29 protein-coding genes, 1 tRNA gene and 1 pseudogene (1 of these 31 cut by a window edge) are annotated in these 46,179 nt (G+C 64.4%); 15 read left to right on the forward strand and 16 right to left on the reverse strand.

Annotation, left to right across the window (positions count from 1 at the left end):
- The 3 genes from DYI42_RS04360 to DYI42_RS04370 form a co-directional block, all read left to right on the forward strand.
- On the forward strand, positions 1-338 hold the final stretch of the coding sequence (locus DYI42_RS04360; RefSeq protein WP_213544702.1) for an SDR family NAD(P)-dependent oxidoreductase. 421 nt of this gene lie to the left of the window's left edge; the window shows 338 of its 759 coding nt (coding positions 422-759); the start codon falls outside the window, past its left edge; it ends in the stop codon at positions 336-338.
- Positions 339-605: 267 nt separating this feature from the next.
- A complete protein-coding gene (locus DYI42_RS04365; protein ID WP_213544703.1) occupies positions 606-2,219 on the forward strand; it encodes a long-chain fatty acid--CoA ligase in 1,614 nt (537 codons plus the stop codon).
- 86 nt (positions 2,220-2,305) lie between these two features.
- Positions 2,306-2,938, forward strand: a complete 633-nt coding sequence (locus DYI42_RS04370) for a L,D-transpeptidase family protein (protein WP_213544704.1) — start codon at positions 2,306-2,308, stop codon at positions 2,936-2,938.
- Positions 2,939-3,285: 347 nt separating this feature from the next.
- Here the strand turns inward: DYI42_RS04370 and DYI42_RS04375 are convergent, their stop codons facing one another.
- Positions 3,286-6,045, reverse strand: a complete 2,760-nt coding sequence (locus tag DYI42_RS04375) for a calcium-binding protein (protein ID WP_213544705.1) — start codon at positions 6,043-6,045, stop codon at positions 3,286-3,288.
- Positions 6,046-6,316: 271 nt separating this feature from the next.
- Positions 6,317-6,406, reverse strand: a tRNA-Ser gene (locus DYI42_RS04380).
- A 229-nt stretch (positions 6,407-6,635) separates the two neighbouring features.
- Here DYI42_RS04380 and DYI42_RS04385 point away from each other — a divergent pair.
- From DYI42_RS04385 to DYI42_RS04415, 7 genes are all read left to right on the forward strand, one after another.
- The gene (locus DYI42_RS04385; RefSeq protein ID WP_213544706.1) at positions 6,636-7,733 is read left to right on the forward strand and encodes an SPOR domain-containing protein; all 1,098 of its coding nucleotides are present in this window, start codon (positions 6,636-6,638) and stop codon (positions 7,731-7,733) included.
- Between the two features lie 88 nt (positions 7,734-7,821).
- Entirely contained in the window at positions 7,822-8,973 is a 1,152-nt protein-coding gene (locus DYI42_RS04390) for a D-alanyl-D-alanine carboxypeptidase family protein (RefSeq protein WP_213544707.1), read from the forward strand.
- A 193-nt stretch (positions 8,974-9,166) separates the two neighbouring features.
- Positions 9,167-9,796 (forward strand): dTMP kinase, encoded by a 630-nt coding sequence (gene tmk / locus DYI42_RS04395; protein ID WP_213544708.1) that lies wholly within the window; start codon positions 9,167-9,169, stop codon positions 9,794-9,796.
- Positions 9,793-10,953, forward strand: a complete 1,161-nt coding sequence (locus DYI42_RS04400) for a DNA polymerase III subunit delta' (RefSeq protein ID WP_213544709.1) — start codon at positions 9,793-9,795, stop codon at positions 10,951-10,953. The genes tmk and DYI42_RS04400 overlap by 4 nt, the downstream gene beginning before the upstream one ends.
- Positions 10,954-10,965: 12 nt before the next feature.
- Positions 10,966-11,751, forward strand: coding sequence for a TatD family hydrolase (locus tag DYI42_RS04405; RefSeq protein WP_213544710.1), 786 nt, complete (start codon positions 10,966-10,968; stop codon positions 11,749-11,751).
- Entirely contained in the window at positions 11,748-12,542 is a 795-nt protein-coding gene (locus tag DYI42_RS04410; RefSeq protein ID WP_213544711.1) for an MBL fold metallo-hydrolase, read from the forward strand. The genes DYI42_RS04405 and DYI42_RS04410 overlap by 4 nt, the downstream gene beginning before the upstream one ends.
- Positions 12,539-13,468, forward strand: a complete 930-nt coding sequence (locus DYI42_RS04415) for an AEC family transporter (RefSeq protein ID WP_213544712.1) — start codon at positions 12,539-12,541, stop codon at positions 13,466-13,468. The genes DYI42_RS04410 and DYI42_RS04415 overlap by 4 nt, the downstream gene beginning before the upstream one ends.
- A gap of 92 nt (positions 13,469-13,560) precedes the next feature.
- Here the strand turns inward: DYI42_RS04415 and DYI42_RS24165 are convergent.
- The 5 genes and pseudogenes from DYI42_RS24165 to DYI42_RS04435 form a co-directional block, all read right to left on the reverse strand.
- A pseudogene (locus DYI42_RS24165) lies at positions 13,561-14,406 on the reverse strand (ABC transporter permease); the annotation flags it as partial.
- A gap of 15 nt (positions 14,407-14,421) precedes the next feature.
- The gene (locus tag DYI42_RS24170) at positions 14,422-16,065 is read right to left on the reverse strand and encodes an ABC transporter permease (RefSeq protein ID WP_244867533.1); all 1,644 of its coding nucleotides are present in this window, start codon (positions 16,063-16,065) and stop codon (positions 14,422-14,424) included.
- Entirely contained in the window at positions 16,058-16,360 is a 303-nt protein-coding gene (locus tag DYI42_RS04425) for a DUF1330 domain-containing protein (RefSeq protein WP_213544713.1), read from the reverse strand. The genes DYI42_RS24170 and DYI42_RS04425 overlap by 8 nt, the downstream gene beginning before the upstream one ends.
- A 92-nt stretch (positions 16,361-16,452) precedes the next feature.
- Positions 16,453-17,568, reverse strand: coding sequence for an extracellular solute-binding protein (locus tag DYI42_RS04430; RefSeq protein ID WP_213544714.1), 1,116 nt, complete (start codon positions 17,566-17,568; stop codon positions 16,453-16,455).
- Between the two features lie 82 nt (positions 17,569-17,650).
- Positions 17,651-18,754 (reverse strand): ABC transporter ATP-binding protein, encoded by a 1,104-nt coding sequence (locus DYI42_RS04435; protein WP_213544715.1) that lies wholly within the window; start codon positions 18,752-18,754, stop codon positions 17,651-17,653.
- Positions 18,755-19,050: 296 nt separating this feature from the next.
- Between DYI42_RS04435 and DYI42_RS04440 the strand changes: the two genes are divergently transcribed.
- On the forward strand, positions 19,051-19,458 hold the full coding sequence (locus DYI42_RS04440) for a RidA family protein (RefSeq protein ID WP_213544716.1): 408 nt from the start codon (positions 19,051-19,053) through the stop codon (positions 19,456-19,458).
- A gap of 73 nt (positions 19,459-19,531) precedes the next feature.
- Complete coding sequence (locus DYI42_RS04445) at positions 19,532-20,746, forward strand: threonine ammonia-lyase (protein ID WP_213544717.1); 1,215 nt, start codon at positions 19,532-19,534, stop codon at positions 20,744-20,746.
- A gap of 3 nt (positions 20,747-20,749) precedes the next feature.
- Here DYI42_RS04445 and DYI42_RS04450 read toward each other — a convergent pair whose 3' ends face one another.
- The 9 genes from DYI42_RS04450 to DYI42_RS04490 all read right to left on the reverse strand — a co-directional run bounded on the left by DYI42_RS04450 (position 20,750) and on the right by DYI42_RS04490 (position 42,307).
- Entirely contained in the window at positions 20,750-21,226 is a 477-nt protein-coding gene (locus tag DYI42_RS04450) for a GNAT family N-acetyltransferase (protein ID WP_213544718.1), read from the reverse strand.
- A 10-nt stretch (positions 21,227-21,236) separates the two neighbouring features.
- Positions 21,237-21,674, reverse strand: coding sequence for a type II 3-dehydroquinate dehydratase (gene aroQ / locus DYI42_RS04455; protein WP_213544719.1), 438 nt, complete (start codon positions 21,672-21,674; stop codon positions 21,237-21,239).
- Between the two features lie 134 nt (positions 21,675-21,808).
- Complete coding sequence (locus DYI42_RS04460; RefSeq protein ID WP_213544720.1) at positions 21,809-24,313, reverse strand: serine/threonine-protein kinase; 2,505 nt, start codon at positions 24,311-24,313, stop codon at positions 21,809-21,811.
- Positions 24,314-24,319: 6 nt separating this feature from the next.
- Positions 24,320-25,099, reverse strand: coding sequence for a PP2C family protein-serine/threonine phosphatase (locus tag DYI42_RS04465; protein ID WP_213544721.1), 780 nt, complete (start codon positions 25,097-25,099; stop codon positions 24,320-24,322).
- A gap of 74 nt (positions 25,100-25,173) precedes the next feature.
- On the reverse strand, positions 25,174-26,958 hold the full coding sequence (tagF, locus tag DYI42_RS04470; RefSeq protein WP_213544722.1) for a type VI secretion system-associated protein TagF: 1,785 nt from the start codon (positions 26,956-26,958) through the stop codon (positions 25,174-25,176).
- A gap of 21 nt (positions 26,959-26,979) precedes the next feature.
- Positions 26,980-30,576, reverse strand: coding sequence for a type VI secretion system membrane subunit TssM (gene tssM / locus DYI42_RS04475; protein ID WP_213544723.1), 3,597 nt, complete (start codon positions 30,574-30,576; stop codon positions 26,980-26,982).
- Positions 30,577-30,640: 64 nt separating this feature from the next.
- Complete coding sequence (gene icmH, locus DYI42_RS04480; protein WP_213544724.1) at positions 30,641-32,326, reverse strand: type IVB secretion system protein IcmH/DotU; 1,686 nt, start codon at positions 32,324-32,326, stop codon at positions 30,641-30,643.
- Complete coding sequence (tssK, locus tag DYI42_RS04485) at positions 32,326-33,663, reverse strand: type VI secretion system baseplate subunit TssK (protein ID WP_213544725.1); 1,338 nt, start codon at positions 33,661-33,663, stop codon at positions 32,326-32,328. The genes icmH and tssK overlap by 1 nt, the downstream gene beginning before the upstream one ends.
- A 202-nt stretch (positions 33,664-33,865) precedes the next feature.
- On the reverse strand, positions 33,866-42,307 hold the full coding sequence (locus DYI42_RS04490) for a hypothetical protein (RefSeq protein WP_213544726.1): 8,442 nt from the start codon (positions 42,305-42,307) through the stop codon (positions 33,866-33,868).
- 566 nt (positions 42,308-42,873) lie between these two features.
- Between DYI42_RS04490 and DYI42_RS04495 the strand changes: the two genes are divergently transcribed.
- The 3 genes from DYI42_RS04495 to DYI42_RS04505 form a co-directional block, all read left to right on the forward strand.
- Positions 42,874-44,892 (forward strand): type VI secretion system Vgr family protein, encoded by a 2,019-nt coding sequence (locus tag DYI42_RS04495; RefSeq protein ID WP_213544727.1) that lies wholly within the window; start codon positions 42,874-42,876, stop codon positions 44,890-44,892.
- A gap of 20 nt (positions 44,893-44,912) precedes the next feature.
- Positions 44,913-45,506 (forward strand): DUF6931 family protein, encoded by a 594-nt coding sequence (locus DYI42_RS04500; protein WP_213544728.1) that lies wholly within the window; start codon positions 44,913-44,915, stop codon positions 45,504-45,506.
- A 225-nt stretch (positions 45,507-45,731) separates the two neighbouring features.
- Positions 45,732-46,179, forward strand: a 448-nt coding sequence (locus DYI42_RS04505; RefSeq protein ID WP_213544729.1) for a type VI secretion system-associated FHA domain protein, incomplete at its 3' end; no start/stop codon positions are given.

Below are 46,179 nucleotides of genomic sequence, written 5' to 3' on the forward strand. Positions count from 1 at the left end.
TCAGCTCGATTGCGGCTTTCAAGGGCTCGGAGCATCTGGGGATTTACGCGGTGACGAAGGCTGCCGATACGCAGATCGTGCGCAATCTGGCGGTGGCCTATGGGGCCGACAACATCCGGGTGAACGGGATTGCGCCCGCAGTGGTGAAGACGGATTTCGCCCGCGCGCTCTATGAAGACCCGGCGCGGGCGAAGCAGGTGGCGGAGAGCTATGCGCTGAAGCGGCTGGGGGAGCCGGAGGATATTGCCGGGGTGGCGGTGATGCTGGCCGCGCCTGCGGGGGCGTGGATGACGGGGCAGACGATTATCGTGGATGGCGGCTGGTCGGCGATGGGGTGAGCGGCGCGTTGCACGCAGCTTCAACGACCCGCACAACGCGTCGCGACTGCGCCATGCCCGACCTCCCCCGGGAGGGCATTGGTCGTCCGGCCCGAAGCGCGGGCGACGCCGGGGCTTTTTAGCGGGGACGGTGCGCTTTCGTCACCGCCCTCCCGAGGTCGGGCATGGCGCAGCCCCACCGCTTCGGAGCGGTTGCAGGCAACGGGGCTTGGCGCCTAGGCTGAAATCAAACGCGGCGGGGAGGCCGTGAAACAGGGAGGAGCGGCCATGGAAGGCCTGATGATGCACCGTCCGCTGCGGATTGCGGATATTCTGGCCCATGCGGCGCAGGTCTTTCCCGATGAGGGGATCGTCTCGGCCCGCACCGAGGGCGACATTCACCGGCAGAGCTATACACAGACCGCGGCCCGCGTGGCGCAGCTTGCGCATGGGCTCATTGCAGCCGGTGTCAAACCCGGCGACCGCGTGGCGACGCTGGCGTGGAACGGCTATCGGCATTTCGAGCTTTACTACGCGATCAGCGGCATCGGAGCCGTCTGCCACACCATCAACCCGCGGCTTTCGGCGGAGCAGATGGGCTATATCGTGGGTCACGCCGAGGACAGTTTGCTGTTCTTCGACACAACTTTCCTGCCGATCATCGAGGGCCTCGCGCCGCACTTTCCTCCGGGCCTGCGCTATGTGGCCATGGTGGACGAGGACAAGCAGCCCGAGAGCATGGTGGAGTTGCTGAACTACGAGGCGATGCTGGCTGGTCAGCCGGAATGCTACGATTGGCCGGAGTTCGACGAAAACACCGCCGCCGCGCTTTGCTACACCTCGGGCACCACAGGCAACCCCAAGGGCACGCTCTACTCGCACCGCTCCACGGTGCTGCATGCGCTCTGCACCGCGATCAGCCTGCCCAAGGTTCTGCGCGAGGGCAGCCGGATTTTGCCGGTGGTGCCGCTCTTTCACGTCAACGCATGGGGCCTGCCTTACTCGGCCCCGCTCACCGGCGCCTCGCTTATCATGCCCGGTCCGGGGCTGGACGGGCCTTCGCTGTTCAAGCTGATGGACGCCGAGAAGGTCTACTCGGCCTGGGGTGTGCCGACGGTCTGGCTGGGTCTGCAACAGGAGATCTCCGCGCAGGGGCGGCTGACAGAGGGGTTCGGCCACCTTGTGGTGGGTGGCTCCGCCGCGCCACGGGCGATGATCGAGGCCTTCGAGAACAAGGGCGTGGATGTGTGCCACGCCTGGGGAATGACCGAGATGAGCCCGATCGGCACGGTGGGCAACCTGCCCCCGTCCATGGCGGATGCACCGCTTTCGGAGAAGCTCGACATCAAGCAGAAGCAGGGGCGGCGGGCCTTTGGCGTGGATATGAAGCTCGTCGGAGAGGATGGCAGCCCGCAGCCGCAGGACGGCACGGCGGAGGGCGAGCTGTTTGTGCGGGGCAACACCATCGCAGCGGGCTATTACAACAACGCCGAGGCCAGCACGGCGGCAATCGACGGCGACGGCTGGTTCAGCACCGGGGATATCGCGAAGATCACGCCCGACGGGCTGCTCTCGATCACCGACCGGAGCAAGGACCTCATCAAGTCGGGCGGCGAGTGGATATCCTCCATCGACATGGAGAATGTGGTGATGGGTCACCCGGGCGTGGCCAATTGCGCTGCCATCGCCGTGCCGCACGAAAAATGGGGCGAGCGGCCGATGCTGGTGGTGGTGCCCAAGGGCGAGGCCCCTGCCCCCGAAGCGCTGCGCGACGTGCTGGCGCCGCATTTCGCCAGCTGGCAGTTGCCCGACGAAATTCTCTTCGTCGAGGAGCTGCCGCTGACGGCGACAGGCAAGGTCTCCAAGCTCACGCTGCGCCGAAAATATGCGAGCGCGGAATGACCTCTGCGTGAAAAAACGCACAAAGCTCTTGGGTTTTCAGCCTGTTTTGGGCACATTCGCGGAAAATCGCCCAAGGTTCGAGTGACATGAAAAGAAGAGACTTCCTTGCCGGCAGCGCCGCGCTGACGGCTGGCTTTGTGGCCGGAGCCCCGGCCCTGGCCTATGACGAAACCCTCAAGCCCTATGGGCTGCCGGTGCATTTGCTTCCGCATTATGTGAATGTTTCCAAGGACTTGGCCCCGCAGGAGATTCACGTGAGCCCGAGCCGCTTTGCGCTCTTCCTTACGCTGGGGGGCGGTCGCGCCATTCGTTACACCTGCGGTATTGGCCGCCCTGGGCTTTATGAGCCCGGCACCTTCTTTGTGGGCGCGCGCAAGCAGTGGCCGGCGTGGACGCCGACACCCGAGATGATCGAGCGTGATCCGGCCTCCTACAAGAAATTCGAAGACGGCATGCCCGGCGGCCCGAACAACCCGCTTGGCGCCCGCGCGATCTACCTTTTCAAGCCGCAGATCGGAGACACATTCTTGCGGATTCACGGCACCAACGACCCGCGCACCATTGGCAAGCGCGTGTCCAACGGTTGCGCGCGTCTGGTCAACAACCAGATCGTCCACCTCTACCGCCGCACGCCGATGAACGCGAAGGTGGTGCTCTACCCGGCCGCCGAGAATGGCGGTGTTGATCTTTCAACGGAGCCGCAGGTAACGCGAAGCTGAGCTTGCCGCAACAGGCTGGCACACGCCCGCACCCTCCCCGAGGGGCGGGCGCGTTGCCGTTATGAGGGCCCTTACAGGCCTTTCGCGGAATCCACCTCTTCAAAGGGCGACGTCTGGTTTTGACGAAAGCACGTGTCGCGCTTCGGTGGCGATGGCGAGTTCTACCGCTTGAGTTTCACGAGCCTGCCCATCCGGCACAACGAAACGTCGGCCCGCCCCCCGCCATCGCAGCCGTGGCCCCGTGGCCGTTCAATGACATTGGCGAGCAGCCAGCCTGCACTCCAGGGGGCTTGCGCCGTGTGCAGTGTTAGGGGCTCCGACCGCAAAGGCCGAGGCTGCGCTGTGCTTCAGGTCGCGGGGGAATGCGTGAAGGTCACCATCATGACCTCGAACGGAAGCAGCCCGAACTCCAGCTCGGTTCCATCGAATGTGTAGTCGGTCAACTCGGCACGAACGTCGTGCTCGTTCAGGTAGTAGGGGCGGCCGTCAATCAGCACGTAGTCGGACTCCGTGAAGCCGGAGCCATAGACGAAGTGCACGCCGTCCGAGCTGATCGGCGAGCGATCCATTCCGATCTTCACGCCGGAGACATCGGCCGCCTCGGGCACAAACTCCGAAAAGTCGATGTCGAGGTCCATTTCCTCCGGCACGCGCGAGATCACGAAGACCACCGTCTTGTCGTCATCCTGCCAGACGTTGATCTCAACCGCGCCATCATCACCGGCGAACTCGGCCTCCATCAGTTCCATTCCGATGAGCGTGTCTTCCATGAGGTCGAAGGTGGCGCCACGGATGGTGCTGACAATGCGCCCCTCGTCGTCGAGGATCGGCTCGGCGCGTGGCCCGCCCACGAGGTCGCTATCGGTGTTGTGCTGAGCGGGCCAGACGTGGGCCGCGTCGGCGCCAAGCTCTTGCAGGTTCTCGAACTGCTCGACCATCACACCTCCGGAGCGGATGCCGCTCTCCTCATAGTTGCTGGTCCGGACGTTCCACTCCGTAACCCAGAGGTCGAGTTCCTTGTCGAAGGCCTCATCCCACACCCGGTATTCCTGGGCGATGTAGTTTGTTTCCGCTGCATTGTCGGCGAAGATGAGGTCGTCCTGGCGGTAGTAGTAATGCTCGATGACGCCGTCGATGGCATCGCGGGCGCCATCCTCGAGGCCGTCGATGATCGCCTGGTTGGCCGCTTCCAGGCGCACCGACCAGGGCCGATCATCCCGGCTGGTGTGAAAATCGGAGCCGGTGTTGGGCACGCCCATCTGAACGAGGATGTCCGGCTGTGCGTCGTCGGTCAGCCCGCCTGCGGCAAAGCCGTCGGCCAGGGCGTTTGCGGCAATGTTGGCCTTGGCCCCATACTCGGCTTCGCCCATGTAGCCCCAGTATTCATTGCCGATCTCTACCGCTTCGACAACGTCACCATACTCTTCTGCGATCGCCGTGGCCCAGGCTTCGATCTCATCTCCGAACGCTTCGTAATCTTCCAGCGTCAGAAACTTGGTTGGGATGACGAGCGTCACCTGGCGGGCGTCGGAAAAATCTCCGTCCCCGTCGGGGTCACGCGCCCAGTCCAGAAAGTCGGTGAGCTCAGGTCGCAGCTCGGGCATGCCGTTCTGACCGGGCGACATCTCGACGACATTCAGAAAGTTCTCGCCGTCCACGGCCATCTCATTGCCGTCACCGCGCCCGGCCGGGAAGCGAAGGAGCTCTACACCCAGCTCGTCTATGGCGCTCATGAAGGTTTCGAGCGCCGCGCCGCCCTCGGTGTTGATGTTGAAGACGGCGTTGCCACCGAACAGTTGGTCGGTGACGACTTCGCCCGTTTCCTCGAGCGATTGCAGGGTCAGGTCGAGCTCCAGCGTCTCGTCGGATGGTTGGGAGGGCTGTTGCACGCCCGGCAGTGGCAGCGGCTGTTCGGGCTTTGCCACGCTGTCGGTTGCGAAATTTCCAACCCAGGTGGAGGTCGCGCCAAGCTCGTCGGGGTCGATGTCGAGCACCACGCCCACCGTCACGCCCTCGTAGATAAGGGCGGCGCCCGGGCCGTCTTCGTAGCGGCCCACCACAAGGTTTTTGGCGACCTCCGCCGCGGAGAGCGGGTCGCCCCCCGGCGCCACCAGCGTGATGGTCTCGGGCAGGCCATCTTCCGACGCCAGCTCGTATCCGTGGATCATGACCGGGTCGCCTCCCTCGGGCGGCGGAACGACGATCTCGTAGCTGTCGCGCCCTTCGAGGCCGATCAGCAGATCGCCCTCGTCGCCGCGCAGCGTATCCCAGCCTTCTCCGCCGATGAGGATATCGGCCATCGCGGGATCGTTGCCCGCATCAGGGGCTTCGAGATAATCGTCGCCGGCCCGCCCGTCGATGATATCCGCCCCACCCCACCCACGGATCACGTCATCCTGCGGCGTGCTTTGCAGATTGTCGTTGCCGGTGGTGCCGCGGAAGATTTCGCCCTCGCCGGTCGCCTCTTCATGGTGAGGTTGAAAGTTGCCCAGCCAGGACGTGTTGTAGAACAGGTCTCGGGCTTCCTGGTTCTCGAAGACGGCCACGACCTCGCCCTGCACGTAGAAGGCGGCACCCGCGCCACCGGGCAAATCGCCGATCCCTGCGGCCAGGCTGCCGTCGAAGAAGGCCTCACGCGGAATGACCGCGCCGTTCTCATCGACGAAGATGACCCTGTCGGCATCCTCGATGTCGCTCTCGGCGGAGAAATCCAGATCTGTAATGACGACGGGGCCATCCGCGCCCGCCGTGATCGGCACGTAGATCCGATCACCGCCCTCGCCTCCGGTGACGGTATCGCCGCTGTCGGCCCAGATCCGGTCGTCCCCTTCCCCGCCGAAGATCGTGTCGCCACCGTCCGGCACGTCATCGAGGGCAGAGAGCAGATCCGGCCCCGGGCCGCCGGTGAGCGTTTCCGCCTCACCGCTGTCGTCCTTTTCCAGCAAGGGATGCGTGTCTTCGGCTGCGGCGCCCACGTCGACCACATCCGTCGGTTCTTCCGGATCCTTCACCGGCTCCCGGTCGCCGTCATCATCGGAACTGCTGCTGCCGCCCCCGACTGCCAGCCCCAGGAAACCTATCAATAGTGCAATCAGACCTGCCGACATCCTGTGCGCCCCCACGCAACAATGCCTCTGAAGCGCAGAAACAGCCCGGCGCGCAATCAAGCGTAACTATTTGACCGGAAACAATGAGGCCGGGAGGCCCTCACTGTCTCTGGAGCGACGAGTTTCTCCGCCCGGAGAACAGGCTTTTTGTTTTCCGAAGTTCAGGACGCGCTTGGAAGCGTACCCTTGGCGCGGTCGGTGAAACGGGATCACCTGACGAGTCATTGGAGATCGCCCGACGCGGGCGGCGCAGATCACCGAAACGGCGAGCTGGCGGAAGCGGTGGGATTCGAACCCACGAACGAGTTTCCCCGTTGCTGGTTTTCAAGACCAGTGCCTTCAACCACTCGGCCACGCTTCCGCTTGGCCCGCCTGCGCGCTGCGGTTCGGGCCGCGGCCCAGAAACCCCGGTGGCGCGAAAAAGGCAACACCCCTCACGCCGATTTTTGGTGCAGCCCCTCAAGGCGGGTTTGCATGAGCCGCACACCTATGTATTGTGACACCTGAGAGCAGTTCAGCCGGGCAAACCGGCGGCAAACAATGCCACGGCGGGCAAAGACCCGACCAAAAGGCGGACAAAGGGGCGAAGCATGGGCAAGGGCAAACTCCTTCATGTAGGTGTGATTTCGGTGTCGGTACTGGCATTGGCAGCCTGTGAAGACGGGGCAGGACTGAATTTCGGGGGCAAGAAAGCCGATGGACCGGCAACGGCGGCCGTGGATCGGCCCGCGACCACCAAGCTGGTGGAACGCGACGTTGAAGCGCCCGAAGTGTTCTCGAAGAACGAAGACGGCCTGTGGGATGGGCGCCCTTCCCTGGGGGGCGTCTGGATCGCCCACCCCGATGTGAAAGAGCCCGAGCGGGTCATCATCCGCAACGAGACGAACGGCAAGTTCGTGATCGGCGCGCTGTTCAAGCGCGAGCGCGAGAACCCCGGGCCAAAGCTTCAGGTTTCGTCCGATGCGGCCAATGCGCTGGGGGTTCTACCCGGCGCGCCGACCAAGCTGGACGTTGTGGCGCTGGTCCGCGAGGAAGTGCCCGAAGCGGCCCCGGCGGCGGCCCCCGCCGCGACAGAGGCCGACGCGATTGCGGCGCCCGAGGCAATTGAGCAGAAATCTCTGGACGCGCCGCTGGCCTCGGCCGAGGCCGCGATTGCGCGCGCCGAGGGCACCGGAGACGCCAGCGCAGACACCGAAGCTGGCACGCCCGCAGTGGAGACGGCGAGTGCGGCAGCAGCAGCCGAACCGAAGGCCAAGAAAGGCTTCTGGCAACGGCTGCGGGGCAAGAAGGCCCGCCGCGCCAAGGCAGATGCCACTATTTCTGCAGCCGCGGATGCGGCGCCGCCCGTTGCGCCCTCCGGTGTCGCCACGCCGGAGATCTCCGCGGCTCCGCTGGCTCCAACAGCTGCTGCGGCAACGAGCGCAGCGCCCAAGGCCGCTGGCCCAAAGCCTTCGGGTGGCAAGAACTACGTTCAGATCGGGATCTTCTCGGTCGAGGACAACGCGAACCGGACCGCAGCCGAGATGCGCAAGTCGGGTGTGGTCCCCACCGTCTTCGAGCAGAAGAGCGCCGGGAAGACCTTCTGGCGCGTTGTGATCGGCCCTGCGCATAGTGCCGCCGATCGCGATGCTCTTCTCAAAAAAGTTAAGGCGATGGGCTTTCAGGACGCGTATTTTGTGACGAACTGAGGCGGGACTCAGCCAGAACGCCATTCCCGCCCTGCACCACCCCCGGCGGCTCTGCGCCGGGGCCGGACAGGAAAGGACTTCCGCCCCCATGCTTCGGCTCATCGCCTTCGCACTCTTCATTGCCACCGCCGCGAGCAACGCCGCCGCCGCCTTCGAGACCCGTGCCACCTCGGCCTGGGTCGTCGATGAGACGACGGGCACCGTGCTGCTCTCCAAGAATGCCGACACCCCGCTGCCCCCGGCTTCGATGTCGAAACTGATGACGCTGAACATGCTGTTCGAAGCGCTGCGCGATGGCCGGGTGACGCTGGATACGACCTTTACCGTGAGTGATCGCGCCAAGAACATGGGCGGCTCCTCGATGTTTCTCAACACCACCGACCGGCCCAAGGTGGAAGACCTCATCAAGGGTATCATCGTGCAATCGGGCAATGACGCCTGCGTGGTGGTGGCCGAGGGGCTGGCGGGCACGGAAGACGGCTTTGCGCGGCTGATGAACGAGCGTGCGCGCGACCTTGGCATGGAAAACTCGACCTTTGCCAATGCCAGTGGCTGGCCCAACCCCAACCAGCGCATGTCGATGCACGACCTTGGCATCCTCGCGCTGCGGCTCATCCGCGAGTTTCCCGAATACTACGGCTACTTCGGGATGGAGAGCTTCGAGTTCGACGGGCGGGTGCCCACCAACCACAACAACCGCAACCCGCTGCTGAAGCTCGGGATCGGTGCTGACGGGCTCAAGACCGGCCACACGACAGAGGCGGGCTACGGCCTTGTGGGCTCGGCCAAACAGGGCAACCGGCGGATCGTCTTTGTCGTCACGGGCTTGCCCTCGGAGGATGCGCGCAGGCAGGAGGCGATCAACATCGTCAACTGGGCGTTCCGCCAGTTCGTGCAGAAGACCGTTGCCGAAGAGGGCACCCGGGTGGCCGAGGCGCCGGTGTGGCTGGGCGCAGAGCCGCGCGTGGGCCTCGTGCTGGCCGATGATCTCGATGTGTTGATGCCTGCGCTGGCGCAGGACAAGGTGAAGGCGGAGGTCAGCTACGAGGGCCCGCTTCGGGCGCCCGTGGCCGCGGGTGACGAGGTGGCCCAGCTGACCGTGAGCCTGCCCGACATGGAAGCCATCACCGTGCCGCTGGTGGCAGAGCGCGACATCCCGCGCGGCGGCTTTCTGCCTCGCCTGAAAACAGCCGCGGGTGTGCTGATGAAGCAGTTCGCCAGCCAGGCGGCGCCGCAGTAGGCAGAGGCATCCGGCAGGTCGGGCGGCCCCCCGCGGGGCGCGTCGCCCTCACATCGCGGCGGGATGTCTCCGAGGGCGAGAATGTGCGGGGCCACCCTGCCCCTCATTGCTCTTCAAATATCCCCGCCGGAGGCCTCACGTCTCTTTGGGCGAGCGGTTTGCGCCCGCCAGAACCTCGGTATAACGTCCGCCCATGACACAGCCGCAGGGCCTTTTCATCACCTTCGAGGGCATTGATGGCGCCGGGAAATCCACCCAGGCGCGGGCGCTTGGCGCGTGGTGTGAGGCCGGGGGCCGCGAGGTCGTGCTGACGCGTGAGCCCGGCGGTTCGGCGGGGGCCGAAGAGATCCGTCGGCTGCTGGTGGAGGGCGCCCCCGACAGGTGGTCTGGCGAGACCGAGACGCTGCTGTTCACGGCTGCGCGGCGCGATCATCTGGAGCGGGTGATTGCCCCGGCGCTCGAGGCCGGGAAGGTTGTGATCTGCGACCGTTTTGCCGACTCCACCCGCGTTTATCAGGGCGCGGCACGGGGGGAGTTGCGTGCGTTTGTCGACACGTTGCATGCGCTCGCGATCCAGCGCGAACCCGACCTCACACTCATCTTGGACATGGATCCGGAGGTGGCGCTTTCGCGCGGGTTGGCGCGGCGCTCGGGCGAGGACCGGTTCGAGGAAGAGGGGCTGGCCTTTCAGCAGAAGCTCCGGGCCGGGTTTCTGGCCCTTGCGGAGGCCGAGCCGGGACGCTGTCGGTTGATCGACGCGGGCCGCGCGCCTGAGGCCATCACCGCCGATGTCATCGCCTGCGCGCAGGAGGCCCTGCGATGAGTGCCGCGCCTCTTGGCGTGGCCGAAGAGATGCCCGAGGCCGACCGGCTGGGCGACTACCCGCACCCGCGCCATACCGAAACGCTCTATGGGCAGGAGGAGGCCGAGGCACGCTTTCTTGCGGCCTTCAACTCCGGCCGTCTGCCACATGCCTGGCTCATCACCGGGCCGCGCGGAATCGGGAAGGCCACGTTGGCGTGGCGCATTGCGCGCTTCCTGATCGCGACGCCCTTGGCGCAAGACGAGGGGCTCTTTGGAGAGCCCGAGATGCCGGAAAGCCTCGAAATCGACGCGGGGCACCCGGTGGCGCGGCGCATCTCGGCAGGCTCGGAGGGCAACCTGATGCTGCTCCGTCGCAAGTGGATGGAAAAGCCCGCCCCTGCCCGCTTCAAGACGGTGATCGACGTGGAAAGCGCCCGCGACCTGAAGAAGTTCTTTGCCTATTCCGCCGCCGAAAACGCGCGCCGGGTGGTGCTGATCGACAGTATCGACGAGATGAACGCTTCTGCGGCAAACGCGGTGCTGAAGGTGCTGGAAGAGCCGCCGGAGAACACGGTGCTGCTTCTCATTTCCCATGCGCCCGCCGCGCTTTTGCCAACGATCCGCTCCCGTTGCCAGGTGCTGCCCTGTGCGCCACTCTCGGAGGCGGCCCTCACCGCTGCGCTGCGTGAGGCGGGAGCGGAGCCGCCGGAAGACGCCGGGCAGAGGGCCGCCCTCAGCGCGCTCTCCGAAGGCTCGGTGGCCACCGCGCTTCAGTTGATCGACGACGAGGGCCTTGCGCTTTATGCCGCGCTGGTGGCGCTCTTCCGGGATCTGCCACGGCTGGATCGGCCCGCCACCCTTGCCATGGCGGCGAAATGTGGCGGGCGCGATGCGCAGGACCGATTTCGCCTCACCACACGGCTGATCGACACCCTGCTTGCCCGCATCGCCCGCACGGGCGCGCTTGGCCCGCCCTCGCCCGAGGCGGCCCCGGGCGAGGCCGCTCTGCTGGCCCGGCTCGCCCCCGATGCCGCTCGTGCCCGTGCCTGGGCCGAGCTGGCCGCCACCCTGGGTGCCCGCGCCCGCGCCGGGGCGGCAGTCAACCTTGACGCTCCCGCCCTCATCACGGATATCTGCCTGAAAATCTCCGAGGCCGCCGCCGAAATGCGCCTCTGAGCTGGAGCCTTCATGCCGCCTGAAATCACCGACAGCCACTGCCACCTCGACTTTCCCGACTTCGAGGGAGAACTGCCCGAGATCATCGCCCGCGCGAAAGCCGCAGGCGTGGGGCGGATGGTCACGATCTGCACAAAGCGGGCCGGGCTGGCGACGGTGCAGGCGATTTCCGAGGCTTACCCGGAGGTCTTCCACGCCTTCGGCATCCATCCGATGAGCGTGGCCAGCGAACCGCTCATCACCGTGGACGAGCTGAAAGCCGCAGCGACGCACCCCAAGTGCGTCGGCATCGGCGAGACGGGGCTGGACTATCACTACACCGCCGAGAGCGCCGAGGCGCAACAAGCCTCGTTGCGCCTGCATATCGAGGCGGCCCGCGACACCGGCCTGCCGCTCATCATCCACGCTCGCGCCGCCGATGACGACATGGCGGCGATCCTGCGGGAAGGCTACGAGTACGGCCCATATTCCTGCGTGATGCATTGCTTCTCCAGCTCCGCCGAGCTGGCCCGCGCCGCGCTGGACCTCGGGTTCTACCTGTCGATGTCGGGCATCGCCGCCTTTCCCAAGAGCCAGGAGCTACGCGACATCTTCGCCGCCGCCCCGCTGGAGCGGATTCTGGTGGAGACCGACAGCCCCTACCTTGCCCCCCCGCCCCATCGCGGCAAGCGAAACGAACCGGCCTACACCGCGCATACGGCGAAGGTTGGGGCCGAGGTTTTTGGCCTCAGCTACGAGGACTTTGCCGCCGCCACCCAAGCTAATTTCGCCCGCCTCTTCACCAAGGCGGTCGCATGAGTTACCGCTTTACGATCCTCGGCTGCGGCTCTTCGGGCGGCGTGCCGCGCCTGCCCGACAACTGGGGCGACTGCGACCCGAAAAACCCGAAGAACCGTCGCAGCCGGTGCTCGATGCTGGTGGAGCGCGATGGGCCTGAGGGCACGACGCGCGTGCTGATCGACACATCGCCGGATCTGCGAGCACAACTGCTTGCCGCCAAGGTGGGCACGCTCGATGGTGTGGCCTTTACCCACGCCCATGCCGACCATACCCACGGCCTCGATGATCTGCGGATGGTTGTCTACAATATGCGCGCGCGGGTCAGGGTCTGGGCCGACGGGGCCACCACCGATGATCTTATCGCCCGCTTCGGCTATGCCTTCGTGCAGCCGCCCGGCTCGGATTATCCGCCGATCCTTGACCTGCGCGGCATCGATGGCCCCTTCACGGTGGAGGGTGCGGGCGGGCCGATAACCTTGACGCCCTTCGAGGTGGAGCACGGGCGGATTGACGCCCTCGGCTTTCGCATTGGCGGGCTGGCCTATCTGCCTGATGTTTCCGATATCCCCGAGGCCGCCTGGGCCGGGCTGGAGGGCTTGGATGTCTGGGTGCTGGACGCGCTGCGCCGTACGCCCCACCCCTCCCATGTGCACCTCGAAAAGGCGCTGGAGTGGATCGCCCGGGCCGCCCCCAACCGCGCCGTGCTGACCAACATGCATATAGATATGGATTACGACGCGGTCGAGGCAGAGACCCCGGCCCATGTCACCCCCGCGTATGACGGGATGGTCCTGAGCCTGCCGGAATGAGCGCGCTCACCTCCGTTATCCTCCCGGTCTTCCTCGTCATCGGCTTTGGCTACTTCGCGGTCTGGAAGCTGAACTTCAAGCCCGAGGCGACCGATCTGCTGATGGGCTTTGCGCAGAATTTCGCGATCCCGCTCCTGCTCTTCGCCGCCATGACCCGGCTCGATCTGGCGGCGGGCTTCAAGCCTTCGCTGCTTCTGTCCTTTTATGCCGGGGCCTTCGTGAGCTTTGCCGCAGGCATCGCGGGCGCGCGGTTTCTCTTCAAACGCGAGTGGGAGGATTCGGTCGTTATCGGCTTCGCCTGCCTCTTTTCCAACTCGCTGCTGCTGGGCCTTCCGATCACCGAGCGCGCCTATGGCGAGGATGCGCTTACAGGTAACTACGCCATCATCGCCCTGCACGCGCCGGTGCTGCTGACCAGCGGGATCGTGGTGATGGAACTTGCCCGCGCCCGCGGCACGCCGCTTTCGGCCCTGCCCGCCCGGGTGGCGCGCAACGTGTTTCGCAACGGGTTCATCATCGGCATCCTCGCGGGCCTTGCCGTCAACCTTACCGGTCTGCCGGTACCCGGCGTCATCATGGATGCCGCCGACCTCATCGCCCGCGCCGGGCTGCCCGCTGCGCTCTTTGCGCTCGGCGGGGTGCTCTACCGCTACCGCCCAGAGGGAGATATCCGCGTGGCGCTGATGGTCTGCCTGCTGGCCCTCGGGCTGCACCCGGCGATCACGTGGAGCCTTGCCCATCTCACCGGGGTCGACACACCGGGCCTGCGCTCTGCCACCATCACTGCGGCCATGGCACCGGGGGTGAACGCCTATATCTTTGCCAATATGTATGACCGCGCCAAGCGCGTGGCGGCCACCGCCGTGCTGATCGCGACGGCGCTGACCATGCTCACGGCATGGGGCTGGCTCTGGCTGCTGCCGTAAGAGGCGCTGCTATCCTCGGGCCTGACCCGAGGATCTCCTGGCTGCCGAGAGGTCCCCGGGTCAGGCCCGGGGACGATGCTTCCTGCGCCCGATCAGCCGGGCGACATACCCCTGAGCCGCTCGCTCCGCCGCCGCAGGATTTCCACCGTGGTCAACAGTGCGATGGAAATAATCACCAACATTGTCGCCACGGCGAGGATGGTGGGGGAAATCTGTTCACGCAGGCCGATGAACATCTGCCACGGCAGCGTCTTTTGGCCCGCCGAGCCCACAAAGAGCACAACGACCACTTCGTCGAAGCTGGTGATGAAGGCAAACAGCGCGCCAGAGATCACGCCGGGCAGGATCAGCGGCATCTGCACCTTGAAGAAGGTGCGCACCGGGTCAGCGCCCAGCGAGGCCGAGGCCCGGGTGAGCGAGCGGTCAAAGCCCACCAAGGTGGCCGTCACGGTGATGATAACGAAGGGAATGCCCAGCGCCGCATGAGCCAGCACCACGCCGAAGTAGGTGCCTTGGAGCCCGATCCGGCTGTAAAAGAAGTACATCCCGGCTGCGGAGATGATGAGCGGCACAATCATCGGTGAGATGAGCACCGCCATGATCGCCCGCCTGAACGGCACATGTTCGGAGCTGAGGCCGATGGCGGCCAGGGTGCCGAAACTGACCGAGAGCAAGGTGGCGACCGGCGCGATGGACACCGAGTTGCGCAGCGCCTGCTGCCAGTCGGAGGTGCCGAAGAAGTCACGGTAGTGCTTCAGCGAGTAGCCATCGGGATCGAAGCTCAGCATCTCCGGCGTGAAGGTGAAGAAGTTCTCCGCATTGAAGCTGAGCGGCATGATCACCACGATCGGCGCGATCAGGAAGAAGAAGATCAGCCCGCAGATCACCCGGAAGGCATAGAACCAGATGCGCTGGCCGGTGGTGGCATAGGGAGGAAGTGTAACCATGTTCTCTTACCCCAGCTTCACGTTGTCGATGCCGACGATCTTGTCGTAGGCCCAGTAGAGGATGAGCACCGCTGCCAGCAGGATGGCGCCGAGCGCGGCACCAAGGCCCCAGTTGAGCGACGACGAGATGTGGTAGGCGATCCGGTTGGAGATGAACGTGCCCGTGGTGCCGCCTACGAGGGCCGGTGTGATGTAGTAGCCGATGGCGAGGATGAAGACGAGGATCGAGCCCGCCCCGATGCCCGGCACTGACTGCGGGAAGTACACCCGCCAGAAGGCCGTCCAGTTGGTGGCACCGAGGCTCTTGGCCGCGCGCACGTAGCTGGGCGGGATGGTTTGCATCACCGAGTACATCGGCAGGATCATGAACGGCAGCAGGATATGTGTCATCGCGACGATAGTGCCGAACTGGTTGTTGATCATGATGAGCCGGTTCGCATCATCGACGAGGCCGATCCAGACCAGGACATCGTTGATAACTCCCTGTTGTTGCAGCAGGACTTTCCAGGCCGAGGTTCGCACCAGCAGCGATGTCCAGAATGGCAGCAGCACGAGGATCATCAGCAGGTTGGAGATGCGCATCGGCAGGTTGGCCAGTAGGAAGGCCACCGGGTAAGCCAGCAAGATGCAGCTGATGGTGATGACGAGGCTCATGAACATCGTGCGTTTGAACAGAAGGCCATAGATCCGCTGGTCCTCGTCCTGCCGCTCGATGCCCTCGGGCGTCAGTTGCAGATCGACCGAGTTGAGGAAGTAGCCTGAGGTGAAGCGCGGGCTGTAGGCCTTGATCGTGCCCCAGACCTCGATATCGGCCCAATCGTCGTCGATGTCGATGAAGGCGGCCTTGTAGCTCTGGCTTTCGAAGCCCCCCACGGCGGCGGCGGCCTCCTGCAAGAGGTCGGCCTCCGGGCCACTGTAGCCCTGAACGCCTGCACCGCCGGAGAGGTCTTCGTAGAGCATCGCATAGGCAAGCGGCCAGGGATCCTCTTCGAAGGGGTTGTCCTCGTCCTCGGTCTGCGCGAACTCGGCGAAGGCGGCGTATATCTCGGCGGTGTTGGGGAAGGCTTCGGCCACGCCATCGCGCAGCGAGAAGGTGGCCTCGGCCCCCTCTTCCGCCTGCGCGTCCAGCCATGCGTCGGAGCCGAAGATGCGAGCCCATGTCTCGGGCTCTTCCCAAGCTTCATTCAGGTCTTCGAACTGGTCCTGGTAGAATTCGCCGATGTCCTCCACACCACGGCCCGACTTGCGGAACAGCGAGGAGATGCCGGTTGTTTCGTAGTTGAGGCGCGAGCCGAGGCGGGTGTGTTCCTTGTACTCGGCGGCGATTGTCATGTCGCGGGCCAGCGCGGCATAGACCGGTTCGCCGGGTGCCTCGCCGCTGGCATATTCCCACTCCTTCAGTGCCACGACCGTGCGCGGCAGGGTATCGGCGACGATCTCGTTCTCGACCGAGCGGAACAGCATGTCGGCGATGGGAGCGATGAATGTGACGAGGATGAAGATGAGCAGCGGCGCGATCAGCGCCAGCGCCCGCAGCTTCTGCCGGCGCAGGGCACGAGCGAGACTGCGCTTGAGGGGGGTGCCATCGGCGGCCAAGAGGCGGCCCTGGGCATCGGTCTCCTGATGGGTGGCAGCGGTGGCGTCAGACATCCGTGTGACCTTCAACAAGAATGATGGTGCTTTCGGCTGTCGCCTTACGGATCAGCGAAATTTCCTGATAGTCGGGGTCTTCATAGGCGGCTTTCGCTGCCTCGAAACTGTCGAACTCGAAGACCACGTGGCGCATGCCTTCGGGCACGTCGCCCTCGGGCGCCTCGGACTTGCCGCCACGGACAAGGAAGCGTGCGCCATGTGCCTTGAGGATCGGCGTATCGCCGGTGACATAGGCCTTGTAGCCCTCCGGATCGTTCACGACGATATGGCCGATGATATAGCCCTTGGGCATGTCCGTCCCCCGATTTTTTGTGGGTGGGGCGGCCCCATGGAGGGGCCACCCGATCTTGAGGGGTGAGCCGCCGGCCCACCCGTGCCATTGGCTTACTGCGCGAGCCAGGCCTGGAATTTGGCGTCCAGGTCATCGCGGTAATCAGCCCACCACTCGTAGTTGTAGAGGAAGGTGTTGGTGGCGTTCGCCGGATCGGTCGGCATGTGCGGACCCATATCGATGCCCAGCTCGGCATGCTGGCCAACCAGCGGTGCCGAGGACTGACGCGCCGGACCGTAGGAGATGTACTTGGCCTGGTCGGCGAGGCGCTGGGTGTCGGTGGCGAACTTCACGAAGTCCTTCACGCGGGCCAGGCGATCTTCGGGCAGACCGGCGGGAATGATCCAGCCGTCAAGGTCGAACACCTGGGCGTCCCAGAGCATGGCAACCGGCTGGTCCTGCTCTTCGATCACTGAGAACAGGCGACCGTTGTAGGTGGAGCCCATCACAACTTCGCCGTCGGCGAGCAGCTGGGGCGTGTCGGCACCGGCCGACCACCAGATCACGTCATCCTTGATGGTGTCGAGCTTGGCGAAGGCGCGGTCCTGGCCCTCTTCGGTCTCCAGCACGTCGTAGACGTCTTCCTTGGCGACACCGTCACAGATGAGCGCCCATTCCATGTTGTTGATCGGGCGCTTCTCGAGCGAGCGTTTGCCCGGGTAGGCCTCGGTGTCGAACACCGCGCAGACGTCGGTCGGCGGGGTGTCACCCACCATGTCGGTGCGGTAGCCGAAGGTGGTGGAGTAGACGATCTGCGGGATGAAGCAGTCGGAAACGATCAGGTCACCGAAGTCATCGGAGGCCTTGGTGCCATCAGGCGCATCCGCCAGCAGCTCGTCGGGATCGTATTCCATCGCCAGGCCTTCGTCGCAGAGGCGGATGGCGTCCGAGGCCACCACGTCGACGAGATCCCAGGTCACGTTTCCGGCCTCGTTCATGGCGCGCAGCTTGGCCACGGCCTCGTTGGAGCTTTCGTCCCAAGTGGCCGAAACGCCTTCGTTGGCGGCCAGGTAGGGTTCGACATAGGCCTTCTGCTGCGAGGCCTGATAGGCGCCGCCCCAGCTGACCAGCGTCATGCTGTCGGCCATGTTGCCATGGGCTTCGGCAAAGGCGAGCCCGGCCGACACGGTCAGCGCGGTGGTCGCCAGAATGGTTTTCTTCATAGTCATGCGTGTGCACTCCTTGTTGTCATGCCCGTATTATCTTGTGCGTGCCCCGCACCCCGGGCAGGCGGGGGCACTCGCGGCGCGCTCAAGCGTCGAGCGCGCGGCAATCCTCGGGGAGCCAGCCGATCTTGACGGTCTGGCCCGGTGTCATCCGCGCCACATCGGGCGCGTTGCGGGTTTTCACGATGAAATTCTCGTTGCCCGCCACCTTCAGCCGGGTGCGGAAGATGTCACCCATGTAGATGAACTCCAGCACTTCCGCGTCGAGCGTGTGGGCGTCGTCTTGGAGCCTGTCGGGGTTGGTTTCCACCCGTTCGGGGCGGATCGAAACGCGCGTCCGGTCTCCGGCCTTTTCGACGTTCACCGCCTTGGCCTCGATCAGGGCCTCGGAGCCATCGAGCTTGATCGTGGCAATGCCGCCGCTCAGCTCCTTCACCACGCCTTCGAGCGTGTTGTTCTCGCCGATGAACTGGGCCACGAAGCTGTTTTGCGGCGCCTCGTAGAGCTCATCGGGTGGCGCGAGCTGCTGGATGCGGCCATCGTCGAACACCGCCACGCGGTCCGACATGGTGAGCGCTTCGGTCTGATCGTGCGTCACGTAGACGGTGGTAATGCCCAGATCGTGCGCAAGGCGGGTGATCTCGAACTGCATGTGTTCGCGCAACTGCTTGTCGAGCGCGCCCAGCGGCTCGTCCATCAGCACCAGCTCGGGCTCGAACACCAGCGCCCGCGCCAGGGCGATCCGCTGTTGCTGGCCGCCCGAAAGCTGGGCCGGACGGCGCCCGCCGAAGGCGCCCATCTGCACCATGTCGAGCGCGCGCTTCACCTTGCCTTCGCGCTCGCTCGCACCCATGCCGCGCACTTCCAGCGGGAAGGCGAGGTTTTCGGCGACGGTCATATGCGGAAACAGCGCGTAGTTCTGGAACACCATCCCGATGCCGCGCTTGTGCGGCGGGATGTTGTTGATCGGCTTTCCGTCCAGCTTGATTTCGCCGTGTGTCGCCGTCTCGAAGCCCGCAAGCATCATCAGGCATGTCGTCTTGCCTGAACCCGACGGGCCGAGCATCGTCAGAAACTCGCCTTTCGGCATCGAGAGGTTGAGATCTTTCACGACAAGCGTTTCGCCGTCGTAGCTTTTCTGGACGCGTTCGAACTCTACGAAGGCGTCAGTGGCACCCTGATCCAGCAAGGCAGCTCCTGTTGTTGGTCGTTATCGGCCGCCTCCCCAGGTGGCCGCTCCCTGTGATGCCAGACTAAAACAAGCGCGCGTCTGCATTACAATGGTCAAATGCGACTATTTTCAGCAATTTCGCGTGCTTTCGGCATGGAGTGGCTTGGCGCACAATAGCTCCGCAGGGCGACGGAGGTTTGCACGGATGTTGCGCGCCTGCCGGACAGACAGCCTACTGACACGAGGCGTCAGGAGCCCATTGGCCGCCCCCGAAGCGAAGCCCAGATGAGGAACAGGAGCGAAAGGAAGCCGACATGCCAGAGCCAATCACCAGAATGAACCCTGCCACGCTGCCCGATGCCGGGGCCATGGGCTATTCACAGATTTCCGTTGTGGAGCCGGGGCGGATGGCCTTTGTTTCGGGCCAGGTCGCCACCCAGGCGGATGGCGCGGAGCCGCCCGAAAGCCTCCTCGCCCAGACCCGGTTGGCCGCCAGCAACGCCCGCGCCGCGCTGGAGGCACTTGGCGCCGGGCCGCAGGATATTGCGATGTTGCGCATCTACGCCGTCGATCTCACGCCGGCCCGACTGGCCGAGGCCTACCCCGAGATCACGGCCTTCCTCGCCGGGGCACGGCCCAGCGTCACCGGAATCGGCGTGGCCGCACTGGCCGCGCCCAATCTCCAGATCGAGTTGGAAATGGTGGTGCGCCTGCCCGACTGAGGGATGCGCCCGGACTCGTTGACATTCGGGGCCTGCACGGCGAAGCCTCTGGGGCATTCAAGGACGCCGCCCCATGACCCTTACCGCCGACCTCATCCGCGAAACCCATGCCGCGATCGCGCCCGACACGGTACGCACCCCGCTGGTGCGGGCCGCGCGTCTTTCGATGATGCTGGGGTTCGACCTGTTCCTGAAACTGGAGAACCTTCAACACACCAATGCATTCAAGGCCCGTGGGGCTCTGGCGAAGCTGCTGACGCTCGACGCGGCGCAACGCGCAGCGGGCGTGATCGCCTGTTCGGCAGGCAACCACGCACAGGGGGTCGCCTATCATGCCACCCGGATGGGAATTCCTTCGGTGATCGTCATGCCCGAGGGCACCCCCTTCAACAAGGTGAAGCGCACCGGAGACTTCGGCGCCGAAGTCGTGCTGCACGGCACCAGCTTTGACGAGAGCGTACAGTTCACCCAGGATCTCGCCGCCGCACGCGGGCTGACCTTCATCCATCCCTTCGATGATCCCGTCGTGGCCGCAGGACAGGGCAGCGTTGCGCTTGAGATGCTGGAGCAAAACCCCGCCCTCGACAGCATTGTGGTGCCGATTGGCGGGGGCGGGCTGATCGCGGGCATGGCCACGGCAGCCAAGGCCGAGAAGCCGAAGATCGAAGTGGTGGGCGCGCAGGCCGAGGCCTTCAACGCGGTGAAGGCGGCTTATGAGGGCAGCGCGGCGCATACGATCGGCTCGACCCTTGCCGAGGGCATCGCCGTGCGCGCGCCATCGGCGGCCAATATCGAGATCATCCGCCGCACGGTGGACCGGATCGACACCGCCAACGAAGCCGAGATCGAGGATGCGGTGTTTGACCTGCTCTCACATGAGAAGCTCGTGGCCGAGGGCGCGGCTGGCGCGGGGCTTGCCGTGCTCAAGGCCCATGCCGCGCGTTATGCAGGCAGGCAGGTTGGCCTCGTCGTCTGCGGCGGCAACATCGACTCGCGCCTGCTCTCCACCCTGATCCTGCGCGGGTTGGTGCGCGACGGGCGCATCACCCGGCTCATCTTCAAGCTCGACGACCGCCCCGGCCAGCTGGCCGACATTGCCCGCATCATCGGGGACGCGGGCGCCAACGTGGTGGAAGTGATCCACCAACGCATGATGCAGAGCGTAGCGCTGAAGCAGGCGGAACTGGAGGTGGTGATCGAAGCGCGGGATGCCGGACATGTCGATGAGATCACCGCCGCGCTGCGGGATGCGGGCTTTGCGCTGCGGGTGGGGACAGAGGCGATCTGACGGTCAGACGCTGAAGGCCACCGACGTCCACCTGATCCCGTGAACGCTAAGGCGGTGCTGCTCTCGCCCGTCCTGCGGGATCACCCGGGGCCAGAAGGCGGCAGCTGGGCGATTTTCGTCATACCAGGTGATTTCCCATTCGCCTGGATGCGCGGCAAACAGGCGGCCCAGCGCCCGGCGCCCTATGCCGCGCCGCCAGTAGGGGCGAAGCACACCAAACTCGGCGATATACCAGCATGGGCTGCGGGGGCGGATCGTGCATGTGCGCGTGAGGAGTGCAAAGCCCACTGGCATTTTGCCCAGGCTGAAGAGGTAGGGATGGGCCCAAACCTCGTCGAGGATTTCGTGCTCGTACCGACCCGCGGCATTCGTCTCGGTGCCGAACCATTCGGCCATGTCATAGAGATAGAACTGGAGCAGGTTCGCGATGACCGGCCTGTCTGCTTCGGTGGCGGGCCTGACTTCAAGCGGCAGAGGCAACGGCCCCGCCTCAGCCCTGCCCCGTCATGCGCAGGATGCGCTGCACGGCCAGCTCATAGCCCTGCGTGCCACAGCCCACGATGATGCCGTCGGCACGGGCCGAGATGTAGCTGTGATGGCGGAAGCTCTCACGCTGGTGGACGTTGGAGATATGCACCTCCATCACCGGGCCCTCAAAGGTGTTCAGCGCATCGAGGATTGCCACCGAGGTATGAGTGTAGGCCCCGGCGTTCAGCACGATGCCCAGCCCATCCTCGCGAGCCTCGTGAATGAGCTCCACAAGCCCGCCCTCATGGTTGGACTGCGCATCGCGGACCGGCACCTCGCCAGCCACTTTGGCGCAGGCGGCGACGACATCGGCCAGCGTCTCGTGGCCGTAGATCTCGGGTTGGCGCTTGCCCAGCAGGTTGAGATTGGGGCCGTTCAGAATGTAGATGCGCTTTTCCATGTCACCCTCTCCGTGTTCGCGCCCTTTTCCCCGGCGACGCCGCCAAGATCAACCCTGCGGGTAGTAGGCAAGGCCAGCCACAAGGTGCCAGACAAAGCGTGTCTTGCGCCGCAGGCGCGCAATTTGGCAGCGGCTCACTCGGCGTTGTCGTCGAAGCGGAAGTAGCCCAGGGCGGCAGAGGCGGAGTTTTCCTCCTCTGTGCCGCGCTGACGGATCTCGGCCTGGATGATCGGCATGAGGCTGGCGGTGGGCGTGCCTGCCTGCGTATCCGCACTGCCGATGCGGCTGTTGGAGGCGATGGCCAGCATCAGGTAGGGCACGATCTCGCGATCATCCGCCCCCTGGGGCCGAAGCGCCAGCGCGAAGGTGGCCGTGCCGTCATCCTGCGGCTTCAGGCGCGAGGTGAGGTTGTAGGCCCCGCCACGGCTGTCGATCAGGAAGAGCGTGATGTTCCGGCCGTCGATCAGGTCGATGGTGCCGCGGATCGGGTCACCGGCTTTCAGCACGTCACGGTCGAGCTTGAGTAGCGGGGTCCGGGCCTCGGAACGACCGAGGTTCTTGACGAAGGTCACCACGGCGCACTGGCTCTCGTCGACCAGCCGGACGCCGATCTTGGGCTCGGTTCCGAACTCGTCGCGGAAATCCGTCAGCAACTCCCAGAACGGATCGACCGAAGTGGCGTAGCCCTCGATCTCGAAATCTGTGGGCACGGGCGAGCGGATGCCCACGTGCACGCAGCGGGGCGTGGAGTAGTTGCGCACCCAGGAAATCATCCGACCGATGGTGTCGAAGTCGATATCGCCATCCCCCTCGCCGCCATTGTCCTGCTCAGTCGGGATTACCGTGCCCTCGGTCGGATCGAGCGTGTCGTCGATGGCCGCAACCTCGCCGCCGGTGAGCGGGGGCGTTGCCGGGTCGGTATCAGGGTCTGGTGTGTTCGGGTCGGTATCGGGATCAGGCGTGTCCGGGTCGGTGTCAGGACCCGGCGTGTCCGGATCGGTATCGGGATCCGGCGTGTTCGGGTCGGTATCGGGATCCGGCGTGTCCGGGTCGGTGTCAGGATCAGGCGTATCCGGATCGGTGTCGGGATCAGGTGTATCCGGATCGGTGTCGGGATCCGGTGTATCCGGATCGGTATCCGGGGTTGGGGTATCGGGGTCCGTGTCCGTATCGTTCACGGCCACGTCCTCGTCACAGTTGTCGATCGGATTGCCGTTATCGTCGAACCGCAGCGTGCCGCCGCAATCCCGGTCATCGGTGGCAATCGGTCCATCCGTGCTCGAGTCGTCGGGGTCAGGTGTGTCCGGCCCATCATTGGCGCCAGGGCCGACACCCGGGATGAAACCACCGAAATAGGCCCCTGCCCCACCGCCACCGATCAGCACCAGCGCGAGCATGGCCGCGATCATGCCACCCTTGCCTTTCTTGGCGGGTTCGGGGGGCGGCATCGTCTGCGCAGGCGGCAGCGTTGAGCCGACACCAGTGCGTTGCGGCGGAGGCGTGGTTGTCGGGAACGGGCTGTCGGTGCCCGCGTCCTGCGGCGGCATGCTCTGCTGCGGCGGATTGGTAAAGGCATAGGCCGGCGGCTGGGAAATCACCGTGGCCTGATGCTCCGGCGGCATGCTCTGCTGTGGCGGAATGCTCTGGGGCGGCTGGGAATATTGCGGCGGCACCGACCCCTGGTTCGGCGGCACCGAGGTTGCTGCAGCCGGCCCGCCCTGCGCTGCGGCCATGCCCGCCGCGAGAGCTGCGGGATTGTCGAGGTACTCCAGCACCTTCGACATGCTCTCCGGTCGCTTCTCAGGGTCCGGCTGGAGCATCATCTCGAGCAGCGGGCGCAGCTCGTCATGGACGCCCGAGAGGTCTGGCACATCCATCCGGCGTTCCACCGCCTCGGCGGGGCTGTCGCCCATGTCGATCGGCTCGCCCCGACAGGCGGCTGCAGCCACCAGCGCGAGGCTGTAAATGTCGGACGTGCCCTCGATCACCCCCTTGAAGCGGCCAAGCTGCTCGGGGCTCACGTAGCCATACTTGCCGGCGAATTGCCCGCCCAGCAGCGTGCCTCCGCCGAAGTTGGCGGATTTGGCGATGCCGAAGTCGATGATCTTGGTGTGAGAGATCATCCCATCCTGAATGACCACGTTGTCCGGTGAAAGGTCGCGGTGAACCACGCCGAGATCATGTGCCTTCTGCAGGCCGGAGGCCACGCGGCGCATCATCGTCTTCACGTCCTCGGCGGGCATGCTGCCCTCTTCGGCGTAGTAGTCGGCGAGGCTGCGGCCCTCGACGAACTCCATCACCAGGCAGGCGCGCTGGATGCCGGGATCGACGGTGAAGAGCATGTAGCGCACGATTGCATCGTGGTGGAGGCGGCCCAGAACGGTGGCCTCCTTCTGGAACATGCTCAGGATCTTCTCGTCATGGGCCAGCGCGGCCAGCACGATCTTGATCGCCACCGGCTCTTCGGTGTGGATGTTGAACCCGCGATAGACCTCGCCCATGCCGCCGGTGGCAATGTGCTCGGTGATCTCGAAGGTGCCCATGATCTGCGTGCCGATGGCCACACCGGTGGGGGCCGCCGTGCTGATGACAGTCTTCTGGCTGCCCGGTTTGGAGTTTTCCTGCTCGTCGCTGGCCATGGGGCCTCAGATCCCTTCTTCCGGCAGATCGAAGATCGCCGTCATGGGCGTGACCTCCGTCTTGTCGAAGGCCCGCACCACGACAACGGTGGTATTGTCGGACGCGCCCCGTTGCAAGGTCAGGTCGAGCAGCATGTCGCAGGCTTTCTGCGGTTGGTGCTTTCGTGCAATTTCAAGGATTTCGTGGTCTTCCACGTGGGCCGTAAGCCCGTCGGAGCATAGAATGAAGGTGTCGCGGTTGCGCAGCGTGCCATATTTGTGGTCGAGGTGCACGTCGGGATGCACGCCGATGGCCCGGGTAATGACGTTTTTGCGCGGCCAGTTTTCCGCCTCTTCGGGAGTGATCGCCCCCCTGTCGAGCAATTCGTTGGCCTCGGTGTGATCCCGGCTGAGCTGCGTCAGCTGGCCATCGCGGATCAGATACACCCGGCTGTCGCCGGACCACACGCAGGCAAAGTGCTGATCGAAGACGAGCAGGGCCACCACCGTGGAGCCGATGGTTGCGCCCTGGCTGGCGGCATGGCTCTGGATCTGGCCGTTGGCGCGGGTGATCCGCTCAACGAAGCGGGCCTGAAGATCAGGAGCAGAACTGGCGCGCCCCACCGAGGCGAGGTGCTGAACGATGACGCCCGAGGCGAAATCGCCGCCGTGGTGCCCCCCCATGCCGTCGGCCACAACCCACATGCCACCGTCGGGGTAGGTGTAGAGGTTGTCCTCGTTGTGGTCGCGGGCATAGCCGGTATGGCTGATCTCCCCGGTCTCGAACCTGAATTGCTTTGCATTCATAAAATCGTTGCCCCGGCCCTGGGGCCCCTGAGTGTCATGCCGTTTGCCAAGTTTCCGCTACGGTGGGGCAAGGGTCAATCCTTCCCGCGTCCGCGCAGGGAGAAGAAACCCCTAATGCCGGACTTCTTGCGGCCAAGCCCCTCATCATCGTCATCCTCGTCACCGGGTTTACCAAAGGGGCTGTCTTCTCCCTCGCCAGCCGGGGTAACGGTTTCAGGCGGCCCATCGGTATCGGGACTATCGGCGGTGTCGTCCCCGTTTGTCTCAAGCGCTTTTACATCATCCGGAACGTCCTCTGCCCCTTCACTTACCGTCTCGTCCTCGGTGACCGCCTCGGCTTGCGCCTCATTCACGGCGTCGGCTTCCGGCTCCTCCGGCTCGGGGGGATCGTCGCCGGGAATGTCGAAATCATCGTCCCCCGAAACCATGGACACATCGACGACATGGCCGATATCCCCCGGTTCTTCGTCCGGTTCCGGTGCCGGGGTCGAAGGCGGCACAGCTTCGGCCTTTGATGCGATGTCAGCCGCGGGGTTGTCTTCTTCAGTTTCTTCAGTTTCCGATGCGGGATCTTCTGGTGCCTCTGGCTCCTCGGACGGAGCGCTTTCGGCAGCGGGCTTCTCGGGGGAATCCAGCCAGGGAACCACCTCGTCATCGCCGCTCTCTTCTGCTGCGACTTCCTCGGCTTCCGGCTCATCCTCCAGCCAGGGGACGACCTCTTCTTCCGTTTCCGCCGTCTCCCCCGGTTCGGACAGGCTGGAGTACACGTCTTCGCCCGTTTCCGCAGCTCCGATGCCATAGGGCTCGGGCCCCGCATCGAAGAGGTCTTCCGCCGGCTCCTCCTCCGGCTCCCGCTCCGGTTCAGGGGGCGCTTCCGCTTCGGACGCTGGTGCTTCCGGCTTTGCCGGCCCTGCATCTGGGAAGTCCCATTCCTCCTCTGGCAGGTCGAAAGGGCTTTCGGCGTCATCGCCGGTTATCGCCTCGGTCCATGCGTCATCGACCGCGTCCGAGGGGGCGGCCCAGGCCAGCTCTTCGCGTGAGGACTCGGCGCCCCAGGCGGCGGCGGCTTCGGCCTCTTCAGCGTCGCCGATCAGATCACGCGGCGGCACGGTGGTTTCGCGCCCGCGCGCGGTGGCGCCGGCACCGGCCGATGCCGCAGCAGCGGCAGGACGCGCGGCAGCGGCAGGCTGCTGAACGCGGGCCGGCGGCCCGAAACCGCGGAGCATTGCCATGAACCCGGCCACATCGGGCATCCCCTCCAGCGCGATCATCCCCGGGCCGACGTAATCGTTGCCTCCGGTCCACCAATAGCTGCGCCCGAAGGCGGCAAGCTGGTGATCATGATCGCGCACATCGGCCAGCATCTGGCCCAGCCCGTGCTCGCCATAGGCGAAGAAGGCGTTGCGCCGATCTTCGCCCAGTGCGCAGGGGGCGGCATTTGGCTCGGGCAGCGCGGATAGAAAGCCGTCTACATCGCCATCGAAATGCGCCGTTTTGGCCGAGAGCAGCGCGCGTTCAAGCAGGCCGTACCAATCTTCCATCGGATCGGAGAGCGGCGGCACCGGATGGTTGTGGCCCAGTCCCGAAAGCACCAGCGTGAGCGGAAACTGCCGCCCGACCCTGTCGACGGAAGCCGTCAGCGCACCCGCCATGGCATGGCCGAATACGCCGGGGCCGATCCAGAAGCGCCAGACGGGACTTGCCTCATAGACCTGTGCCCATTCGCCCGCGAGGTGATGCTTGGCCCCGCTCATCGCCTTTTCCAGCCAGGCTTCCCAGAACGACAGCACCTCGGGCGGCATCGACCGGGTGATGAAGTCGCCCTTGGCGGGCAGTTTTCCAAAGAGGCCGAGGGGCATGGTGCGGTCAGCGACCTCCTGTCACAGCCCGGTGGGGCATTTGAACTCGGTGAGTTCGTTCATGAAGAACGGGTTGGTATCGGAGGCGAGCGTGATCTTGTAGGCAATGTGACGCCCGTCGATGGTGTAGCGCACCGCGATCACGTTGCCCGAAACCTTGGGCCGCCCCTTGTTGAGGAATTTCACGAAGGCCCAGCTTCCGCCCTCACTGAGGGTGGATTTCCGGCCCCGCATATCAGGTGTGAAGACCAGCTCGACGTTGGCGCCCGCCATGCTGCCCGGCCAGCTCACGTTGGCGGGCGTATTGCCCTTACGGCGTGTGAGGATGACCTGACCGTTGATGGTAAGCTGCGCCGTTTCCACCGCACCGTGCAGCGAGGTGGGGATCACCTCCATATCGATCTGCGGAATGCCGCCCCCGGTCGGGAAGAAGGCATCCCGGATCTCGGCGGCACGTTCGAACTGCTTGAGCGTCGAGGTGGAGAGTTTGCCGGCCAGCGGGCCGGTGTCTTTCCAGGTCCAGGCGCCACCGCTGGTGTTGGCATACTGGCTGAGGTTTTCGAGGAAGAACCTGTCAATCACCCCCTGCGGCGCAAAGAGGCGGGCAAAATCCACAAGTCCGACCTCGCGGGCGCTGTTCTGCGAGAAGGGGAACTTGCTGTCGATCGCGGCCTGGCAGACCTGTGTGACCTGCTGATTCAGCAACTCGTTCAGCCGCGCGACGGAGGTGTTGGCCGCATCGCCCTCGAAGTCGTCCACCGCCTCCTGGATCATGCGCTCCATCGGCTTGGGCAGGCGGGAGCTGGCCTGCTTCAACGCGCCCAGCTTGGCAGGCATCTCGCGGTCGGCCACCTCGGGAAAGTCGACGGCGGTGATGAGGGTGCGCTGCATGTCGCCCAGCGTCTGGATCAGGAAGTCGATCCGGCGCTGCGGCGGATCGCCGACCATCAGGTCATGCCAGTCGGCATAGTAGGCCTCGATCTCGGCACCCGGCAGGCGCGTGGCCCCGCCGCCGCCACCGGAGGTTCCGGCGCGTTCCTGGCTCTTGCGGAAGGCCACATCGAGGCCGATCCGCGCGAGGCCGGACTGGCGGTTGATGAAGATCTGCGCGGCCCGCTTGCCGAACTCGCCGCCCGCTTCTGCGGCCTGTCCCGCCGCGGCTTCCGGGTCCATCCCGGCGGGCGGCTCATCGGCGCCCTTGTTGTATTCCGCCGTCAGCGAGGTCTCTTCCATGATCTCGGTGGTCAACAGAAGGATCGGCGACGTGCGCGGCGCGGAGGCCGCCGCAAGTGCCTGGTAGGAGGGCCTGTCGGCGCTCATCGGGCGCAGTTTTACGAGGCCGAGCACCCTGTCCCACTCCTCGATCCAGTCGTTGGTGTAGCGCTTCAGCAGGATCGGGCCGAGCCCCTTGATCTGGTCTTCGATCTGCGCGTCTGCGGCATACTCGCCCATGACCCACTGGTCTTCAGTGAGGTTCTCGGCGATCTGGCTGAGCTGGGGCAGGAAGAACTCGTGGAAGCCGGCATAGGTGTAGAGCGGCGAGATCACCAGCTCGTCAAGCGCGCGGCCATCAACGCTTTCGAACACAAGGTCAGAATCGCGCCCACCTCGGCCCGCGATGGTGAAGGGTTCGATCCCGGCGAACTCGGCGGTGGCAAGGATCAGGCTGTAGGCCTGGTCTTCCACGTTCATCCGCGCCAGCAGACGCTCGCCCTGGTCGATCAGCGCACCATTCAGCTCGAAGCTGGGCTGCTGGGCGGCGTCGAGCTCCAGCATGGCCACGAGGTGGCGCTCAAGCGCGGCCCGGGTCTCGGGGTTGGTGCCGGAATAGGTGTTGCGGCGCCAGTCGTCCCGGAAGTAGCCGATGACCAGTTCGTCATCGCTTTGCGGGGCGAGGTTGCCCATCAGCTTGTAGACCTTGAGCGTACGATAGACGGCGAGCACCTCGCCGGTACGAATGGAGTTCTCGAGCTGCTGTTCGAGCTGGAGGATCAGGCGGGAGCGGAACATCCTCTCCAGCGCCTGGCGGTAGGTCACCGTGGCCGCCGAGCGCACGGAGCCGCGCTGGCTGAGCCCGAAACGCTCCGACATCGGTGTTTCGGTTTCGGTATCGGCGTAGCCCATAGGCATGTTGCGCAGCATTTCGAGGTGCGGCAGCACCTGGAGCAGGTCGATGTCCTCGACCTTGCCGCTGTTGATCTCGTCCTGCGCGGCAAGCTCGTAATCCGAGATCGCCGCTTCGGCGGTGTCGATCAACTGGCGGTTCTGATAGAAGCTCAGCCCCCAAAGCCCCAGCATGCCAAGCGTCGCCAGAACGATGAGCGTGATCGTCGAGTAGCGCCAGATGGCGGCGCGGCGCACCGCGCGCTTGTCGGTGGAGACCCACCCGGCTTCGGCAAAAATCACCTTTTTCAGCAGGTCGTGCAGGAAGAAGCTCTTGGCCTTGCCAGACATCTGCCCCTGCGCCATGCCGCCGAAGTTGCGTTGCATTGCGCCCAGCACCTGGTCGATCGGGGTGCCTTCCTGGGTGCCGGAGGTGAAGTAGAAGCCGCGCAGGTTGGCCGCCACCTTGTAGCGGGTATGGCCGAAGACACCGCGCATGAAGTCGCCCAGCCGGTCGCGCAGCATGGCCACCTGCCCGGGGAAGCCGAAGATGGCGATGCGGTTGATGCCGTCGGGCTCTTCCTGAAGCCGGTCGGTGACCTCTTCAGAGAGCCGATTGACCAGCGCATCATACTCTTCGCTGAAGCGCTCGACGGTCTGCTCCTTCTTGCTCTCGGTCTGGAAGGTGTGGCCCCACACCTTTTGCCGCCGCGACTGCGAGAAGGAGCCGAAGAACTCCATGAAGCCGGAGATCAGGTCAGCCTTGGTGAACATCACGTAAACCGGGAAATCGACGCGCAGCTCGTCATTGATCTCGTTGAGGCGCGTGCGGATGATCTCGGCGTGGGCCTCGATCTCGGCGGGGCTCGCCGTCATCAGCTCCTGCAGCGAGATGGCGAGCATCACGCCATTGATCGGCTGGTTGGCGCGATAGGTCTTGAGCAGCTTGAGGAAGCTCGCCCAGCTCTTGGAGTCGGCCTCCGCGTCGCTGTCATGGGTGGTGTAGCGCCCGGCGGTGTCGATCAGCACCGCCTCTTCCGAGAACCACCAGTCACAATAGCGGGTGCCGCCAACACCGGCCACGGCCCCCTCGCCCTTCTCGGCGAGCGGAAACTTGACGCCGGAATTGAGCAGCGCCGTTGTCTTGCCAGAACCGGGCGGGCCGATGATGATGTACCACGGAAGATCGTAGAGGAAGCTCTTGGAACCGCTTGATTTTTTGAGCACGGCCATGGCCTCGCCCATCTTCTCACCCAGCACCTCGCCGTCGCCCGTGACCTCCGGCTCGGTCAGCGCATCTTCCAGCGCCTTCGCGGCCCGGCGGCGGCGGATGAACTTGACCAGGTAGACGATGCCGACCGTCAGCCAGACCACCGCGATCATCAGGATTCGCACCCAGATCGGCTCGAAGGGCGTCGCCTCGCCGAAGCCGACGAGCGGCAGGGCAAACCAGACCACCGCAAACCACAGCAGCAGGGACAACACGACCAGAATTCCGATGATCCAGCGTTTCATCTCGACGTCCTTTCGCCTGTCAGGCGCTTATCTCTTTTCCAACCGGCGTCCCTCGCCGTGCGTCTTAAATCTGTTGCTCCAGCGTCTCTTCGCGCTGGATCATGATCTCCACCCGCCGGTTCTGGGCCTTGCCCTCCGGCGTGTCGTTGGAAGCAATCGGCTCGTCCTCGCCGCGCCCGTCCACCTCGACACGGTCCGGGTCGCTCAGGAGCGGGGTGATGACGCCCGCGACGCTCTTGGCGCGGGCGACCGAGAGCTCGAAATTGTTCTTGTACTTGCCGCGGCCCGACAGCTTGTCGCTGTCGGTATGGCCGATGAAGCGGATCGGGCCCGGCTCGTTCTCGATCACCTGGGCGATCTCTTCGCCGAGCGGAACGAAATCGTCCTTCACGTCGGCCTTGCCGCTGTCGAAGAGGATCGAGTTGTCGAGCTTGATGACAATGAAATCACCCTTCACCGCCACGTCGATGGCGCCATTGCCTGCGAAGGCCTCTTTCAACCGGTCAAGCTGGCCGGTTTCAGGCGGCGGTGGCGGAAGCGGGGGCGGTGCGATGGGGCCGGAGGTGCGGCGCACCAGCTCGATCATCTCGGTGGGGTGCAGGTTGCGCATGTTCTCGGTCAGCTCGTAGCCTTCCGAGTTCAGCATCAGCCGCATCCCGAAATAGCCGCCCGCCAGAACCGCGGAGGCCAGGATGGCGTAGGCCCAGACAGGCACCTTGGTGAAGCTGCGCCGTGCGGCCAGTTCGATGCCTTTCCAGCGCGGGCTTATGTCATCGTCGCCGCGCGACTTGACCCGACGCAGCGCCTCGTAGATGCCGCGCTTGATCTGCTGCAGCTTCACGTTTCCGCCGTCCATCGCGCGATACTGGCCTTCGAAGCCCAGTTGCAGGCAGATCAGCATCAGCTCAAGCAGGTGATATTTGTTGATTGGGTTCTGGAGGGCCTTGTCGACCTCCTGGAAGAAGCCCACACCCGCCGTCCGCTTGTTGAAGAAGCGGGCTGACATCGAATACTGCAGCCAGACCGAGCGGTCGGTGCCCGGCAGGTTCTGCACCACGTCGTCGGCGAGACCACAGACGCAGTACTTGGCAATGAGCGCGTCGGTCTGATCCACCCCGCGCTCCAGCATCTTTTCCTCGAAGGCCTCGATCTCTTCGGTCACGTGCTGCATCAGCGGCACGGCATGCATATCCACGACCTGGCTGCGCAGGCGACCGAAGAGCACCAGAAGCGCGCCGCAGGAGGCCACGATGGGGTTGGCATCGGCCGACATGCCCGATGTCTTGGCCGACAGCGCCGCATCGAGGCTGATCTTCTTGACCGCCGCCCGCATGACGGGCTCTTCCTTCCGCATCTCCGGAAAGAAACCTTCCTGCTGCGGCTTGGCGCCCATCCACTTGGCCGTATTGCCATGGTCCTCCGGGCCGCCGAAGCCGCCCGATTGGCCGGGAGGCTGGCCGAAACCGCCGCCGCCGCCCTGGCCCGGCGTCTGGCCACCGCCGCCACCGCCCCAGACGTCGCCACCCTGGTCCTGGTCGCCGCCACCGAAGCCGCTGTCTTGCCCGCCGAAGCCGCCGCCCTGCCCCGGTTCGGGCGTCGCCGGTGGCGGGCTGCCCCATCCGCCCTGAGCGGGCATCGAACCGCCGATTACCGTCTTCTGCGAGCCTGGACCCGATGTCTTCTGGTCACCGAAGGCCCCGCCCGGCATCGGGCGGATCACGGTCTTGCCAGAGTCCTTCTCGTCGCTCATCAGCTATTCTCCTGGATGCCCCAGATCTCCAGCTTGAGACCGGGCCAGTTGCCCGCAAAGTGCAGGCCGATCGCGGGCGCTGTCGAAAACTCGCGCCAGAGCGGGTTGTTCTTGTCGATCTTGAAATAGACGTGGCTGGTCACCGCCCTGATCTGACGCGGCGGCGAGGGCATGTGTACCAACTCCAGCCCAGGCAGGGCGTTGTTGACGATGGTGTTCATCTGGGTGTTCGGACCCACCTTGCAGAGCGCAGGGAACTGCTGCTGGATCTGGGTGAGCGGCTTGTCGGCGCTGACCTCCAGCACGAAGGCGGCATCGCGGAACAGGTTGCGGTCGACGACCTTGGCCATGAAGCTGCCCGATCCGGGGCGCAGCTCTTCGACGTTGAGACGCACGGCGCGGCCCACGTCACGGCTCAGGAGCCGCTGGATATCACGCACGATGGGCTCGAAAATCTCTTCGAGATTGTCCTGGTCGTAGGGCGGGTACTCCACAGCCAGCCGCTTCTCGTCGAAGGTCCAAAGCTCGCCCACCAGCCGCAGAAAGAGCTGATAGAGCTCTTCAGGATGGGTGTATTTGGAATTGCGGTAGTGCCGCAGCAGGCCGATCTCGCGGTTGAGCACCAACAGCATGAAGTAGTCGGTGGCCTGAAGCCCGCCGCCGGAGGACGGATCGGAGGCATAACGGGCGAGGCTTTCGAGCTTGGTTTCGACCCACCCCACCACGCGCTCGATCCAGCCGGCCACAACGGGGTGGGCGTGAATCGTCAGCACCGGCGGCGCGAATTTCTCGTCGAATATCACGTTCTTGTCGCGCACCTCGACAATGCGCGCCAGCCGCAGGCAGTTGTAGCCGGGCTTCTCGGTCTTGCGGACGTCGAATTCGACGCGGGGGTGGGCCACCTCGATGTCCTGTTCAAGACGCATCGCGGCGGTGCTGTCGGCCACCGTTTCGGCTGCGAGTCGATAGCGCGCAGAGCGGCTGGACTCGTCCTCGGTGCCGACCTCGCGCCCGTTGACCTGCACCATGGGCAGGGTCAACCACACGCTTTGGCCCTCGCTCCCCTCTGGAATGTCGACAGGCGGCGGAAGCTGCGAGGTGCCGGGCATGTCGAAGGGCGTGCCATCGGGAAAGATGCCGGTCGCCGAGCGCAGGCCGAACTTCATCTGCTGGGCGACGTCGCGATCTATCTCGATCTGGGAGAATCCCCAAGGATAGGGAGAGGCAAGCCGCGTGCGGGCCTCGAGCAGTTTCTCAAAGTAGCGGTCGCTCTGTTGGAAGTGATGCGGCTGCAAAAACAGCCCCTCCTTCCATGCGACTTTAGAAAACCAGGACATTCAGGGCTCGCAGCGCATTCCAATTATCGTTTCGCAATATACTGGCAGGATCGGACCTAACCTGAAAGGCACAAATAACTGACAGTTCCGGCAAAAGCTCCGGTCCGTGCCCACGCACCTTGCCAGAAACAGCCGGGGTGCCGCAAGGGCACCCCGGTAATTGTCACGATAGGCTCACACCCGCGCGGCGGGCGCCGAGGGATCAGAACTGGAGCCGGATCTGAGCGGTCAGGCTGAGCGCTTCAACGTCTTCCGAGAAGCGCCCGTCGATCCGCGCCGAGGCGTTCAGCTGTTTGGCATTGCCCACCTGACCATCGAGGATCTTGATGTAGCTGAGGCCCACCGAAAGCTCTCCGAAGTCGCCCAGCGGCTCGGTCGAGATCGGCAGCTGTGCCGTGTCGGTCACGTAGGTTGCCTCGAGCGGATCGGAGAAGTCCTTGTAGTAGGTCGCAGTGACGAACTGGTTCCAAGCGCTGTCGCCCGCCTCACCGATGACCGTCCGCGCCAGCGTGGCGCCGACGAAGCCGATGGAGGTGGTGTGATCCTCGAAGACCATGCGGCCGACTTCTGTCGTTTGGTCGCCCGGATCGCGCAGGATCACGTCATCGGTGGAGCTGCGGGTGATCCCGAAGCCACCCGTCGGCACCAGCGTCAGGGAGTCGGAGAGCGGATAGCTGTAGGAGATCGACGCCGACAGCGTGGTCGACTTGCTGTCCACCTCTTCGTCGAAGAAGCCTGCTGCCGGGGTGATGCCATCGGCATCGAGCACCAGTACCGGGTTGTTGAAGGTGAACTTGGTTTGCTCCGACCGCAGCTGAACGTCGGCGGTGTAGGCATCCTTCGCGAAAGCGAGGTAGGCGCCGACATAGGTTTGCGTGAAGTCGGTTTCGGTGGTCGACAGCAGAGACGTCGGCGTCGGCGTCCCCGAGGAGTAGTCGATGTTGAAGACCTTCTGGCTGGTCGAACCCTGGTTGTAACCCAGGATCATGCCGCCGGCGATGTCGAACGGGCTGTCAGAGACGTCGAAGCAGCCGTAGTCGATGCCCATGGTCAGGCCGGCATAGTCGGCCTCCACCGTTGAGGGCAGGTTGGACACGCCGTTGTTGGTACGCGCCGTGCCGGTGGCCGAGCCACCTGTGACACGCGCCCAGGAGCCGGTCCCGCAGTTGTCATCGTCCTCGTACGCCAGGCCGGAGACGAAGGGCGAGGACGGACGGTTGACGATGGTACCGATCAGCGATTGCACGAGGCCGATGTTGCCCGCAACAGCGCCGATACCCGCGCTCACGTCGGAGAGCACGTAGGCATCGCCCGAACCCGGATCGTAGACCGCGAAGTAGGCGGTGGCGCCGTTCACCGTGATCAGGGCATCGTCGAAGGTCAACGCCCCGCCCGAAGAGTTGGCGTCGATCAGGACGAAGTCCGTCGGGTTGGTGAAGTTGGTGTCGAAGGCCACACCTTCGAACGTGAGGTTCACGTTGCCCGACACCGAGCCGCCGACAGTGATGGCTTCCTGCACCGCGGTGTTGCCCGTGCCGGTGCCGGTGAAGGCCAGGGTTCCGCCGCTGAACGACAGGTTGCCGCCAATCTCCAGGTTGTCGGCCTGATCGGACACGCTGGCAAGGTCGATGGTGCCGGAGCTGGAGACGTTGCCGCCGATCACGCCACCCGATGCACCCAGCGCCGTGATGGTGCCGCTGCTGGTGGTGCCGCCCGTGGTCGAGAAACCGCCACCCGCATCCAGCGTGATGTTGGAGTTGTTCACGAAGCTCCCGGTGATCGCAAGGCTCGCCGCCCCCCCATCGAGGAAGTCGCCATCGTTGGTGAAGGTGCCAGACATGGTGCTGGCGCCGTTCACGCTGAACGTGCCGTCATTGCCGAAGTCGCCGCCGATCGAGCTTCCGGCTTCGGAGTTGAAGGTGCCGTTGTTGGTTACCGCCGCGTTGATGGCACCCGAGTTATCGACCGTGTCGTTGTTCACCAGGCTGTCAGCGTTGATGATGCCGGTGCCGGCGTTGGTCAGCGTGGCGTTGTTCGTCACGGTGCCCACATTGCCGTCGGCGCCCACGGTGCCCGCATTGGTGAAGTCGTCGGCCAGGGTCAGGTTGGCCGCGTCGAGCGTTCCGCCAGCCTGGTTCGTCGAGACCTCGGCAATAGTCACATCGCCCGAGGCGTTGAAGTCGCCGGAGTTGTCGAGCGCGCCGTCGATGGTGCCGGTCACGGTGTTGACCACGCCGGTGGCGGTGATGGTCAGCGTCTCGCCGCTCTCGTTGCTCAGGGTATCGGTCGCGGTCAGCGTGCCGTCATCCACGGTGAAATCGGTGTTGATGGTGGCATTGACTGCCGACAGCTCGAAGCCGCCGAAGGTCACCGCACCACCGTCACCGCCGGTATCGTCCTGAATAAAGTCGCCGCCCACGTCGAGATCGCCCGACATGACGATGGTTGCGCCGTCGGTGTTGGTGACATCGCCCGAGACTTCAAGCGAGGCGGTCACATTGAACGTACCGCCATTCTGGTTGATAACTTCGCCGTCGATGCCAGCGGTCGCGCCGGTGCCCTCGGCATTCAGCGTGCCCTCGTTGGTGATGGTGTCAATGTCGAGCAGAGCGGTGGAGGTCACTGTCTGACCCGACGCGTTGTCCAGGCTGGCTGCTTCCAACTCGCCGCCGGTCACGCTGATCGCGCCTTCGGTGTTGGTCACGGCCCCTGCGACATCCACAAGCCCGGCTGTGATGTTGACCGAAGCACCAGCCCCGTCATTGGTGAGGGTGTCTGCAGTCACGCTGCCGGTAGTGGAAACCGTCAGCAGGCCGCCCGCCGTGTTCTCGATCGCCCCAATCACCACGATGCTGGTGTCGACATTGGCAATGATCTGGCCCTGGTTGTCGGTGATTTCATCCGCCGTGAAGGTGCCTGCCCCGGCCCCACCGACCGCGCCGGTGTTTCCTGTCACGGCACCAACCGTCATATCGCCAGTGGAGCCGGCGAAGAGCCCGATCTCGCCGCTGTTGTTGTCAACATCACCCGCGGTCAAGGACCCGTCGCCTTGGATCACGATATCGCCTGAGTTGTTATCAAGCGTTCCGGTGAAGGTGGCGGTGCCGGAGTAGACTTCGAAGGTGCCTGTGTTGCCGTCCATGTTCACGGCGTCGAAGGTGCCGTTCTCAAGGTCGATATCCCCGGAGTTGGTCACATCACCGGTCACGTTGAAGTCGCCGTCGGTGGTGATATCGCCCGCGTTGGTCAGCGTGCCCGCGTTCACAATACCGGAGTTGTTATCGAGCACCGAGGTGCCATCAAGGTTGAGATCGTTGGTCGCCGTCAGGGTGCCGTTGTTCACGGTTACGGTCGCGTCAACCACAGTCACGTCAGTGTCGGAGGCGAGTGTTCCGGTGTCTACGGTAATGTCTTCGTTCAGGTCCACATCGCCCGCGGTCAGGCTGTTGCCCGCGAAGGTCACATCCCCTGCCCCGACCTGTTGGTCGAAGGTGCCGGTCACGTCGAGCGCGCCGTCGAGCGTGATCTGGCCGCCCGCCTCGTTGGTAAGATTGCCGTCGATGTCGCCAGAGAGCGAAGTGAGCGTGCTGGCGTTGTCCACGGTGCCGTTGATCTGGCCGGAGCTGTCGAGCGTTGCGCCCGCCGCCACGTCCACGCCACCTTCGATGGTGCCGGTGCTGGTCAAGCTGCCGGAGACCAGCGCCACCTGTGCGCTTTCGGAGTCCAGCGTGCCGTCATTGGTCACGGTGGCGCCGTCGATGGTGACCGTGTCGCCGATCAGGTCGCCGGCGTTGGTCACGACGCCACCGTTCAGCGCCACCGCGTTGTCCACGTCAAGCGTGCCGCCGGTTGTGTTCAGCGTGCCGCCGGTCTGGGTGTAGGTGCCGGTGCCGGTCACGGTGAGGGTGCCGGTCACGTCGAAGGTGCCGCCATCCTGCTGCACCGCGCCGTCGATGGTTCCGTCGCCCGCATCCACGTCTCCGAGGTTGGAGAGCGTGGTCGTGGTCAGCGTGCCGCCGTTGGAGATGGTCAGATCACCGCCCGCCGAGTTGACGAAGTTACCCGAGGTCTGGATCTCGCCGCCGCCGTCGATGGTCACATCGCCATTGGTGCTGCTGAAGTCGCCCGCCGTTACGTCGAGCAGTCCGGTGCCGGTCACGTTCAAGATGGCGTTGATGTCGTCGTTGGTGAAGGTCCCGGTGGTAAGCGTGCCGTCGGACACGTTCACGGTGGCCGCCGCCGTGTTGTTGATGTTGGCCGCGGTGAAGGTGCCGGTGCCGTTCTGCTCCACGAGGCCGCCGTTGGTCATGGTGATGTCGCCGGTCAGCGTAAAGTCGCCCGAGCCGGAGTTGCTCAGCGTGCCGCTCATACTACTCGCGCTAGTGGCGAGAATGTCGGCCGCACCGGTGTTCTCGATGGTCCCGGAGTTGCCGTCGATGGGGCCGAGGCTCACGTCGGCCCCGACCGTCGTGGCCGCGTTGGTCAGGGTTCCCGAGTTGGTGAAGAAATCGCCAAAGGTCATCCCACCGGTCGCCGTCGCGGTGTTGATGATGGTTCCGGAGTTGCCCGACGTGCCGGCCGCGGTGATGTTGCCCGACCCGCTGTTGGTGATGGTGCCGGAGTTCGCGTCCATGAACCCGGCGACGGTGATGTCACCGCTGCCGGAGTTGGTGACGGTGCCGGAGTTTACGCTCAGGCCGCTGGTGAGGAGGTCACCCGCCCCGCTGTTCAGGATATCGCCGGTATTGTTGTCGATCCCGGCCTGAATGTTCAGGTCGCCAGAGCTGGAGTTCGTGATGTCGCCCGCGTTGCCAGTGGCGTTGCCGGTGAAGGTCATCACCGAGTCGCCGGAGTTGATCAGCTCGCTGTCGGCGGTGGTGCCGGTGTAGTTCGCCGCATCGAAGGTGCCGGAGGACGAGGTGATGGAGCCCGCGTTGCTCACGTCACCCGTGACGTTGAAATCGCCGGTGTTGGTCACCGTGCCGTCTGCGACCACCGTGAGGGTGTTTACGTTGGTCTGGCCGCCGTCCGCGTCGTAGGTCGCCGTGGCATCGACGTTCAGGTTGCCGGTGCTGGCCGTCAGGGTGCTCTGGTTGGTCAGCGTCGCACCCGAGTTGACGTTCACACTGCTGTTGGACACCAGCGACCCGCTGTTCACCGTCAGATCGGCGTTCACGATCACGCCGCTGGCCGTCCAGGTGTTGCCGTCGAAATCGACCGAGCCGCCGTTCTGCGTGAACGTGCCGGTGCCGAGGGCGCCGGTAAGGGTGATCGCCCCGGTATTGGCGACGAACCCGGTGATCGTGCCTTCCAGGTCGGCGTCGCCACCGGTGTTGAACAGGTTGCCGGTGATCGTGCCGGTGTTGGTCAAACCATCGGTGCCGGTGCCCGTGTTGGCGACGGTGGCGGTGAGGTTGCCGGAGTTGATGAGGATGCCATCGTTGTTGATGGTCCCTGCCGTCATGGTGGAAGAGTTGTCCACTGTCGCGCCGGTGCCGACGTTGATGGTCTCGCCCGTCGCAGTGAAAGTGCCGTCGTTGTCGAGCAGCGCGTTGTCCGTCACCTCGATGGTGCCGCCCACAGAAACCGTCACGTCGAAGGTCGCGCCCACGTTGAAGCTGGAATCATCCTGCAGGTTCAGATCGGTGCCAGCGGTCACGATCGTGCCGGCCGAATTGATGTTAATCTCGCCGTCGTTTTGGTTGTTGATGCTACCTGTGGTGGCTTCTAGCGTGGAGCCGGTGCCATTGAGGTTGTAGATGCCGGTCGGCGCACCATCGACGCTGTCGTTGTTGATGTCGCCCGTCAGATCGGTCACATCGCCGCTCATGGCGATGTTCACCGTCGTGTCGTTGTTGATGGTGTTGCCGCCGCCCACAAGGCTGGAGCCCACACCCACGCTGACCCCGCCGGTGCCGGCGGTGTTGATGGTCTCGGCAGTCACCGTCACGCCATCGGCAATAACGAGCGAACCGGTGCCCGAGGTGCTGAGGTCGCCCGAGCCTGTGCCACTGTCGTCGACGGTGATATTATCGTTTGCATTCAACGTGCTGTCAGTGATCGAGATCGAACCGACATTGGTGATTTCGTCGTTGACGGTCAGCGTGCCGCCATTGATGGCAGTCAGGCTGTGATCGCCGGCAGGTAGAGTTGCATCCGGAGATGCGTCGATGGTTACTGTCGCACCATCTGCCACGAGGTCGTAATCGACACTGGCAACCGTAATGTCCTGCTGCGCCGTGAACTGATCGACATTCAGCACGAGGTTTCCGGCGTTCGCGACGTCGTCGAAGTTGGCACCAACGGTGAAGTTCGTTGCGTTGATCGTGAGCGTCTCGCCCGAGTCCATGACCAGCGCACCATCGAGCACAACGGAGCCATCGTAGACCGGTGCTCCGGCCCCGAGGTCCGTCGAAGACGTCAGAGTAACATTGCCGCCGGTCGTGTTATCGAAATCACCGAGTGTGATCGTACCGCCCGCAGTCAGCGTCGTATCGGCAGCGGAGAACTCGACAGTCCCGCCGGATGCGTCGAAGTTGCCGGTCACATCGAGATTGCCGGTCACAACCACGGTGCCACCGCTGGCGGTGGCCGTCACATCACCATCGATGCCGCCAGTGTTTGCGCCACCGGTGCCCTCGGCCTGAAGCTGCCCCAGCGCTCCGACAGTGATGTTGCCGGTCACCAGCGTATCGGTGTCGAGCGTGCCCGCTGCGATATTGATCGCATCCGCATCGGTCGAGGTGGCCGTCAGTGTGCCGGTCGATACGTGCACGGAACTGCCGCCGGTAATGTCAAGCTGGTCGACCGTGAGATCATTGTCGACATCGATTTCATTGCTGCTCGACTGGGTCAGAGTGCCGGTGATGTCCAGCGCGCTGGTGATGTTGAGGTTGGCGCTGCCCTGGTTGGTCACATTGCCGTCGATACCCGCGCCGCCGCCCGCGCCGTCTGCGCCAGTGCCTTCGGCGTTCAGCGTGTTGTTGTTGACGATATCGCCCGTCACCAAGCCGGTGGTCACCATCGCGCCGTTGCTCTGCACGGTCACATCGCCGTCCACCGAGCCGTTGTTGGTCAGCTGACCGGCCACGTCGAACGCATCGGCGTCGGTAGAGGTGGCCGTGAGTGTCGAGCCTGAGGCAACGGTCACCGCGAAGCCGTTGGTGATGTCGACCTGATCGGCGGTTACATCTTGATCGATGGTGAGCGCCGTGCTGCTCTCCTGGGTCAGGGTGCCGGTAATCTCTGTCGCGCCGGTGAAATTGATGTCACCGGACCCGGAGTTGGTCACATTGCCGTCGATCGCGGCCTGGCCATCATCCGCCACGGTCCCCGCAAGGGTCAACGTGTTGGCATTGGTGAGCGTGCCCGCCCCCCCGTTGATCGCAACCTGCCCGCCGTTCACCACGATTTCGCCCGCATTGGCGATATCCGCGGTCGAGGAGAAAGTGCCGCCACCCGAAACATTCAGCCACTCGCCGGTGTTGCTGTTGGTCACCGAGGCCGTGCTCAGTGTGCCGTCGGTGACGGTGATCGTCCCATTGGCCGTGTTCGAGAAACTCTCGGCAGAGGTGGTGCCCGAGCCGGTCTGGCTGACAGCGCCATCGCTGGTCACGCCGCCGAGTGCGGAGGTGCCCGAGCCGCCAAGGGTCACTGCAGCGCCGGTGTTGACGGTCGTGGTGCCCCCCGAGGCCACGTCAATTGCGCCGGTGCCCGAGGTCGAGAGCGTGCCGGTCACATCGGCCGAGGTGTCCACACTCAGGGTGTTCGCAGAGACGTCCACGGTCCCGGACGTCACAGTGAGCGTGCCGACCTGAACATCTGTGTCAATTTCCATGTCGGTCGTGCTGGCCTGCTCCAGATCACCCGTGATCTGGGTTGGCCCACTGAAACCCAAATCACCCGCGTTGAGAACGCTGCCTTCAACGCCGGCCCCACCGGCCCCACCGGTGCCCGAGAGCACGGTGACGCCGTTGTTGGAAATGACCCCCGTGACCAGTCCGGTCGAACCAAGCGATCCATCGGTGCTCACCAGGATATTGCCCGTCATCTCACCCTGGTTGTTGACGGCGCCGTCCTGGATGTCGATCTCGGGCGTTCCGCCGCCATTGGCCTCCAGAGAGCCGCCGCTGGTAATGGTCAGCACGCCGTTGCCCGTCAGCGCGACATCGACGTCGTTGACAACGACATCCCCGCCAAGAGTCAGGTTGCCAGCACCGTCGATGGTGAGGTCGATATCGTTGGTGTCGCCGTCGATAGCGGAGTTGATCGTTGCGACGTGACCGTCAGTGGTGACGGTGATCGAGGTCGCGCTGTCGTTGGCATCCTGAAGCGTGATGGTTTCATCGTTGACGACGTAGCCATCGGAATTGAAGGTCATGTCACCCGCCGTGACACCGCCATTGGCCACCGTCACCGTGCCTGCGGTGGCACCAAAGAAAGCGTTATCGCCCGCGGAGAAAGGCTCGTTCGACCCACCGATCTCCAAATCATCCCAATCGGCGTTGCCACCGCCGCCGCCCAGCGACCACGTTCCGTCACCACCATTGGCGTCATCGGGGTCCTGACCGGGAATGATGCTGCCCTGCGGATCCCAGTAGAGATCAGAAGCCTGGGCCAGAACGCCCTGCCCCGCCAGGCCCAACGTGATCGCCGTGGCAACCGCCGTCGTTGCCAGAAAAGAAGATCTCGCTCTGCGCGACGCACCCAAGGGTTCTCGTTCAGGCCCGGCTGCGGAAATTGCAGTTGAAGCCACGATGCGTTGGGTGCGGAAATCGCTGCGCATGGGAGTATGTCCTCTCGCCTTCAAATTATCGGCACGATTCACCACCCACCTCGGCAGATCTCCGCGCACTTGGCCGTCACACTACTTGCCGCCAAGTCATGCGACAATGCCGAAATTTTGCCACAACTCCTGGTAGGCCCCTCTGGCATCAGCCTGCTGGCTCTTTGTTGCAGGCCGGCAACAAAACGAATGTCATAGGCCACTCTCGGCCATATTCATCGTTCACGCGGCCCTGCCCATACCCGCGCACCGATGGGCACGGGGCCGGACACACCGAAAGTGTCGAACAGGATTTTTCCGACCCTCTTGCGCGGTCCTGTGACGCCCCCTACATTGGACATACGTTATTTCAATTATTCGTTCTGGCGGCTGACCGGTATTTTGAGGGTCGGCCTGCAAAAAATCAAAACTGGGAAGCCCCCGAGATGAGCACCGCAAGTCATAGTCAGTCCGAGCGCCTCGGCAAGCTGCACACCGTTCTCGCCTTCGACACTCTCGCCCTCCTCCGATTTGACGGAATGGACGCGGTGAACGAGTGCTTCGAGTATCATGTTGAAGCCGTCACCAACGACGAAGACGTCGCGGTGAACCTCGACGACCTGCTTGGCACGCATATGACTGTCGAGCTGGAGGATCTGTACGGCGCACCGAAGTATTTCGACGGGATCGTCACCGAATGCGGCTGGGCCGATGACGGCGATAGCGGCAACACCTACCGCTTCACCCTGCGACCCTGGTTCTGGATCATGTCCAAGCGGACGAACAACAAGATCTACCAGGAAAAAACATTCGAAGAGATCATCACCGAAGTCTGCTCCGATTTCGGGTATGATGCTGCTGGCGGGCTCGACGTGCAGCTCTCGGCCGTCTTCGCGCAAATGACGCAGGAGTACATCGTTCAGTATAACGAGAGCGACTTTCATTTCCTGTGCCGCCTGATGGAGCGGTACGGCGTGAACTACTATTTCACGCACGAGCAGGGCAGCCACAAGATGGTGGTGACCGACAGCAACGACGGCTTCAAGCAGCTCTCCCCTTCCGAGCGCAAGTACATGGGCCACGAAGGTCAGCACGTGCAGGAAGACGAGCACTTCTGGGACTGGACGCCCAACCGGCGGCTGACCACCGGCAAGGTTGCCCTGACCGATTACAACTTCAAGACCGTGAGCGCCAACATGAAGGGCGAGCAGGAAGGCGACGCCGTGCATGAATACGGCAAGCTGGAAAGCTACGAATACCCCGGCGTCTATCTCGACGGTGGCGAGGGCACCGACTTCGCCCGCTTGCGGGCCGAGCAATATCGCGCCCGCGACAAGCACCACACGGCCTCGGGCGACTGCATGAGTCTTTCGTCCGGCATGAAATTCACCCTGACGGGCGAGCATCAGGACGAGGCGCTGATCGGGGAAGAATACATCTGCGTCCGGGCGATGCACAGCTTTCACACCGGTGGATACGTTTCTGGCGGCAGTGGCGGCGGCGGTGAGCATGTGTTTGTCGGCAACTACGAACTGGCCCCCTCTGCCGTTCCCTACGCTCCTGAACGCAAGACCCACGAAACCCGGATGACTGGCCCGCAGACAGCGACAGTGGTTGGCGCCAGCGGCGAGGAGATCGACGTTGACGAGTTCGGCCGCATCGTTGTGCAGTTCCACTGGGACAGGCTCGGCTCGAACGACGAGAACTCCTCAATGCGTATCCGCGTCGCCCAGCCGTGGGCAGGCTCCGGCTGGGGCACGCTTTTCATCCCGCGGATCGGGATGGAGGTGATCGTCGAATTCCTTGAGGGTGACCCCAACAAGCCTGTGGTCACCGGCTGTGTCTACAACGGCGACAATGCCCCGCCCTACGAGCAGCCCGGCGACAAGAACTGGAACGGCATCAAGTCCAATTCCACCCTCGGCGGCGGCGGCTATAACGAGCTGGTGTTCAACGACACCAAGGGCGACGAGCTCTTCCGCCAGCATGCGCAATACGACATGGAAACCAAGGTTCTCAACGACGAGCGCCGCGAGGTGGATGTCAACCGGACGACGACAATTGGCGGCAACGAAACCCGCACGGTGCACGGCGAAGAGACCCACACGATCGACAAGGACAACACCTACCTGATCAAGGGCGACGAGAACCGGACGGTCAACAAGAACCGCGAAACCAACATTGACAAGGATGACAGCCTCAACATCATGGGGAACTGGGCGGTCGAGATCTTCAAGAAGACCACGATCAACGGCCAGCAGGATATCGAGATAAACTCACTGACCAAGATCAAGCTGACGGTCGGGGCCTCGTCTATCACCATTGAGCCCGCACAGATCAAGCTGGCCGCACCAATGATCGACGTGAACGCCTCAGCGAACCTGACCACCAACGGCGGCGCAATGGCAACCCACAAGGCCGGAGGATTGATGACGATCCAGGCGGCACTGGTTAAGATCAACTAACGACCGGAAGGATTCGGCAGGTGGGGGACTCCTCTGAGAAGACAGTCATTGCTGGCGTCACCAAGCGAAAGAACCTTCGGTTCGAGGTGGCACAGGAACTCTATGACGCGATCCCGGAGATCGAGGAGGACGTGACGGCACGGCCCGCCGGGCACACGTCTATCACCTTCATCGAAACTCTCGCCAAGAGCGACACGCCGGAAGAGGCGCTGACCTATTGCGCCTATGTGCTGCCCCGCCGATTTGCCGTGTGGTGGGGGCACGAGTGCCTCAAGAAAATCGACGAAACCCTCGACGATGCCGACCGCGACATGCTGGAGCTCGCGGCCAAGTGGGTGGGCGACCCCGACGAAGACAGCCGTTACCGCGCGCTGGACGCGGCGATGGAGGCCAAGGTGAAGTCGCCCGGTGTCTGGGTGGCGCTCGGCGCGGGCTGGTCCTCGGGATCAATGGCCGGCGCCGATGTGCCCCCAGTGCCGCCCCCGCCTTTCCTGACGGCGCGCGCCGTGAACGCGGGCCTGCTCTCTGCGCTCGCCCGCTACGAGGTGAAGGCGCGGGCCGAGCACCTGCAGCGCTTCGTGCGCATGGCCCTGCTGCTCACCGAAGAAGGCTGAGTGCGGCAGCCGCGCGCGCGGTGTTGATGCAACGGGTTAGTTTTTGCCGCCAAGCGTTTGATCCCAAAGGCACACAGCCACCCACAGCGACGTGCAACAAAAGCCGCCGAAGCGGCGTTGCGCAGGCCAGCGGGCTTGCATCGACACCCCCTGAGACGTAACTCTTGGGGCACAGCAGATTTCCAACGCCCAAAGGCGGGCGGCATTATCCGAGCGGCGCCGATCATGACCCTGACCCTTCGCATCGACAATTTCCCTTCCCTGCCCGATGGCGGCCCGATCGAGTTTTCGACCGACCAGGGCGGGTTCGAGATAGGGCGCGATCCGGCGATGGACTGGACCTTGCCCGACCCCAACCGCTTTGTCTCGTCCTGCCATGCCGAGATCCGTTACGAAAACGGCACTTACTGGCTCTATGACGTTTCGACCAACGGCACCTTCGTTAACGGCGCCTCGATGCGCGTGAAGAGTCCATACCAGCTGCAATCCGGAGACAAGCTCCAGATCGGTCACTACCTTGTTGTGGCCCAGGTGGCGGCGGCTCAAGCCGCCCCGGCACCGCCCTTTGAGGCCGCACCGCCTGCGAGCTCCGGCCCCTCCGCCTTTGACCAGGGCGGCGGCGGCGGGGGTGGCGGCGATATCTGGTCGGTCGGCGGCGGCGGCGGTGCGGCCC

The organism is Vannielia litorea (assembly GCF_018424695.1).
Classification (GTDB): Bacteria; Pseudomonadota; Alphaproteobacteria; order Rhodobacterales; family Rhodobacteraceae; genus Vannielia; species Vannielia litorea_A.

Excerpts from the sequence above, each read along its gene's own strand:
- DYI42_RS04410 (WP_213544711.1), top strand. The coding sequence starts at position 11,748 with ATGAGTTACCGCTTTACGATCCTCGGCTGCGGCTCTTCGGGCGGCGTG.
- DYI42_RS24170 (WP_244867533.1), bottom strand. The coding sequence starts at position 16,065 with ATGTCTGACGCCACCGCTGCCACCCATCAGGAGACCGATGCCCAGGGC.
- DYI42_RS04495 (WP_213544727.1), top strand. The coding sequence starts at position 42,874 with ATGAGCACCGCAAGTCATAGTCAGTCCGAGCGCCTCGGCAAGCTGCAC.
- DYI42_RS04400 (WP_213544709.1), top strand. The coding sequence starts at position 9,793 with ATGAGTGCCGCGCCTCTTGGCGTGGCCGAAGAGATGCCCGAGGCCGAC.
- DYI42_RS04425 (WP_213544713.1), bottom strand. The coding sequence starts at position 16,360 with ATGCCCAAGGGCTATATCATCGGCCATATCGTCGTGAACGATCCGGAG.
- DYI42_RS04390 (WP_213544707.1), top strand. The coding sequence starts at position 7,822 with ATGCTTCGGCTCATCGCCTTCGCACTCTTCATTGCCACCGCCGCGAGC.
- DYI42_RS04445 (WP_213544717.1), top strand. The coding sequence starts at position 19,532 with ATGACCCTTACCGCCGACCTCATCCGCGAAACCCATGCCGCGATCGCG.
- DYI42_RS04415 (WP_213544712.1), top strand. The coding sequence starts at position 12,539 with ATGAGCGCGCTCACCTCCGTTATCCTCCCGGTCTTCCTCGTCATCGGC.
- DYI42_RS04430 (WP_213544714.1), bottom strand. The coding sequence starts at position 17,568 with ATGACTATGAAGAAAACCATTCTGGCGACCACCGCGCTGACCGTGTCG.
- DYI42_RS04370 (WP_213544704.1), top strand. The coding sequence starts at position 2,306 with ATGAAAAGAAGAGACTTCCTTGCCGGCAGCGCCGCGCTGACGGCTGGC.
- icmH (WP_213544724.1), bottom strand. The coding sequence starts at position 32,326 with ATGAGCGACGAGAAGGACTCTGGCAAGACCGTGATCCGCCCGATGCCG.
- DYI42_RS04375 (WP_213544705.1), bottom strand. The coding sequence starts at position 6,045 with ATGTCGGCAGGTCTGATTGCACTATTGATAGGTTTCCTGGGGCTGGCA.
- DYI42_RS04460 (WP_213544720.1), bottom strand. The coding sequence starts at position 24,313 with ATGGCCAGCGACGAGCAGGAAAACTCCAAACCGGGCAGCCAGAAGACT.
- tmk (WP_213544708.1), top strand. The coding sequence starts at position 9,167 with ATGACACAGCCGCAGGGCCTTTTCATCACCTTCGAGGGCATTGATGGC.
- DYI42_RS04465 (WP_213544721.1), bottom strand. The coding sequence starts at position 25,099 with ATGAATGCAAAGCAATTCAGGTTCGAGACCGGGGAGATCAGCCATACC.
- tssM (WP_213544723.1), bottom strand. The coding sequence starts at position 30,576 with ATGAAACGCTGGATCATCGGAATTCTGGTCGTGTTGTCCCTGCTGCTG.
- tagF (WP_213544722.1), bottom strand. The coding sequence starts at position 26,958 with ATGCCCCTCGGCCTCTTTGGAAAACTGCCCGCCAAGGGCGACTTCATC.
- DYI42_RS04365 (WP_213544703.1), top strand. The coding sequence starts at position 606 with ATGGAAGGCCTGATGATGCACCGTCCGCTGCGGATTGCGGATATTCTG.
- tssK (WP_213544725.1), bottom strand. The coding sequence starts at position 33,663 with ATGTCCTGGTTTTCTAAAGTCGCATGGAAGGAGGGGCTGTTTTTGCAG.
- aroQ (WP_213544719.1), bottom strand. The coding sequence starts at position 21,674 with ATGGAAAAGCGCATCTACATTCTGAACGGCCCCAATCTCAACCTGCTG.
- DYI42_RS04405 (WP_213544710.1), top strand. The coding sequence starts at position 10,966 with ATGCCGCCTGAAATCACCGACAGCCACTGCCACCTCGACTTTCCCGAC.
- DYI42_RS04385 (WP_213544706.1), top strand. The coding sequence starts at position 6,636 with ATGGGCAAGGGCAAACTCCTTCATGTAGGTGTGATTTCGGTGTCGGTA.
- DYI42_RS04440 (WP_213544716.1), top strand. The coding sequence starts at position 19,051 with ATGCCAGAGCCAATCACCAGAATGAACCCTGCCACGCTGCCCGATGCC.